This window comes from Acinetobacter sp., assembly GCF_036659555.1.
Taxonomy (GTDB): Bacteria; Pseudomonadota; Gammaproteobacteria; order Pseudomonadales; family Moraxellaceae; genus Acinetobacter.
Genome location: NZ_JAVXCI010000004.1, coordinates 1 through 57,671, shown reverse-complemented (window position 1 = coordinate 57,671; position 57,671 = coordinate 1). Strand labels below are relative to the sequence as shown.

Here is a 57,671-nt window from a genome sequence, read left to right as displayed (position 1 = left end):
TTGTTCAACCGGCATAACTCCAGCCGTTGGCGTTAAGTTGTACTTCTGCGGTGAAAACACCGTAGCCGATAAATAAGCCTTTGACTTACCGTCTTTTTCAGTACGGTATACAGATGACAAAATGGTGCGTGTATTAAATTGAACTTGCATGGTAAAAGCCTCCTCAGGCAACTAAATGTAAGCCCGGTTTCGGGCTGTATTGTGAAACTGGAATTTGGTAGTCAGCCGGCTGCTGATCGCACATCTTGAGTTCTAGCAAACGCACAAACGGAATGACTTTGCCATTTGGATTCTTATGCAGGTTTTGAAGATGTGATTTGCTGATATCGTAATCTAAAAGCGAATTTAGGCATTTATAAAATTAAGCTTCGCTGTAAAGTTTCAATGAGCTTATTTTTCTTCCGGTACCTGAGTTAAGAATTTCAATGCCTGCTATTCCAGTGTATCTATTTGTTTTATCTAAAAAATAATGATAGAACCCCACTCTATCAAAGCATTTTATTTCCGCTATGTAAAAAGCGAAATAATAATTGACAACTATTATTGTCAAAAATAAGCTAAGCTTTATCCAGCCGATAAGCCAGCCCTTCCCGTAATAGCCACACTTAAATAAAAATCCTTAAAAATCAAAGGAAATAATATGAATGAACATAAATTAAAGTGCATACATGCTTTTACAAATGATGCATTGGCAGATTATGATGCAGTCAAAATTGCGCAGCTCATTCAAAACAGAGAAGTTTCCGTCCAGGAAGTGACTCAGGCAGCCGTAGACCGCGCTAAAAGAATCAATCCGCATATTAATGCCATAGAAACCGACTATTTTGAGCAAGCGCTGAATTATCCTAAATTCAGCATCAACCGCCAGTTTTCAGGGGTTCCGTTTTTCTTTAAGGACAATACCGATTATGCCGGCCTGCCCTCACATCATGGCTCAAAAGCGGTCCGTCCCGGCAATGCGGCAAATAATCCAAAATTGAGCCGGCAGCTGCTGGATCAAGGTTTTGTGGTTCTAGGCAAAAGCACGCTGCCTGAATTCGGCTTAAACGCCAGCACAGAATTCAAAGACGGTACCGCCACACTGAATCCCTGGCATACAGAATATTCCTGCGGCGCGTCGTCCGGCGGTTCGGCGGCGCTGGTCGCTGCCGGCGTTATCCCGATTGCGCATGCAAATGACGGTGGCGGTTCAATACGGATACCCGCGGCCTGCTGCGGCTTGATTGGCCTTAAGCCGACACGCGGCCGCACATTCGGCAGCGATGCATCAAAATCCTTACCCATCAATATTATTTCTGAGGGCGTTGTTACACGCAGCGTCCGGGATACAGCGCATTTCTTTGCAGGCATGGAACGAAGCTTTCAAAATCCGAAATTGCCTGCTATCGGACTGATTGAACATGCGTCCGGGCGCAAGCTGCGCATCGGCTTAGTCCCGCAGTCCATTACCGGTCAGGTGGATCAAGAAACAACGGCAACGCTGTACCAGACAGCGCAGCTTTTAGAAAATCTAGGCCATCATGTCAGCGAGTTCAAGCTGCCGATTGCATCGAGTTTTGTGAATGATTTCAGCCAATACTGGGGCTTTCTGGCCTTTATGCTGCAGAATCTGGGCAAACAGGCCTTTGGGCCCAGCTTCAACGCGCAGGAACTGGACAATCTGACCTTAGGCTTAGCGGGACTTTATAAGAAAAATTTTTATAAAACCCCTGCTTTTCTATTCCGCCTGAAAAAAATTCAGCAGGACTATATGCGTATGTTCGATCATTTTGATGTTCTGCTTTCGCCGGTGCTTGCGCATACCACACCTAAAATCGGCTATTTATCACCGCAGCTGCCTTTTGATGAGCTTTTTGAGCGTATTCAAAACTATGTCACGTTTACACCGATTCAGAATGTCGCCGGCGCACCGGCGATGTCCATTCCAATGGGTGAAACAAAAGTGGATGGGCTGCCTATCAGTATGCAGATTTCTGCCAATCTCGGCGATGAAAAAACATTAATTGAATTGGCTTATGCGATTGAAGAAGCGCAGCCGTGGCGCAGGATACAAGATTTGGATCAACAGCCTTAACCGCCGTTTCATGGCGAATGCGCAATCTGAAGATTCCCTTATGCTGCAAAAGCAGGAGAAGCTGCCTGAAAAGCGGCTTCTCTGTTTTATGGACAAAGTAAACCCGCCTACAGCACCTCAAATTCTATGCGCCGGTTTTTCCTGCGCCCTTCAGCTGTTGCATTGTCTGCAACAGGCTGGCCTGAGCCAAAGCCTTCCGTACTCAGGTTCCCTGCTGGAATCGCTTTAGAAATTAAATAATTTTTAACAGCCGCCGCGCGTGCTTGGCTTAAGGCCAGATTTCTATCAGCATCACCGGAACTGTCGGTATGCCCGGAAATCTTCACTTTTTTTCCAGCCACTTTGTTGAGCGCTGCAGCCATCTCATCCAAAATTTGAATGCCCGAAGGCGCCAAAACCGCGCTGCCGGATTCAAATTCAATAATCCGGTTTTTTAATGCCGCATCAATAATCTGCTGCTCCGCCGCATTGACTGATAATTGCGCGCTGAAGCGGTATGGCGCCGGCAGCAGGCTTTGCATTCTTGCCGAAGTTGGCTGTATGTCCTGCTGCTGCGCTACTTTGCCTATTAAATCCACTTGCGCGCCCCGCACAGAAAGCCTGCCCTGCCTGACCTTCTTCAAGTCTTCAGTAATGAGATTACTGACCGCGCTGCTCCAGCCGTTCGGCGCTGTCACCGCACGCACCTGAATCTTATCGACGACATTCGCCTGTCCATAGGCGGCATACAGTTTGCCTAAAATTTCCTGCTTGGCGGCTTCATTCGGCACAGCGCCTTCAATAACTACCGGCTCTTGCGCCAGCAGCGCGCTGCTGAGGCAGAAGCTTAAAAGCGCTGCGAGGGCTTGCGGATAATGCTGCTTAATTCGCTTATTCATCGTTATTCTTCTATCGCTATTTTTCTATAAATGTTTGCCGGAACAGCTTCACAGCCTGCATCAGGCTGATCTGGCGTTCATTCAAGGACTGCTCCAAAGCGGCCAATCCGGCATTCTGTTCCAGGTATGCATCAATCCAGCTGGCGTCAATTAAGGACACCCAATGCCCGCTCTGCATATCTTGGGTAAATATACTGCTCAGCGCGGTAATGTCCGCGCCCTGAAAGCCAAACAGCAGCACAGGCGCATTGCTGTGCAGAATGCCGATCAGCAGTTCCGCATTTTGATGCTCAACGAAACGGCTGATTAAATTGACCCAAAATGCAGCAATTTCATAGCAGTAGCTAATATTATGGATAGGCAGTATCAGCACTTTATGCAGGCGTGATGTGCCCTGCTGAATGACCGGCTGCAGCAGCAGGCCCAGGCCAATCATGCTTTGCGCCAGCTGATATGGGCTAAAGTTCAGCAGCTTTGCAAAAGAATGCACCGTATGATGTTCATAAAATGAGGCTGTTTCTTCCGGGCCAAAAATCTGAATTTCATCGGACAGCTTGCTGAGCTTATCCAGCAGAATTTCCGGATCGCGGATTGAACGCAGAACCCGGTTGCGCTGATACAGGTCAATCAGGGTTTGCTTGTAGCGGTATGGCGCATGCAGGATATTGTCAAAAGGATCATCCAGCTCCAGCAAATGGCACAGCACCATGGGGAACTGCCGGCGCGAACTGTCTTCACTGCTGATTAAGTTCGCCGCCAGAAAGCGCTTATCCTGCGGGCTGGCAATAAAAAAGTCCAGCGAGGGCAACTGCGCATAAGCCTCTTGAAAATGGGTCGACTGCATCGCCAGCTCCAAAGCCTCTGTAACCCACTGATCAATCAGCTGAATTAATGCATACTGGCCGCTGGTTTTTAAAAAGTCCCCGCGCGCTGGACATTTGCCGTAATACAGCGGTGTCGTTTTTACTTCATACATGCAGGCTCCTCCTGTATGGCCCTGCAGCTGATCAGGCTCACTGTCATAGCGCGGCGCCCCCTGTACCTGCCGGCGCGGCCGCGGCTTGCACCCGCTGCTGGCTTTCAGTCATGGCCTGCGCAGCCACAATGCGCACCGCTTTATTCATTACTGCCTGCTCCGCTAAGGCCATGCCTTTATAGCCCGGATTTGCGCCAATGCTTCCGCTGGCATTTCCGCTGACTAAGCGGAAGTTTACTTTGACAAACACCTTGGCATCCTGCCGGCTGCGCCAGAGCATTTCAAAGGCATTGCCTTGCTGCGTGCGCTGCGCGCCTTCTATCAGCCGGTTGATGCCGTATTCGCCCGGCTCATCCAGCACCGTATGCGTTTTGCCTTCCAAATCAATGGCCGTAATGCGCGCGCCCGGAATTGCGCCTTTATTGGGCCAGACAAAATTAACCCACTGCTGCACGCCATTTTCAAAGACCATACGCTGGCCATCAATATCAATGGTATAGGACAGCAGCTGCGGATTTTCCAGAGGATAGAACTGGAAATTGGACTGATTAGCCGGCGCTGCTGCAGCCGGCTGGTTCAGCTCGCCTGTAGCCATGCCGTTGCTTGGCGCAACGTAGCTCTGGAAATTGGCGGCAAATTGCGGATTTATGCCGATGCCCAAGTCCTGCCAAGTTTTTGAAGTTAAGGTATAGCCGCGCCGGATGACCAGCGGATCTAAATACTCTTTCACAAAGCGCGCAATGCTACCGCTTTCGCCGAAGATCTGATTGATTTCATTGCTGGTCGCCTGCACCGCGGCGCTTGAATTGAACGGATACTTATTGGCTAAATTTACGGTAAATGGCTGATAGGCCTGCATTGTCCACAGCTTATTGATTTCATCCTGCGCCGGCGTCAGCACGGTTTCAAATGACTGCGTCAGCGGAGCAGTCAGCAGTTTCTGCAGCAGCTGCCGATCGGCCTCATTTAAGCCAACCGACATTTTTTCATCGACAAATTTCTGCGCAGCATTGAATACTGAGTTCTGATCATTAATGGTCTGCTTGGCTAATGCCATGCTGGCCGGGCCAATATCCCCTGCGCTGCGCAAGTCATTGAACTTGCTTCTGACTTGGCCTAAAGACAGCATATATTCATCCAGCAGGGACTTATTCTGCTGGTCATCGCGCTTGCGCACGATTTGATAAAATAGCTGGAACTCTTTGGAAATTACGCCCTGAGCTGCAGCAGGCATATTCTGCTGCGCAAGCTTGGCCTCACCGCTGTTTAAGAATTTGCGCTTAAACCATGCCACAAAGCCTTTTTCCGGCGCAGCCAGTTCTGCCTGAACGGCAGGATTATCCCAACTGGTTTCTTTGGCTGCGCGGCTGAATACGGCACGTATCGGCGAGTTTTCAGGCTCGCCTAAAATGTCCATATGCTTCACCTGCTGCTGGAAATCCGGGGCTTTTGCATAGTGCACGCCATTTAAGAATTTGCGCCATTCCGCAATATATTCCTGCTTATACAGCGCTGTCAGCTGCCTGCGGATTTGCTCCGGACTGCCGCTGAAAGTCAAATCATCTGACTGGGCCATATTCAGCACCCAATCCTTGCTGTCCGTTGGACTGGCAGCGGCCTGCTCAATGGCACCTTTGACATAGTCATTCCATGCCTGATAGGTGAAAATCCCCGGCAAGGCATAGCTGCCCAGCATGCTGTTCTGGCCGGATTCGCCTGCAATCTGCTTAATGGTGACCGCCGGAAAGCGCACCGATGCGCGCATTTTAATTTCATTGTAGACGCGGTCGCGCGCAGGAATTCCTGTGCTGACCGCCATCAGAATTTGACGGGTCTGATCGACCAGATTCGCGTCCGATTCCATGCGCGGAAATTTCGGATCATTGGCCAACATCATGGCATAGGATAAAACCTGCTCGGCCTTTTGAATCATTTCACTGCGCGGCATTTGCCCGCGGTTCAAGTCCAGCCATGAACGCCAGAAACGGGTGACCTGATCACTCAAATGACCGGCGTCCCGGTATTGCGGATTGCCCAGCATCAAATAGGCTTTTAAGGCATTGTAGGCATCCTGCGGATCAGTTTCCGCAGGCTCTGAATACGGCTGATTGGAACGCGCCGCCTGATTCAGCTTGATATTGCTGTGATTCGCTTTCAGCGCGGCTTCGCTGCTTTTTACCCGCTGCAGGAACTGCGCCATATTCTGCTGCGCCGGCTGCAGGACAATTTGCTGAATGCCCTTTAAGTACTCGGTTTTCAGCTTCTCACGGATTTCATTGCCGTGGTACAGGCCGAAACTGTATTTCAATGGGCGCTCCTGATCAAAATGATCCAGCTGCTGCAGATGCCCCTGCAGAATCAGCAAAGCATCCAGCTGCGTAGACAATTCATTGCCCGAACGGCTTTCCATTTGCACAACTTTATCTAAATCTGCCTGCACTTCGGCAATCAGCTGCTGATTATTGCGGTATGACCAAACCCAGAGGCTCAAAATAACCGCCACGGCAATTAATGCGCCAATAAACAGCAGGAAACGCTGGCGCTTGCGCGCAGGGTTAATATGCTGCTTCACCAGGTTTTTGTCTTTTAAAATCACGCTGGAAAATAAGCCTTTCAGGAAATAGCCGTGATCCTGTGAAATTGAATTGGCCGGAATGCCGAATCCGCTGTCAGCGCCCTTAATCAAATGAAAATCTTCGGCAATCTGCTCCGTCATTGGGCTTTCAATCAGGCCTTCCTGCAGCGCGCTGGTAAAGTAAAAGCCGCGGAACACCGGCTTGAATTGATAGGGATTGTCCTGAAAAAGCGTGCCGATGAAAGTTTTCAATACCGGCTTTAGGCTTTTAAATTCCAGCGGGAACGTCATTACGCTGGGAGATATATTCTGGGCATGGCGGCGGCTGAGATGCGCGGTGCTGACGCTTTTCAAGCCGTCATACAAAACGCCGTAATGTTTTTCAAACAGCTCTACTGAATTTTGCTGCAATTTGGGATCATACGGCAGGGTCGCGCCCCAAACCTGATCAAATTCATCACTGTCGTAGCATTCAAAAAATTCGGTAAATCCTGCGATCAAATCCATCTTAGAAAAAACCAGATAGACCGGCGCAAAAATTTCCAGGCGCTCGGTCAGGTCCTGAATGCGCGCCCGCAAATTTTTCGCTAACTTAATTGATTTTTCAGGGCTTTGGCTCACCAGCTCCGCTGCGCTGACAATCACAATCAGTCCGTTAATCGGCGCTTTAGAGCGGTTTTTCTTTAGAATATTCAGCAAGCCCAGCCATTCAGCGTGGTCTTCCGCATAGGCGGAATAGCGGCCCGCGGTATCCAGCAGCACGCCTTCCGTAGAAAAAAACCAGTCGCAGCTGCGTGTTCCGCTTAAGCCCGCCGACATCATTTTCTGATGGCTTTCTTCAAAGGGAAAGCGCAAGCCTGAGTTGTAAATGGCTGAACTTTTCCCGGCCGCAGGATTGCCGATCACCATGTACCACGGCAGTTCATATAAGGCTGCCGTGCCCTTTTTATCACCCAGTTTGGATTTGCGGATCAGCTGAATGGAGTCTTTCATTTGCTGATTGATCAGCTGCAGCTCTTCTTTATTTTTCTGCTTGCCGTATTCAGCTTCGGTGTCTTTGGAAATCGCCTCAGCCAAGGCTTCGCCCTGCTTGCCATGGCGGTAATGCTGAATAAGTTCATACACCCCCCAAATAATTAAGCAGAGAACATAAACTGCAGCCATCATCCAAAAAACTTTATTTGGCACAGCATTGCGCACCGCGGCCAGCGCGACAAAAAATGATAAGGCCATGATGGCTTTGGGATTGGTCACATACTGCCAGATATAGCCGAGCAGCGTATAAAATAATGCGTTCACTGTTTTCTCTTATCGTGTTTTATTGCGGTGAATTAATCAGTTTTTTATAAATATTCTTCATCCGGACAGGCTTCAAAATAAGCATAAGCCGAATCCATATCGGCGCTGTAAACCATGCCGGTCAGCTCTTCCGGAAAATGCATGCCGAGCATGAAGGCAAAAATCTTTGCAGCGCGCTGCGTATCTCCGAAAATTTGCCGGATATATAAAAAATGGTGCATTTCTACCGCCGTTCCGGCAAACTGCCGCTGCAGTTTTTTTGCGCTTCTCATATCGGCAGCATCATCCAGCATCAGGATAAAGGGCTGATCCTGCTCAAGCTGCGCCAATTCATTCAGCTGATTCTGCTGCAGGAATTGCGCTGCCTGCGGTTCATTCAGGGTGGTTTTCAGGGTTTTCCGCGGCGCTAAACCGCAAATTGAGGTTTTGCTGCTGGCCGCGCACCAGCTGGCGGCAAATTCAGACGCAATATACTGCTCAGTCTGCCAAAGCTGTTCATCAAGCCATTCCTGATCAATTTCAGAATCCGCATTGATGATCAGGCTGCATTCATGCTCCCGCTGCGCAATCTGCTCCAGCAGTTTCAGCCATGCTGAATAGGCTTCTTCCTGACGGATAAAGTGATGCTCAATCTTAATCTGCGCCGGCAGGATGGAATATTCATCAGCAAACATCCGCAGCATCTGTTCCTGCGACGCTTCAGTGCAGTGATGGACTAAGTTTTCAGGCAGCAGAATATGAATGCTCAGCCGGTTCAGCTTGGCGACCGGTTCCGGCGCGCTATTTAGGCGGTTTCCAGATTCATCTTCGGCATGATCCGGGTCAGTCCAGGCGGGATGCATGCGGTACTGCCGGGCCAGTTCACTGTCGTAATACAGTGCGGAGCGCTGCAAATGGCCGGAAACATGCCACAAAGTTTCTGCATGCTGTTCAATTTGATGCCGCAGCAGCTGCAGAATCCGTTTTTCGCGCATGGTGCTGCGGGCAGCCTCCGCATCATCGCCGTCCAGCTGCGCCAGTTCATCCAATGCCTGAATGCGGAAGGATAAAACCGGCAAGCCGTAGGCATTGCATAGGTCAGGGTCCAGCTCTGGGCTTTTAAACTGCCAGCTTTGCTCAAGAATCGCTTCATTTTCGCCGAAACTGTGCCACGCTGCTGCGGAATAGATATTCAATTCAAACTGCATGCTGTGCGCCGGCTTAGGCTTCAGGCTTTCCTGCGCTTCCTTCTGCTTTTTGTACTGCTGCATTCCTTTATGCATAAAATATGGTGACAGCAGAATGGCGGTGATGGCCAGCGGAAGCAGCAGCAAATAGCTTATTAAGTCCATGCCGCTTGGATCATAGGCGGTATCACGCCAGTACAGAATGACGCAGGCGCTGACCAGAACCGCCAGCGCCGTAAACAGTCCCGCTATTTTTTTAATCATTCCATCTTTTCCCCTATTAAGGCATAACAGGTTTCAGCATTATCGGCAGCTGACTTCGGCTGCAGAAATGCGCCCTGCGCTAAGCCAATCCCGGCATCTGCACTCAAGCGTATTGGCGCGATTTCTTGTTTTTTTAAAATTAGGCGGATATCGACCATTAAAGCGGGGCTGCACCACGTTCTGATCAGCTTCTTGAGCTTTTCGCTCTTCTCGCGCTTCGGCAAAAAGCTTAAATAGTCCTGACGGTTCAATGGGCCAATCACGATTTCAATTTTTTCATCAATCTGGCGGACAGTTTCACCGCAAAAAGCATTCAGGCCCAGACAGCCCGGCTGCGCGCCGCCTAATGAAGCCTGCTGCTCTTTTTCCAGGGTGAATTTTTCAGGGATAAACTCGCGAATTTCAAAGCCTGCTTTAAAAATGCAGTCCAGCATGGTTTTCAGCGCATAGGCAGTATTAGTCTGGCCCTGCATAAGGCCGGAAAATTCAGCAAAATAATCATCCAGCTCCGGCTGAGCATGCTGGCTTTGAATATAGCCGTTCAAGGCATGAATAATATTCAGATAGCTGTTTTCATTGTCTATCTCATAGCGCAAAGGCAAATGGTAGTTCATGCTGGCATCCACATACTGCGCCGTCAGCTTATGGTTGAACAAGTTCAGGAACTGCTGGGTTTCGGCGCGCAGCTGCCGGCCGCTCAGTTTAATTTTATTGGTATAGCTGTACGGCAATGCGCCCTGCATGCCCGTTAGGCCAACCACTAAATTGGTGCAGTGCGCTTGCCCATCTTCAATGCGCAGCGCTTCAATTTCACTCAGCGGAAAGTTCAGATTCAGCGAGCTGCTGAACTGAAAGTCTGCAGACCAGTGCCGCTGCTGTTCCTTGTTGAGATAAGGCATATGCCGCAGCAGCCGCGCCGCCTGAACAAACTCATACGATGACGGCTTTTCCAGCAGGCCGGCAATTACAGAAGTTTCTTGCCACCAACGTTCTGCACGCATTGGTATAGCTCCTGCTGAGTTTGAATATCGTATACATCCACATCCACATAACTGTTCATTTGAACTTTCAAATTGAAAATCCAGGTCAGCAGCTGGCAGAAAATATACAGGCTGTGGCCGCGGAAGACTTCCGCATTCATGCCGAGCCGGACTTTAAGGCCGCGGGCAAACAGCGGATAAGGCCTGCTGTCCACCAGCTTTTGCGTCAATGCAAACTCAATTGACTGAATTGAATTGATAATAATTTGATTTTCTTTAGATTTAGGCAAGTTATACAGTTCCAGCAGCTCCTTAATATGCGAAACAGCCTCGCCTTTCATTAAGGACATATTGTTCAATGACAAATGGGAAATAATGCGCCACTGTTCTTTTTTATTCTGTTCAAAATAATAGGGAATGCTGGGGCGCTTCAGCAGCAGCGCGCGCCGCGCAAGGCTGCTGTCATTTAAGCTCAGGGCATTTTGCTCTTTATTGTAGCTTTCATAAGGCAATTCGCGGTTTGAGCACAGCAGTTCAATGCTGATAAAATCGGACTGGGTGCTGTGCGGTTCCAAATGCCTGGAAATCACCGAATAGCTGAGCTCCTGCGCTTTATTTTTCAGCTGAGAAGGATTCAGGCAGTAAAAAAACTTAATCTGATCATCATGATAGTGGCTCATGGCGAAAAACGGCAAAACTGGATGCAGCGCCTGATCCCGGCTGCTTTTTTCCCGCACCATATTCATGCTTAAAATTGAATAGGCCTGATAATATTCAGGATGATGCGCGTCGGTCAGCAGCGGGTATTCAAGACGCTTATGGCTGATTTTCTGCGGTTCCGCCTGCTTCTTGAATAAATTGACAATTGGCGCAGCAAACAGCTTGAAGTTAGCCGCATTCAGCTCTGAATAATTGCGTACCGCAGCCGGATCATTCAAATTCAGCTTAAAATGCATTTGCAGTTCAAATTCGCTCTGCGCTGGGTTTAAATTATTGATAAAATTCAAATTCAGTTTTAAAAAGTTGAATTTCTCAGGAAAGCAGAAATATTCCATCAGCAGGCGGTAAGCCTGATGCGTATGCTGATCCACCGGCAGCAGGCTTTCCTGCTCATCAAAGCCTGCCAATTCAAAAGGATTGGCAATATCAAAACTCTGCTGGCCAGATTTTATGGAAAAGCGGGTTGAATCCCTGAAAATGCTGTCCAGCACCTGCAGCGGAAAATTCGAAATTGCATCCAGATAAATCGGCAGCTGTTCAGCAGCCAGCAGCCGGTGCTGCTGATTGAAAATCTCAAAGCCCAGGCTCAGGGTTGCATTTTGATTTAGATGCATATGCGCTGTCGGATGCGCCTTGAAATGCAGCTGCCTGACGGCAATCGGCAGCAGCTGCACCTCCTGCGCTGTAGAATATTCGCACTGCACGCCGCGGATGCTTTTGGCTTTTAGCGCCGTGCCGCGCGGAATGCGGTGAATATCCGTCAGCTGCTTGATTTTGTTGATATCGTCAAATGAAACTATCGAACAGGCAGGAAAAGGCTTCAGATACTGCGGAAACATGACCTCAAAAATGGAGCGGGTAAAAAGCTCATAGCTGTCATTCAGCTTTTTATCAATCCGCGCTGCGATTAGGGAAAACGCCTGAATCAGCCGCTCAATATGCGGATCATCAATCTGTTCCTGATTTAAGGATAAACGCTGGGCAATTTTGGGATATTTATGGGCAAACGCACGGGATTGCTGTCCAAATTCCTGCAGTTGCTTTTCATAATAAGGCAGCAGCTCTTCAATCACAGATAAACCCGCTTAAGCTCTAGTTGAAATAACATATTGTTGGGTTGCCGGCTTTAATAAGGCATCAAAAATGACCGGCTCATATAAAGGGTGAATATTCAAATAGGCCTGAATGCTTAAGCACAGCGCGCCCATATTGTGCCCCTCCATCAGCATTTCGACTTTAACCTGCTTGAGGCGCGGTTCATGCGCAGCGATAGACTGTTCAATTGACCGGCAGATTTTGTCGCGGTCGGCTGGGTTTGCTGTAGATAAGCCGACAAAATCAAGAATGCCGAACTGCAAAATTGACTGCTTGGCCAAAGGAAAGTCCTCAACCGCCTGGCCAATTTTTGCCATTCTGCTGTTCAGCATATCTTCCAGGTCTGCAGCGACGGATTCGCGCAATTCCTGCAAAGACAGGCCCTGCCGCGCATGAGGACTGTCCGGCAGCATGCGGTCAAATAGGGTTGCTCTGAAGCCATAGGGATAAAGCTGGTCTAAATTCATATTTTTATTTTTTATGGTTAAAGATGCTTAAATAGAGGCCGGCGCTTTCCGGCCTCTGCATGATTTTTTCTTAAATGTTTTTTCTTAATTTTCTGCTTAAGCTGCGTAAGACGCGGTGTTATTCGAAAGCGACCATTTCTTGGTGACTGCGCCTTTTTGCGTACCGTTGATATCCTGCTGATTATACGTCCATTCAACAGCAGCATATTTCAGGCCAAAGCTTTCGTGCGGCACGCCCTCTTCATTGACATTCGGCGTGACGGCTGAAACCAGCACATGCTTCAATTTAATTTGCAGGTATTTGATGCGCTTGTCGCCGTTGGCGCGGTAGAAGTCAATTTGAACTTCATCAAATGTGTAGCCAGCAGAACAGGCTTCCCAAAGTTTTGGACTGGTTGCATCCAGATCTTTGATGAAAATCATATCTGAATGCTCAACGCGTTCGGCTGTATGGCCGCCGACGCTTGAAGAAGTTGCCGACTTCGGCTGGCGGATGTTGTGCGACCATGAACTGACTTCCAGCCAATTCTTGTGCTCAGTATCGCGCGATTCGCCGTCTATTTTGTATTTTCCTCGAAACTGCACGTATATATCTTTCATTTTTATGATTTTCCTAATTTTAATTTAAAGTTATTATCTGCCGCCTCATTTAATTTGAGGACTGAGGAAGCTCAGCAACAAGTCTCAGGGAAACTGACAACTCATCCAGCTGGAAATGCGGCCTTAAAAAGACCACAGACTTGTAGCGGCCAGGCTGAGCCGGGTTCTCTACAACTTTTACCGACGCTTCACGCAGCGGATATTGAGCCTTGGCTTCCTGAGAAGCGCCGTCATCCAGCAGGACATACTGGGAAAGCCAGCCGTTCAGGAAAGCTTCAACATTGCCTGCAGAGGCAAAGCTTCCCACCTTGTCCCGCATCATGGCTTTTAAATAGTGCGCAATGCGTGAAACCGCCATGATGTATTGGATCTGGCTGGACAATGCCGAGTTGGCATTCGCCGTATCGCTGTCATATTTTTTAGGCTTTTGCGCAGACTGCGCGCCAAAGAAAGCGGCGTAATCGGTATTTTTGCAATGCACCAAAGGCACAAAGCCTAAGTCGCTGAGTTCCTTTTCACGACGGTCTGTAATGGCAATTTCTGTCGGGCACTTGAATACCACTTCGCCATCATTCGTTTTAAAGGTATGCACCGGCAGGCCTTCAACCAGGCCGCCACCTTCAGCGCCGCGGATTGCAGCGCACCAGCCATGCATGTCAAATGCATTGGTCAAGCGTGTTGCAAAAGCATAAGCAGCATTCATCCATAAATATTCATTGTGGTTTTCGCCCGAAACTTCCTCTGCATAGTTGAAACCTTCCGTTGCTGTTCCTTCTTTCGGATGATAAGGCAAGCGTCCCAGCACGCGCGGCATGGTCAATGCAACATAGCGCGCATCATCACTGTCACGGAATGAACGCCACTGCACATACTCAGCGGTTTCAAAGATTTTGGAAACATCGCGCGGGCGGTCAATATCGGTAAACGATTCCAATCCGAACATTTCAGGATTGGCTGCTGAAATAAATGGCGCATGCGCAGCGGCGGCCACATGGGAAATCTGCTCAAGCAGGTAGATGTCTGAAGGCGTCCGGTCAAATTCAAAATCGCCAATTAAAGCGGCGTAAGGCGCGCCGCCGAATGAGCCGTATTCCTCTTCATATATTTTCTTGAACAGCGCGCTTTGATCGAAATCCGCTGCGCCTTGGAAATCCTTAATCAGTTCCTTTTTAGTTGTATTCAGCATGCGGATTCTGATTAAGGAATTTGACGGAGTTTCCTGACAGAAATAGTACAAGCCGCGCCATGCTGATTCAACTTTCTGAAATTCAGCATGATGCATAATTTCGCTGAGCTGCTGTGAAATCAGCGCATCAATTTCAGCAATGCGCTTGTCAATCGACAAGGTCATATTTTCCGAGACCGTAATGGTGCCGGCCATCACCTCTTTCGCCAGTTCGCCGATCAGGCTTTTTGCGCGGCCACGTTCATCATCGGTGCGCGCAATCCGGCTTTGCTCCACAATAGCGTCCAGCAGTGAATATTCTTCTATGGCTGCATTGGAGGCAGCCGCAGTATTAAAATTATTCATGTTCCGCCTCCGCACTGAGCTTGCACACCTGATCAGTGTTCCGCAGCACATCATCCAGCAAGTCTTCCAGACGCTCATTATTGGAAATTTTATTGCGCAAGTCGGTCAGGCGTTCGCGCGCCGCAACCAGCTTTTTCAATGGATCAACCTGCTGCACCACATTTTCAGGGCGGAAATCATCCATTGCTTTAAAGGTCAGATCAATGGAGATTGTCCCGCCGGCATCCGTCAATGCATTGCCTACCTGAAAGCTTGCGCGCGGGGCTAAGGATTCAATGACTTCGTCTATATTATCCAAATCCACATTAATGAATTTTTTGTCTTTTAGCTTGGTTTTTTCCAGTTCAGAGGCTGCTGAAAAATCCCCCAGCACGCCGACCACAAATGGCAGCTCTTTGATTTCTTTCGCATCGCCTACTTCGACATCATAAGTCAGCTGCACACGCGGCGGCCGGATGCGCTGCAGTTTCTTTTGCACGCTTTCACGCTTTGCCATTTTCTGTTCCTTTTTTATTTTTTGTTTAAACTGTCAAACGGTGACGAGCTTGGCGCATTGAAGGTTTTCACAGCAGGCGGCGCTTTGCCGGCCGCAGGCTTGCTTGCTTTGGCTGCTTTAACGCTGCTAGTTTTTACAGCGGCAGCGCTTCTGATTTTTTGCGCCGCGCCGCTGTTTTTTGCATAGGCATAGGTTTTTGATGCTTTAAGCTTATTGGCTTTTTCCAAGGCTCTAAGCTCAGAACTGTCTGGCGCTGGCTGGGCAAAACGCACCGTTTCCGCCAACTTTTTGGCTGGCGCATACGCCGTGTCAGTCAAAGCGCGCAGTTCAACGGTGCGCATATAGTTCAGCGCATTCTGCGAAATTGCAATGCCGGCTAGAAATTCAACATCAGTTAATTCCTGCCTGCTGATATTCTGCTTACGGAGCTGATTCACCGCCTGAAGCGCTTTCAGACTATAGCCTAATGCCTGATATTTTTGCGCAGCCTGAATATATAAGTCAGTCATCAGCTCATTATTTTTCTTATTCTTTTTATCGCAAATTTGACTGTACAGGCCAATCAGCTCCGGATCTGAGTCGCCATCCGCCAGCGGATTGTCTTTAATGCATGATTTTTTCAACTCAAGCGGTTTTTCCATGGCAAAGTTTGCCTGCGCAATCAATGCAGCGGCAATTACCGGTATCAGAACAATACCTTTCTTCAAAATATGCATCCAGTTTTTCTCTGAAATCTAGTAATTATCATCAAGGTTCATCACTTATTAAATTTGTGATTCTTCTCATTTCTTATGTTTATAGCTTTTACGATGCAGATTTAACAAAAAATAATCACCATAAGTCAATAGATGAAATGCAAATAACCGGCAATAATTGTCACTATTTCAGTTTGTTTATCTGAAAATGACAAAAAATATCAATTTTATTGTTCTATTTATTAAAATAAATGTAGAATGCATCCAGCGCTTTGACACTAAAACAATACAAAGCATTGATTTAAAAATAATTAATTTAAAAACTAGAGCAAGAATAACGCGCGGAAAGCCAATTTCAATAAATTGCCTGCTCTAAAAAATTTGAGAAATCTATGAATAATTTAAAAATGTTAATTACAAAATTATCTGCGCATGCGCGGGTGTCTTTAGAGGAATCGGCCAATACCTGCATTTCTCAGCAGAATTATGAAATTGAAATTGAACATTTTTTATTGGAGTTATTGGCTCAGAACAGCAAAAATGACCTGCAGATTTTAGCTGAAAACTACAAGGTTCCTAAAGGCGGCTTAATTGACGATTTAAAAGAAAGCATTGCCCAGCTGCCGAAAGGCAATGCGAGAACGCCAATTTTCGCCAAATCAATCGTCCGCCTGCTGGAACAGTCATGGCTGCTGGCATCTGCGGAACAGAACCCCGTGATCCGCAGCGGGCATCTTTTGACGGCAATGCTCACCGCGCATGACCTAGGCCAAATCGCGGCGCGGGCTTCTGCCCTGTTTGAACTGTTTCCAATAGACAGCATGAAGCATCAATTTCTGGATGCCTGCAAAGACAGTATTGAAAATGAAGAACGGCAGGATCAACCGCAGATCAGCCCGGCGCCGGCAAGCGTTCAAGCGCAGCCCGCCAAAACGCCGGCGCTGGATCGATACACAGTCAACTTAACAGAAAAAGCCAAACAAGGCCGCATTGACCCGGTCATTGGCCGTGAATTTGAAATCCGCCTGATGCTCGATATTTTAATGCGGCGCCGGCAAAACAACCCGATTTTAACAGGTGAGCCAGGTGTTGGAAAAACCGCCGCGGTTGAAGGCTTAGCGCTTAAAATTGCGCAGAATCAAGTCCCGGATGAGCTTAAGCATGTGCAGCTTCATGCGCTGGACATGGGGCTGCTGCAGGCCGGAGCCAGCGTGAAAGGCGAATTTGAAAACCGCTTAAAACAGGTCATTCAGGAAGTTCAGGCTTCCAGCCAGCCGGTTATCCTGTTTATTGATGAGGCGCACACCTTAATTGGCGCTGGCGGTCAGGCAGGGCAAAATGATGCAGCTAACCTTTTAAAGCCCGCTTTAGCCCGCGGTGAGCTGCGCACCATTGCTGCCACCACATGGGCTGAATACAAGCAGTATTTTGAAAAGGATGCGGCCCTCAGCCGGCGCTTTCAGGTGGTTAAAGTTGAGGAACCCACTGAAGAAACTGCTATCGACATGCTCCGCGCCATGATCCCTGTCATGGCCAGCCATTTTAAGCTGCAGATTGATGATGAAGCGGCTGTAACCGCAGTTCACGCCTCCCACCGCTATATTGCTGGGCGTCAACTGCCGGATAAAGCCATCAGCGTGCTGGATACCGCAGCTGCCCGCGTCGCGCTGACGCAAAGCGCGAACCCGGTTAAGCTGGACCAGCTGATGGCGCAATTGCATAATCTGAAACTGGAATATGAAATTTTAGCCAATGAAAACAAAAATATCCCAATTCATCATGAGCGTTTGCAAAGTCTGCTGACCGCGATTGCTGACTTGGAAGGAAATATTGCGATTGTAGAAATACAGTGGCGGAGAGAACTGGAGCTGGTTCAGCGCATCCAGATGCTCCAGCAGGAAAACACCGAAGATCATCTTAAGCCTTCTACCCATACAGAAATTGCCGAGTTAAGGCGGCAGCTGTCAGATATGCAGGGACAATCCCCGCTGGTCTTTGAACGGGTCAATGCGCGGATGGTCAATGAAATTATTTCCGACTGGACAGGCATTCCGGTCGGAAAAATGCTCAAGGATGAAATACAGCAGATTCTGCAGCTGGAAGAAAAGCTCAGCCAGCGTGTTATGGGGCAAAACTATGCCATACGCCAGCTGGCGCAAGGCATAAAAACCGCTAAAGCCAAACTGGAAGATCCGAACAAGCCGCAAGGCGTTTTCCTGCTGGCTGGGCCAAGCGGCGTAGGCAAAACTGAAACTGCGCTGGCGCTTGCCCATGAGCTGCATGGCAGCGAAGCGCATTTAATCACCATCAATATGTCTGAATATCAGGAAGCGCATACCGTTTCCGCATTGAAGGGTGCGCCTCCAGGCTATGTCGGCTATGGCCAAGGCGGCGTGCTGACCGAAGCGGTGCGCCGCAATCCCTACAGTGTTGTGCTGCTGGATGAAATTGAAAAAGCCCACAGTGATGTTCAGGAACTGTTTTATCAGGTTTTTGATAAAGGCATGCTGGAGGATGGCGAAGGACGCCTGATTGATTTTAAAAACACCACTATTCTTTTGACATCGAATGCCGGCTCGAGCGCAATCATGCAGGCCTGCATCAACTGCCCTGTGCAAGACTGGCCAAGCTCAGAACAGCTGCTTGAACAGCTGAAGCCCAGCCTGTACAAGCAGTTCAAGCCGGCCTTTCTGGGCCGCATGCGCATCCTGCCTTATTTTCCGCTGCATGATGAACTGCTGGTTCAAATCATCCAGCATAAATTAGGCAAAATTGCCGCCAGAATGCAAAAACAGTACGGCACCAAAGTCCGCTGCAGCAATGATCTTATTGAACTGCTGCTGCACCGGTGCACTGAGGTTGACAGCGGCGCGCGCAATGTCGACAGCATTCTGAATGCAACGGTGCTGCCTGCGCTGGCGACAGAAATTCTTACAGCCATGAGTGAGCAGAGAATTCCACGCCTGATTCAGATTGATGTAAGGAATGATGAAATTCATTACGCTGTAGACCCTGAAGAAAATCCTGCTAAAAAGCGCAAAGCAAAAAAATTAAAACCAACAGAAGCATAAATTTATAAAGGCAGATTATGAGTTTAATACTCGATCATTTATTGCAGCCAATCGCTGCAGACAGCCCGTGCGGTGTGGACTGTTCATTTTCCAATGAGTTTCATGCGATTAAAAAAGCCAAGGCACAGGATGACCCTTTGCTGGATCAGGGCGACTGGGTCGCGGAGCCGAAGCAAGCTGACTGGCCTTTTGTACATGCCAAGTCGGTGGAGCTTTTAACCGAAAAAACCAAGGACATACGCCTGTATGCATGGCTGCTGGAAGCATGGACACATCTTTACGGCTTTGAAGGCATTGCCAGAGGCCTTGAATTAACCCAGCGCAGTTTAGGCGATTACTGGATTCAGCTGCATCCTGAAATTGAAGCGGATGATTTGGATCAGCGCATTGGGCTGATCCAAGGCTTAATCAGCTTAGTGCCTGCGCTGTTAAAAAGTGTACCGGTTGTCAGCAGCCAGCCGGCCTATACCCTTGCGGACTATGACCGCCTGCTGCATCAGCAAAACCAAAAACGCAAGCTGAATCAGGAGCAGGAGGATGAATCCGGTGAAGCTGCGCATTCTCATGAGCAATTCGAACAGGCGCTGTTCAATACATCCAAGCAGCTGCAGTATCAGAACTATCAGCAGTTTTTAGATATTTTAACCCAGTGGCAGCGGCTGAAGGATATTTTAGACTGCTTGATGGGGCTGGATGCGCCAAGCTTTGCTGCCATTGACTCGCAGATTGAAATGATCCAGTTGACCCTGAAAAAAATATATAAGGCGGATTCGTTCGCCAGTTCATCCGCAAGCGCTTCCTGCGCACTGGCCGAAAATGAAACTCCGGCTGAGGCTGCGCTAGATCATTCAACGGCAATGAGCGCACCGCATGCGCAGCAGCCGATCCCGATGCTTTTTCAGCCGCTGCAGCAAAGCCATTTAGCCAACCGCGAGCAGGCCATGCGTCTGCTGCAGGAAATCGCCGACTATTTTCAAGCCAATGAACCGCACAGCCCGGTGAGCTATCTGCTGCAAAAAACCATTAAATGGAGCCGGATGCCGCTGCATGAATGGCTGTCTCAAGTGATGAAAAATGAAAAGCCTCTGGAAGCCATGCAGGAATTGCTGGGCGTACAGGCACATACAAACGAAACAAACAGCGACTGGTAAAATACATGTTTAAAGCAGAAAAAATTCTATGGGGCGAAGGCTTATTTTTGCGCCCGCAGCATTTCCAGCTGCAGGATGCCTATCACGAACAGCGCCTGAACCATACGGTGCGCGCAACTATTCCTTTCGCTTACGGTTTTCAGGCCCTGCAGTTTGATGAGCCGCAGCTCAGCATCAATATGCTGGCATTAAGCAAAGTTGAAATGATTTGGCAGGACGGTGAAATCTATCAGGCGCCAGCGCAGGATCTGCTGCCTGAACCGGTGATGCTGGATGCGCTCAACTTAAAAGGCGAAATGCAGATTTATTTGGCTTTGCCGATTCTGCAGCCACATAAGAAAAATGTGAATTTTGAAGCAGATGCTCAATCCAGCCGCTATCATTCGCATCTGGCCGAAACGCATGATTTATTTACCGATGCCGGCCGTGCTGAAATTACCCTGCTGCGGCGCCGTGCCGAATTCAAGCTGTTTGAATTGAGCCATCAGCCGCAGCATCTGCTCGACGGCTATTTATACCTGCCGGCTGGCCGAATCAAGCGTCAAAGTTCAGGAAGCTTTGTTTTAGATGACAGGTTTATTCCGCCAATTTTGCATATCGGGGCCTGTGAATCCCTGGCCGCAGGTTTGAAGCGCACCTTAAATGTCATTAAGGCGAAAATTAAGGCCATTCAGGCTAATAACCGTGAAAATGAACAGAAGCTGATTGAATTCCGTTCCGGCGATATTGTTTCTTTCTGGCTGGTCAATGCGCTGAATACCGCGCACGCTGCCCTGAACCATTTGCTGCAGTATCCGCATATTCATCCTGAACGGCTATTTTTTGAATTGCTCCGATTAACCGGGTCTTTGCTGACATTTTCCACCGCCTATGAAGTGGATCAGCTGCCGCAGTATCAGCACGGCAATTTAGAACAAAGCTTCAGCCAGCTGGACTGTATTCTGCGCGGCCTGCTGGATACCATTATTTCAAACCGCTACATCAGCATTGCCTTAAAAGAAGCGCGCCCGTCGTATTGGACTGGCAGTCTGGAATCCGACAAGATTGGCCGAGATACACGGCTTTATTTGGCGGTGTCCAGCGGCGCTATGCCGGCGCACGACCTGATTTCCTATGTGCCGCTGCGCTTTAAAGCCGGCAGCACTGTCGATGTTGAACAGCGCGTCGTGGCGGCCTTACCCGCCGTGCCGCTGCAGCATTTAATTCAGGTTCCGACCGCTATTCCCGTCCGCTCAGGCGTAAGTTACTTTGAAATTGAGCCGAACAATGAACTGTATCAGCGCATGCTCAGCTCAGAAACCATTTGTGTCTATATACCCAGCGGCTTTCAGGACATATCGATTGAATTAATTGCGGTGATGAATGGATAAGCCCTTATGAACACAAATAATAATGCGCCCTCACTTTTTGATGACGGGCAAATCGGCTTCGGCGTCAGCCTTGCATCTGTGGAAACCAAGGCTGCCAGCACATCCAGCCTGGTTGATTTAATGCATGACGGCTTTTATATTGTTTTCCTGCTGAAAAATCAGTATGTGCCGTCAAATGCTGAAAACTTCCGGGAAAAAATCTTGAATTTGCTGAACCGCTTTGAAAATCAGGCCCGCAAGCTGCAGTTCAGCAATGATGATATTCAGGATGCAAAATACGCCTACTGCGCTCTGCTGGATGAAACCATTGTCACGCAGCAGGATGAGCGCTTTTTTGACCTGCAGAACAGCTGGATGATGTGCCCTTTGCAGCTGAGCCTGTTCGGTTCACAGCTGGCCGGCTACCGTTTTTTCGAGAAACTGGATGAATGCCGCAGCAAAGGCAAAGACCGCCTGGCTGCGCTTGAAGTTTACCATTACTGCATGCTGCTAGGCTTTCATGGCAAGTACCGTTTGGAATCAATTGAAAGCCTGAATGTACTCGCCTCCCGTGTCGGCGACGAAATTGATTACCTGAAAGGAAAGAAAGCCTCTTTTTCCCCGTTTTCTGCCTTGCCGGATCAAATCAGGCACACTATTCACCGTGAACTGCCTTTTTTCTGGATTTTAATTTTCTGGCTGCTTTTCACTTTTGCAGCATTCGCTGGATTGAAATATATGATTTCCAGTCAGAGCAATGCATCTTTGGCGCACTATCAGAATGTCATTGCTGCGCCTGCAGAGCAGGCTTATATCACAATTCATTTACCCTAAGATAAAAATAAAATGGCAAACGGAAAACAGAATACGGTACGCATACTGCAATCGACCAAAAAAAATAATTTACCTCCTGCTGCGCATGCTGCGGCGGGTTTTGTTGCCGGCAGCGTTTTTATCGGCATCGCGGGATGGATGTATTTAACCTTTCAAGCCCATGAAAATGAAGCTCTACAGCCAAAGCTGGAATCTGAATTTCAGGCATCCCATCTGAAACATGCAGCCGCAGTTAGTCAAGACGTTCATGCAGCGGCGGAAACATCTTTACCACCTGATGCTGCTGAAGAACCCGAAGCGGAAGATGGGCGGAGTTTTGATGCTGACCTCATCAACGCCTTTAAGCATCCGAAAGCTGATGCGCCAGCGCTTAAACAGCCTGAGCCAGCTGCAGGCGCCGTGCGGAAAATGCCTGTTCAGCCCATGAAGCGGCACATTCCGCCAGCAGCTTCTGAAGCAAAAACCGCTCCAGCTGCGGATGCAAAAGTGCTTCCTGCAGAAAAATTTGAGTCTGTAAAGCCAGATGCTGCGCCAGCGCCGAAACCAGAAATTGAAAGCCCTCGCGGTTCAGTCCAAATGACGGTGACCCAGACGCCAACGCCAGCAAAAGAAGCTGCTGCCGGTCCATGATCATTTTCCTGCTGTGCAACTTTATTACTTTGGCATCGGTGATGGCGCTTTTGCTGTCATATGAATGGAGGAACCGGCTGCTCAGCGCGGCCAAATGCATTATTCCGCGCAGCAAAAGCCAGCTGCTGACAGCCAGACAGTTTGTACAGCAGCTGAATGCGGCGGCATCGCCTGATCAGATTCAGTCGCATTGGCATCTGCAGCAATGGTGGATCTTAATTGCCGGCTGCTTTCTATTTTGCAGCATTTTGCTGTTTGCGTTTACCCGGCCAATCACGGCTTCAATGATGGAAGCGGATTATCTTAAAAAAGCCGATCCGCAGATTTACGCCATGCTGGACGGTCAAGTGCTGGATGCGCCGCCGGAGGTGGAAGAGTTTTTGGTTCAGGACGCGATTAATGAGGCCATGGCTTTAGAAAGCGCAGCACCCGTCATTGCAGCAGCAAGCTTCGGTTCCGCTTTTGATCCCCGCGTTCAGGATATTCATGTATTTTCCCATACGCAGGCGGAAGCAGCTTCTGCAGACCGCAAATGGTATAAAATGAATCCGCGCTACAAGCAGCGCCTGCTGATGGTATTCAAAATTATGCGTGAACAGCACGGCTATGACATGGTTCTTCTGGAAGGCTACCGCAGCCCCGGCCGGCAGAATGCTTTAGCACAGAATATTCAGACTACCCGCGCGCGCGGCTTTCAAAGCTATCATCAGTTTGGCTTGGCAGCCGATGCAGCTTTTAGGCTCAATGGAAAAGTAGTGATTTCTGAGCGTGACCCGTGGGCCATGCGCGGCTATCAGTTATATGGTCAAGCTGCTGAATCGGTTGGCCTGACATGGGGCGGACGCTGGAAATCCATTCAGGACTATGGCCATACCGAATACCGCATGCCCGGCTTGAAGAAAACTCCTGAAATGGCGGCGCAGCTCACCTCTGAAGGCCAGCTGCAGGCCGGCAATTTTTCCGTGGCGGAATAACCGGCTTTAATAAGGCGCAATCTGAAAAAACGCCGTGCTGGATGCAGCTCTGAGTCCTTCAGGTTTTTAAATAAAGCTGCAGCTGCTGCAGTACAGCCGCCGGCTGTTCCGCATGCAGCCAGTGCCCCGCGCCTTCAATCCCGCAAATTTCAGCCTGCGGAAACTGCTGCTGAATGGCTTCATAATGTTCAGGCTTGCTGACATAAGGCGACGCCGTGCCCCGCAGGAATAGAGTGGGCTTTTCCCACGCCGGCTGCGCAGTCCAGCCCAAAATTTCTGAATAATGCTCATAAAGCGCCGGAACATTGAACAGCCATTGCCCTTTGGCAAAAGACTTCAGCAGAAATTGAATCACCATTTCTTCAGACAAATACTGCTTCATGATATCAACCGCTTGCTGGCGTGACTGCACATTGGCCTTTGCTACAGCAAACAGCGCCTTAAAAATCTGATCATGATGGTTTTGCTGATAAGCATAAGGCGCAATATCCAGCACGGCTAAATGAGCGATGCGTTCAGGCACAAGGCTGGCTATACGCATGGCAATTTTTCCGCCCATAGAATGCCCGACTAGGCTGGCCCGCTGCAGTCCAAGATAATCCAGCGTTTCAATAACGTCCTGCGCCATCAGGTCATAATTCATTTCTGGCGCATGCGCTGATTTCCCGTGATTTCGCACATCCAGCTGCACGACTGTATGCGTGTCCATAAATGCGCGAGCCAGCATGCCCAAATTGCTTAAACTGCCAAACAAGCCGTGAATAAAAACAATGGGCGCTTGAACTGAATTTAAATTTTGCTGTATGTCATAGTTGAGGATCATGATTTTGCTAATTTTTGCTGGTTTCTTTTAGATAATGGAATGATGCGTTGATGAGGTTATTTAATCAATTGCCTTTTGATAAAAAATTATTTTTGCTTAGGCTATTTTGATGCCTGGAAAATCCGGAACAAGCAACATCTTCCGGATTTTGGGCTTTATTTGCGGAAATAATTCAGTGGCAGCTTTAAATAACGGATGCCGTTTTGTTCCGGTTCCGGCATCCGGCCGGCATCCATATTGATCTGAATGGCGGGCAGAATCAGTTTCGGCATGGCTAAAGATGCGTCACGGCGGCTGCGCATGGCGACAAATTCGCCTTTGTCCGCGCCTGCATGAATATGAATATTGCCCTGCTTCTGCGCCTGAATAGTGGTTTGGCACTGATACTGCTGCCGGCCTTCGGGCAAATAGTCATGGCATAAATACACCCGGGTTTGCTCCGGCAAGCGGTACAGCAGCTGTACAGAGTCAAATAAAGCCGCGGCGCTGCCCTTCGGGAAATCGCAGCGCGCCGTCCCGTAATCCGGCATAAACAGCGTATCTCCGACAAATACGGCGTCGCCAATCACATAGCTGAGGCATGCGGGAGTATGCCCTGGCGTAGGAATATTGTAAGCCGGCATCTCCCCTATTTGGAAAGCCTCATGATCCTCAAATAAATGATCAAAAATTTGCTGTGAACTGAAACGCTTTATATCCAAATTGTAAATTGCGCTGAAGGTTTCCTGCACAATTGCAATTTTGCTGCTGATTGCGGTTTTTCCGCCGGCCTGTTCTTTGATGTACTGGGAAGCGGTCAGGTGGTCTGCATGCACATGGGTTTCTAGAATCCATTCTATGCTTAGGCTATTTTGCTGAATGAAAGCTAAAATCTGGTCTGCATGCGCAGTTTGCGTTGTGGCGGCGGCCGCATCATAGTCCAGCACGCTGTCAATTACGGCGCATTTCCGGGTTTTCGGGTCAGTCACCACATAGCTGTAGGTATTGGTATTTTCATCAAAAAAATCCTGTACCCAAGGTTGGTTGCTCATGAATTCCCTCCTGCCCATAAGCGGTGCATCCATACGCCAGCGAACATTGCCGCCAGAAAATAAACTGCCTGATAATGGCCCAAACCAATTAAGGTAAAGCCCGGCGCCGGACAGATGCCTGCAATGCCCCAGCCTATGCCGAACAGGCAACTCCCTGCCGCCAGTTTAGCATCTAAACGGCTGTTTTTAGGCAATTCAATCAGCTCACCATACACGGTTTTAAGCGGGTGGCGCACGGCGCGCTGAAATGGAATAAAAGCCACGCAGATTGCGCCGGCCATGACAAAAGCCAGGCTTGGATCCCACTGCCCTGCAATATCCAAAAAATTCAGCACTTTTTCCGGGTTAGACATGCCGGAAAGCATGAGGCCTACAGAAAATAATCCGCCGAAGGCAAATGCGAGTAAATTTTTCATGCTGCTGCTCCCAGTAAATGGCGCATCACAAATACCGTGATCATCCCGGATGCCATAAACAGCGCCGTTGCGGCAATGGAACGCTTAGATAACCTGCTGATGCCGCAGATGCCATGCCCGCTGGTGCAGCCGGAACCTAGGCGTGTGCCAAACCCCACCAGCAGGCCGGCGATTATCATCATCCACGGGCTGGCCATCAGGGTAATTTCGGGCTGCACAAAAATGCCATAGATAAATGGCACAGTGAACAGTCCCAGCAGAAACCAAAAGGCTGGACGCTGCAGCAGCTGATTTTTGAAAAGCTGTCCGACTAAACCGCTGATGCCGGCAATTTTTCCGTGCACATATAAATAGCCCACGGCGGATAAGCCCAGCAATGCGCCTCCTAAAAAGGCCGAGATAAAATCATGCAATTTAGATCACCCACCAAACAATATATGTTTTTATAATATGTTATTCTGTCTATTATTCAAGTGCTATTTCTGCACTTCTGCATCCATCTTTTGTAAGCAGCAGATTCTGCACACGGCGTCATTGCTGTGATAGGCAGCATGTGGCATTCATGCCACACTCACATATCTGAAGTTTATTTTACTCGACTCTGGGGAAGCAATGGCATTCGCCCGGCATTTAACCGCCTTATTGTTTATTTAATTTAACTAATCTGAAAAATATGCGGAATATATCCCCGAGGATTTTTTAACTTCAGTCAATTTTACAAAGCTCAGCTTAAAAATCCAGATCAATATCAATATTGCTCAAAGCTTCTCCAATCCATTGCAGCGCATCAGCTCCTAACTCAAAAACATCAGCAGGATTTGCACCTGACAGCAGATCCGCCGCTGAGCTGGACTGCTGATCTTCCGCTTCTTCCTGCGCTCCGGCTTCAGCTGCGCCAGTTTCCAGCTCTTCGCTTTGCATAATAATCCCCCCTTTGCGTCATGATTGATATACGGCGATAACTGCATATTAATTATTCTAAGCTTCAAAATCTTTTAAGACTTTATCCGCAAACCATTTCGGCAGCGCTTTCAAGCTTTGGTTGATTTTCAGAATTTCGGCAGAGTCGATTTCCGCAATGAAAGACGCCCGCTGGCCATCTGCTGAATTATCAAAAATATAAGTGCGGTCAGCAGCTTCTACGGCCTGCATCAGCAGATCCATGCTTCTGTAATAGCGTTCTTTGATTTTCTGTTCCGGCACGCCATGCCCGCCCGACTGCACCCGGTACTGCACGCGGGCAACATTAATCATCGGGTCAACGGTAGAAACAAAATACAAATAGGTGCGGTAGCCTTTGCGCTGGGCTTCTTGCAAGAACTCAACTTTAGAGATGTGCGACATCACCGTTTCAAAAGTAAAGCTGACCTTTAAATCCAGAAATGTCAGGCGGATATAATCAATAATTCTGGCGCAAAGGTAAGAGTCGATTTCACTGGCATCAAACTGAATTTTCCATTCATCCAGCAAGGCTGGCGCTTTGGCAAGCAAAGGAACATAGCCGCCGGCTTTAGGGCGCTTTTTCTGCTGTAAAAACTCAGCTAAGTCTTGCGCTTTTAATGCAGGATGATAAGCCTGCAAATCAAGGCGCTGTGTTTGCTTCAGCTGCTGTTCCAGTTCGTCTGCATTTAAATATGCCCCAATATGATGGGGCAATAAATATTCCTTAACGGTGCTCTTTCCTGAACCATTCGGGCCTGCAAACATCCTGATGCGGGGCTGTCGAGGCATGCTTTATACAGTTTCCTCTAGCTTCTTTTTGCGCTTCAGCACTTTAGGCAAATGGCCCGCTGCTACATAGGCTTGCGACAAATCTTTTACTGCGGTTTCCTGACCGTTCTGCGTACGGCGCATGAGCTGCTGATTCTTCACATACAGCACTTCAGAAGATGCGCAAGCGCGCTCAAACGCATGCCGGAAGGCATGAATGGCAAGCTTAGGGATCATATCATCCTCATATTTGCCCGCTTTAATGACCGAAGTGTAAGCTGTCATTCAACAACTCCTGCAAGTGAACAGCATGTAATTCGCTTATCTTAGCATATTGGGCTAATTTGTCTATTTATCCATCAGCACATCTATTCAGACAGGTGCCGTAAAAAAGCCGCTGTGCAGCGGCTTATGGCTTGATTTTTCCTGCGCAAAAGACGCCGACTGTCATTCCTGAGCTGGTCAGGCTTTGCTGCTGCTTCTCCAAATACGCCTGAGAGACCTTCAGCATCATTGGCGCAAGGTCTAATTTCAGGTTTTCCTGAGAAAGCTTGGCAATCTGCTGATAGGCATTCAGCCTATCGCAAAAGGCCTGACTCTGCGTATTTGCATCCGCCGTCGAATCCGGCTCATCCAAAATGGCTTTGGTTTTCTGAATCAGCTGGGTGTAGTGCTGAATCTGCTGATCATAATCCTGCTGCGCCAGCGGTTCCGCATGCGCATGCAGGCTGACAGCGCAAAATGCCAGCGTACTGAGTATCCGCTTAAGCTTCATCACCTTCTTTCCAGACATCTTCATAATCATCTGAATCAATCATAAAGCGGTAGCCGGTATCTAAAGCCAAATACGGCAGCGCATCAGGAAATTCTTCTGCAAGTGCCTTCACCGTAATGATTTCAAAGAATTCTTCGCCATCGCCCAGCTCGCCGCCGTAGATAAACCAGGATACGCTGTTTTCATCCGGCAGCTTGCGTAAGCCGACGATCGGCTCTTTGTTCAGGGTATGCAGCGCAATCGCAACAACATCGGTTTCTTTTACAGGCCGGTATGCTGAACCGAATTCTTCACATACCAGTTTCTGTTCTTCAATCAGCTCTTGATCCATAGTTCCAGGGCATTCATCATCTATTCGTGAAGCCTATTGTAGCCGATCAATGCTGCATAAGGTGAGCCTCTGCGTAAAAACTGCCAGGCTATTTCTGCTCTATTTCCCTTAGAATGAATCAGTCATTGCAGGATGCTATTCTGACTATCCCGGGATACACTTGCACAGCAAAGAACGGCTGATTTAGGATGCAGCCTGTGTGCTCAAAAATTTGCGCTAATTACTGCAAACAGACAGTATTCATCCAGCATAAAAAAAGCGCTGAACTCAACTGAACAGCGCTTTGGGAAACATTGAAATCATTACGGATTATAAACTGCCTTGAACTGCTGGTAGAGCAAGGATTCTTTGCCGTCATTCAGCACATAGCGGGTAATCGTGCCTTTATCTGTTTCAAGGCTCATAGTGATTTTCTGCCCCGGCTTTTTGCCGTCAAGGTCAGCCATCAGCCTTGCCGGAACAGCAACCGAATTTCTGGAACGGTTCATGCCGAACAGCACTTCATGCTCCGTTTTACCTTCTGGAGTAAAGCCGAATGACTTCTGGCCATTGCTGAAGCTGACATGCTTAATTTCAAAATTATTGCTGACGCTGTTTAAGTTGATCTGAATGTCCAGCAGGTCTTTTTTCTGTTCATTCCAGCTGACAGTCACAGCAGGACATAGTTCATTGGCTTCACACAGCAGCAAACCGCGGGTGCCGATGTTTTCACTTTCCGGCACCGCTGCGCAACCGGAAATCAGCACGGCGCCAAGCATCAGACTGGTTAATTTTTTCATTCTTCCCCTCTATTGTGAATGCCGAATATGGCCTGAATCTGCCTTCATTCTAGCGGACTTTCGCCAAAAAGATAATCGCCCGGCCCGGCTAAAAGGCTATTTCAGACGCGCCGCACAATTGGCTAGCTGATCTGCGGCGCCGCGGCCTCAGTGCAACGCTCCATCAATCCGCCTTCAGCCCCGATGATCTGGCGCCGTATTCAATTGAATGAAGCTTTATCCGCTTAAGCAGCCACAGCACCTTATTGGACTTTAAGCATTACCGCAGCAAGGCCTAAGCCAAACCTGCAAACTATTTTGCCAAGAAGCGCCACGGCTTTCAGTCCATCTGCAATCTGCTGAAACTGGACTTATACACTCTTGAACAGCTGCTGATAGAAACGCCAGCCGCTGAAATTTGGGTGATTGGGCGGAAAACCGGCAAAAAACTTGCCGGCTATCACATTCAAAACACCTATAATTTAACTTTTGCCAATGCACACCACCTCGCAAGGTGATTTTCGGTGCTGACCGCCCGCACCCTCCGTGAGCTAAACGGTCAGTCCTGCATTGTTCTGGATGACCTAGAGCTTCCGTCACTGCAGATCCTTTCTTCCCGCAGCTTTTTCACAGTATCAAGCGATAAAATCATCATTAAACAGGCGGTTATTTTTCATACAAACCGGGCACATCAGCGCTTAACTGGGCAGCGCCTGCTGTGCGCCGCCGGGCATGTGCCACTGTATGAAAAAATCCATAATCCGCCTTATAAAAAATGTTTTCCATGTGGCCCGGTGGAATACACTGCAGATGAGCTGCTGGCATTGATCCCTGCTGCCTGCGTCAAATTCATGTTTTATTTAAAGAAAATATCAAAGTTTAAAAGTTTCAGCCATATTCAGCGCGCTGCATGCCAAAGCGTGGCGAAGCGATGAGCTGCGGCAGCCACTTGATAAAATCCAGCAGCGCGATCAGCTGATGAATGCCCTTCTGCAAATGAAAGGCAAATATGGCGCTGACTGCATTCAGGCGGGATATTCCTCTGCACAGCAGGCATGAAAAATAAGGCAGGACGCTGCCCGCCGCGCTATGCAGCCTGCTGGAATGAACTGCTGCAAGTGAACTGAATGCGCCCCGTTACATAAATAATATGAACAGTTTTCGCCAATTCAGTTTAAAATTAAAAAGACCGGATAATTATAAAATTTGTAATCTTTTAACATTGCCAATTCTCTGCAAAATTCACATTATATAGCTCAATTCTGGCACATGCTTTCTACGTCAATTCAATGAATTTATAAAAAAAATGTGGAATATTATGCCATAATAAGCAAACTTTGCAGGCATCTTGCAAAGTACTTTTGCAACTTATAATTGGAGCAAGCTGAATGAGTTCGACCATTTTGGTCATTCATGGACCGAATCTGAATTTGCTGGGAAAGCGTGAACCGGAAGTTTATGGATACCTCACCCTTGAGGATATAAATCAGCAGCTCATTTCACAAGCGCAAAATGCATCAATTTCACTCAATACTTTCCAAAGCAATTGGGAAGGCGCAATTGTTGACCGTATTCATCAGGCACAGCAAGAAGGCGTGCAATTCATCATTATTAATCCTGCAGCATTGACGCATACCTCTGTTGCAGTGCGGGATGCGCTGCTTGGCGTAGCCATCCCGTTTATTGAAGTTCACTTATCCAATGTGCATGCGCGCGAAGCATTCCGCCATCACTCTTATTTATCGGATAAAGCCGTTGGCGTAATTTGCGGTTTAGGCGCGAAAGGCTATGCCGCCGCGCTTGACTTCGCCATCGCTAAAATCCAGCCCACTTTGCAATCTTAAAACTAGGAATACTGTCTCATGGATATTCGTAAAATCAAGAAACTCATCGACTTGATGATTGAATCTGACTTACAGGCGATTGAAGTTAAGGAAGGCGACCAATCGATTGCTTTAACTCGACGCAGTCCAGTCGTGGCGGCAGCGGTTCCTGCAATGCCAGCGCCATCAGCTGCAGCTCCGGCGGCTAAATCACCGCGCGGCGCTGTTGAAACTTCGCCAATGGTTGGCGTGTTCTATTCAGCCCCAAGCCCAGGCGAGCCGACATTTGTTAAAGTAGGCCAGACCATTTCTGCCGGCGAAACGCTGGGCATTATTGAAGCAATGAAAATCATGAACCCGATTGAAGCGACGCAAAGCGGTGTGATTGAAGAGATTCTTGTGAAAAACGGTGAAGTTATTCAATTTGGCCAGCCATTGTTCCGCTACCGCGCCTAAGACCTCGGGGAAAAATAATGTTGCAAAAAGTTTTAATTGCAAACCGTGGTGAAATCGCGCTGCGGATCACACGGGCGTGCAAAACTTTAGGAATTAAGACCGTTGGTATTTATTCCGATGCAGATAAAGACTTGATGCATTTGCGCTTCTGCGATGAAGCGGTATGCATTGGCCCGGGCGCAAGCAGCGAAAGCTATCTGAATATCCCTGCGATTATTACCGCAGCGGAAATTACGGGTGCAGACGCGATTCACCCCGGCTACGGTTTTTTATCTGAAAATGCAGAATTTGCTGAAATTGTAGAAAGCTCAGGCTTTATCTTTATTGGCCCGCGTCCGGAACATATCCGCCTCATGGGCAACAAAGTTTCTGCAATTATCGCCATGAAAAAAGCCGGCGTACCGACTGTGCCGGGCTGCGACCATGCTGTAACAATTCACAATGCTCTTGCAGAAGCCAAAGAAATCGGTTTTCCGCTGATTGTCAAAGCGGCTTCCGGCGGCGGTGGCCGCGGCATGCGCATTGTGGAAAATGTTGACAGCCTGCTTGAATCAGTTCAGGCAGCGCAGCGTGATGCGGAAATGTGGTTTGGCGATGATACCGTCTACATGGAGCGTTTCCTGCAAAAGCCGCGCCATGTTGAAGTTCAGATCCTCGGCGACGGCAATGGCCATGCAATCCATCTTTATGACCGCGACTGCTCTTTGCAGCGCCGCCATCAGAAAGTTTTGGAAGAAGCGCCAGCGCCGGGCTTGCCGGAACAGGCGCGCGCAGACATTCTGGAAGCGTGCGTGCATGCGTGCAAGCTCATGCAGTATCGCGGTGCAGGCACATTCGAATTCCTGTTTGAAGATGGCGAGTTCTTCTTTATTGAGATGAACACCCGTGTTCAGGTTGAGCACCCTGTGACGGAAATGGTTACTGGCGTTGACATCATTGAACAGCAGCTCCTGATTGCTGCCGGCTTAGGCTTAGAGCTTCAGCAGGAAGATATTGAAGTGCAAGGCCACGCCATTGAATGCCGCATCAACGCTGAAGATCCGACAACATTCATGCCGTCTCCAGGCAAGATCGAGCATTTCTATGCGCCAGGCGGCGCCGGCATCCGCTTAGACTCTCATATTTATCAAGGCTACAGCATTCCGCCGTACTACGATTCAATGATTGCCAAGCTGATTTCGCACGGTAAAAACCGCGAGACTTGTATTGCGCGCATGAAGCAGGCGCTGGAAGAAATGATCCTGACCGGGATCAAAACCAACATCCCGCTTCATAAAGATCTGATTTTGGAAGATAAAAACTTCACTAAGCAGGCAATGGATATCCACTATCTGGAAAAGCATTTGCTGAAGCAGCTTGAAGTCAATCAAAACAAAGAATAAGTTTTAATGGCGGAAATATTTCCGCCATTAAGCATTAAAAAACCGCTCAGTTCAAACTGAGCGGTTTTTTATTTTTCTGCATTTTATTAAGGAAGAACACGGCGCAAGGTGGCAAAACACTGCTCAGCTTTTGCATTGCTGCAGAAATCAATGGTGTACGGATTTTTCCATTTCACAAAATACTGTGAAATTTCACCCGTCTGATCTTCCTGATTTCCAGAGCAGTCAGGCTCGTTGTTATCATATTTAACTTGCAGAATCAGCGCTGGAATTTGCTCATCCAAGTCCCGCGCCGGCTGATAATCATAAATGCCGGATGACCATTCTGAACCGCTTTTAATCACAACATCATTATTGTTCTTAAAATTATAGTATTCGATGCATTTCCGGTTATTCGGGATTTCCATGCCCCACAGGCCGGCAATTTCAGGCCGCGTGGTGATCCTGAAGCTGTTTGCGCTGCTGGACTGATCCTGATCATCTGATGCCTGATTTTGCGTAGAATTGTTATTGTCTGACGACGCCATTGCGCCCGATGCGCACAGCATCAGCAAAACTGTTAAATATTTTTTTTTCATACGTTTATTCAGTCATATAACCCTGTGCTATAAATTAACACATTTTTTGATAAAACCTTAATTTCTCAACATTTTATAACAATCATTCTGCCTCGTGCGCACCGCTCAGCCGCGCATGCGCCTGGACGAGCCGGCCACGGTTTTTACACGGAATATTTTTTGATGATTTCTTCAGATCCGTCAGGAACTTATCTTTTAAGAGCAGAAAAAGGATTTATCGGATGAAATATATTCGGCAAATACAGCTTAGGCTATTTCAAGCAATATTCATCGCCAAGCTGCTTTTAAATGCAGCTTCAGCCTTCCCAGCCTAATACCGGCTTCTGGTTTAAGCGGATTTCCCTGCAGGACTTCCTTCCGCCCTGCTCTAGCTAAAAATAGCTGCGCAGGCATTAAGCGCCAGCGCCGTGCTGCGCCTGCACTTTTTTTGGCAAGCCAGCAATAAAAAACAGTCCAGCCAGAGTTGAAATGCCGGCCAAAATAAAAATGCTGCCACCGGAGAGCTGGTCCCAATAGTGCCCAGCAAGCATGCTGCCGCTGGCAACGCCCAGCCCCCACATAGTGCTATAAAGCGCCTGACCGCGGCCCTGCTGTCCCGCAGAAAAATTCTGAAAAATAATGCGCATTGCAATCATATGGAAAAGCCCAAAACTGAATGCATGAATGGTCTGCGCTGCAAACTGCAGGGCAAATACATTAGGATATGCCCCTGCGATGACCCAGCGCAGCCCGGTCAGCAGCAGGCAGGCGCAGACTAAAATGCGCCAAGAAAACATTTTCAGGAACAGATTTGCATAAGCAAACATAATGATTTCCGCAATTACCCCAACCGACCACAGCAAGCCAATCTGGCTGGTTGAATAGCCCGCCTGATACAGATAATTGCTGTAGAAGCTGTAAAACGGCGCATGTGAAAATAGCAGGATAAATTCAATGCTGAAAAAGCATGCAACCACGGGGCGCTTTAAAATAGGCAGCAGCGGTTCGAGCTGCTTCTGTGAAAGCGGCGCGCTGCTGGGTTCTTTAATGCTGAACGACCAAATAAACGCTAAGAATGCAATGCACAGCAGCAGCATGGGCAGCATGGATATGGGGATGATCTCCAGTAATGCGCCGATACAGAAAACCCCTGCAATAAAGCCGATAGAACCCCATTTCCGCACTTTGCCATACAGTTCTGCGCGCTGCTCTCCCAGCCAGAATAGCGTAACGCCTTCAAATTGCGCCAAAATTGCGTTTTGAAAGAAGCTGAAAATCAGCATCAGCAAGGCAATGGACTGGAAGTCATTGGGAATAATGAAAATCAGCAGCCAAATGCAGGATTCCATCCATGTCGCAATGCGCACCAGCAGCATGCGCTTGCCGGATTTATCTGCAATCCAGCCCCAAATAAAAGGCGCAAAAAAGCGGGTAATAATTGCAATGGATGCAAGAATGCCGATTTCCTGATAATTAAAGCCTTGATCTTCTAAATACAGGTTCCAGAACGGCATGAAAGTGCCGACAATAGCATAGTAGAAAAAGTAAAAACCGCCTAGTTTATGCTGGATTGGAAGGTTGAGCATTAAGCAGTATTCCCTTGTATTTACAATGAGTTATTTATTTTTAGAGTTGTATCACATTGTACCTGAAACGCCTAACGAGTAAACCAGCAGTATACAAAATAGTATACAAATCTTTTTTAAGTAAATTATTTCAAAATTTGTATACTTTGCTAATTATTTTAATAATATTAAAATTTTATAATATTTTACAAATACTTATTTATACCCAAATTTAGAAAGTATTTTTCGGATTAATTCAGAATTCAACCCTATGCTGAAGTGGTTTTATTAATCAATAAATATTATTATAAAACAATATCTTATAAGAATCGCACTTCATCTAAGGTGTAAAAAAGGCGCAATTTTTTGAATCAATCAATGAATTTCAAAATTTATACTTCTTTGCTGTAAAAAAACCGTCCTTTCGGACAGTCTATTTTGTTATTTCAGTAATGCATATCTTTGATGTGGCAAGGTCCTCAACTCAAACATATGCTCATAGTCATAAGCTGGCAGCTGTTTAAGCTCAAATCCATCATGTCTCATTGCAGGATTTTGCATAATGCTGGATTGTGGATATATTTTTCTCAATAGAGCCTGAGACTACATGGGGTAAAAGCTGATTCACTTTTACAAATATCTTTTCTGGATAACCAACCTGATAAGATTGCTGATCACGCTGAAGAAAATTATACAATTCTTCTGCAACCAGCTCGGGGCTGTCCATTTGTACTCCCAATTTCTGATTCATCTGAATCACCGCCAGGCTATTCATTGCCGTGCTGGTAGCGCGGGGAGAGAAATATCTGAACTTAATCACCGTTGTGCAGTATTCCCGCGCAAGCGCTTCTGTTGCCCCCCTTAGTGCAAATTTACTCGCGCAGTAGCTGACATAGCCAGGATAGCCAATGCTTCCGAAAGTGGAGCCAATATTGATAATTTGACTGGGGTTCACTGCCGACATCAGCGGGATAACTTGCTGAATCAGTTCCAGCGGATACACTACGTTTACCATCATCATTCTTTCAATCATTGCATCCTGCTGATCTGAGAATAAAGCAAAATCATTTATTCCGGCATTATTAATATAATAGTTGATCGGCGTATTCAGTACGGAAAGCGCCTGTATGAAATGCTGACGGCTTTCCGGTTTGGATATGTCACAGCATAAGCAGTTTAACTTGATGTCTGGATAGCTCTTCGCAAGTTTAGCCTGCATCTCTTTAAGCATGCTTTCATTCCTGCCTGCTAAAACAAGGTTAATGCCTTTTTTTCCTAAAGTATTTGCAATGGCTTGGCCAATGCCTCCTGTTGCCCCAACAATAACAGCTGTTAAATTAGACATAGTTTTTCTCACTGAATATAAAAATAGTTATGCAATATGCGCACGCCAAATTAAAAGTTATGATTCATTCCTAGGCCCATGCTGATGTACAGCTTCCGGTTTTCCAGCGGGACAAGAATTTCACGCCTGCCGTGCATAAAGCGCTTATTGTCAATAATGGCCAGATCACCGTCCTGCCAATTAATTTCAGCAGTAAATTTTTCACAGAGGCCTGCCAGTTCTGAAATTAAATCCGGGCTGATTTCCGAGCCATCGGCAAAATGGTAGCGCGGTTTTTGATAATTATAGGACGGCCCTAATAATGTATTTGCAAATGCAGGAATGCCCTTTAAATTATCATGCCGGATCATATTCACCTGTAAGCCATATTCAATTCCGCCATTCTCTGCAGGGCTGATGCTTTGGCCAGGAATCATGCCTGCAAAACGCTGCAAATCATTCCAGGTCGTCTCTTCAGGCATCTTGATATTCAAAGCAGCTGCAACATATTTTTGCCAAATATTTTTGGGCAGATACCGGCTGATCGTCATCGGCGCTGAAAATTTTTCCTTTAAGCTATCCGGCAAATTCAGCCAAACCAAATGGCCATCGCATACTGTAGTTTGAGAACCCTGCGAAGCGCTTAATGCACTGAAAAAGGCAATAATATCCGGCGGCAATGGCGTAGTTCCATTTTCAATATGCAGCCCTACAGCATGAGTGCCTGCATCCACTTTTTGCGATTGCTGCGTGATATTTTCACGCGCCGGGTCGTAAGTCAGCTTTTGGCATAATGATGCCATCAGCTGGCTGAAACTGGCCACGTCATAGTTTTCATTTCTCAGCAGAACCCAGCCGTTTTCGGTTAAAGCGGCTTTGATTTCTTTTCTTGCAGACTTTGGGAGAAGTTCTTTCTCATCCGCATTCATCACAGCTTGTTTCATCTTTCTATCTCACTGTTGCCGCTTATCGCCCAGCTTTCGCTTGAAGCAGAAATAGTTTTAATTTTCCGGAAAATTTATCAGTACGCTAATTCAGCAACAAATCTGCCTTAAAACGCTGCTGAATAGCATTTCTGCGCAATTTTCCATTATCTGTCAGCATTTCATTTGCTAAAGAAAACGGTTCTTCAGCGCGGCACCAATGCTGAATGCGGGCATAATCCGGCATGCGGGCATTGGCTTTTTGTATTGCCTGATCAACCATACTGTTTGACACTGAGTCTTTGGCATAAATCACTGCGGATAAATGCGGCTGCGCTTCACCAAAAACAGCAATCTGATTAATTTCAGGCTCACTTGCGCTATTGGATTCCACCCATTCCGGAGAGACATTCCGGCCAAAACTGCTGACAATAATCTGCTTAATGCGTCCGGTGATAAATAAGTAGCCGTCTTCATCAAAAAAACCCGCATCACCGGTATGGATATACTGGCTTGCAGGGAGTTCATTCAAATAGCCCTGCATGGCATTACCCTTTACCAGCACCTCGCCACTTGGAGTTATTTTGACTTCCACATGCGGCAATGGCCGGCCTACACTTCCTATTTTAATTGCATTGGGTAAATTCAGACTCACCACAGAAGCGCATTCAGATAAGCCATAGCCCTCATATACTGGAAGCCCGAGCTTTTCACACTGCATCAGCAAATCTGGAGCAACTTTTCCGCCGCCGACGGCGATGAATTTCAAGCTGCTGAAATCCTCAGGACTGTGCACTGAAATGTATTCCACAATGGCTTTAAGCATTTGCGGCAGCAGAATGACGCTTTCAATTTGATATTCATTTACGGCATCAGCGAAATTCTGGACTTTAAATTCATGATTTGAGATTAATCCGAATTGACTTACCTCTCCTACGGCCAATGATCTGCCCATGCTCAGTGCCACATATATTCCCGCTATATTTTCCAGCAGCGTGGTAAAAGGAATAAGGCATAAATGGCGCCCCAGCTGGCGTGAGGCCAGCGCATTGCTCAGCGATTGTGTAATTGAATCAATGGTATCCTCTCCCAGACAGACGCCTTTAGGCGTTCCAGTACTGCCGGAGGTATAGGTTATTTTCGACGGCTTTACAAAATCTGAACTTGCTTGGCTATGTGCGCTCAGACCTTTTTTATCAGCCAAATGGATAAATTGACCCTTTACAGTATTTGCAGCTGAAATATGCTTTATGGTCTTGCTGGCTTTCAGCTCTTCCAGCCATTCAATCCCCTCATTAGCATTACCGAATGCAGCAGGCATGAAAATTGTATCTGCGCGGCTATCATTGAGCAGATGCTGGATCTGATTTTTGCTGAAAAACAGCGGAATCGGAACAACCGTTATATTGGCTTTTTTTGCAGCCAGATCCATCACAATCCATTCGATGCTGTTGCTCCCGCAAATCGCAAGATTCCCGCTTTTCATCTGCATCAGTTCAGCAGCCAGATGGTCAACTTGCATTTGCAAATCAGCATAGCTAACTGTTTGATCCGCAGTCACCAGCGCCTCGCTTTCCGGGCTATATCTTGCATGATAGGCAATTGAATCAAATAATTTTTTTATCATCTTCAGAAATCCAAGTTTGAAGCTGGATATCCACCCAGTTTCATGAATATTTAGAAATTGGAGTCGTATATTTCCTGAGTTACGGCCAATGCTTCGGCCACATTTATCGCCAGCACGAGCGGCTTTTGCTGATAGTAGTTTCCCCATTGCTTCTGGGCTGCGCCTAGCGCGTTTGGATCCGCTTTATCCATGACATGAAATGCAGCCTCATCTGCTGCAAAACATAGCGGACAGCAACTGTGCCTGTACATACAGCCCATTCAACTTTTTGCCGGCTTAAATGGAATACCAGAAAAGCAACCATCAGTTTTGCATTTTCCATATTGAGAGAAGCCAAATTTCCGATTTCAACCAGCTTGTCCCTTGAAACCTTACTTTGGGTAAATTTTTCCAGGCTCACCTGCACCGGCGTTTCCAGATATTGTTCAAGAAAAGCATCTTTCCCGCTTAAATTTTCCATCCCAATTGCCACTTGCATCCTATTTTCGGTATAGCCGGCAAACAGTGTTGAAAAAAACTCAGAAAGTGATGCATTATGGATTTCTTTATATTTGTCACTGATAAAACTTTCAACGCGCACCCGCTCTAATGTACGGCGGCGGTCTAAAGTTTTAACGTCCAAACTGATGAGTGCATTTTTGAACGATACCTTAGGCAATGCTTCCACACAGTTTTTATCTGAATCAGTTTTAATAAATCGTTCTTTTTTATATTTTGAGTTATATAAATCTGAGTCTAAATAGTTAATCTTATTAGATGAGGAATTTTTAAATATGAATGTAGTCATTATCATCTCTCATAAAAACATAATAAGAAAAAAATAAAACTGTAAGCTTAAAATTCCCTTAAGAATAAAAATACATCACAAAACAAAAGCAAATTAAAGTAAATAAAATTAATAATTTATAAAAAAATAAAAAACATAAGTAATAAAAAATATTTTTAATATACCCACTTAAAATAAAAATCAATGATAATCAATATCACCAATAAAATTATAATCACCTATGCTTATATATAGTTTAATAATCTCGCTGACAGCAGGCTTTCTATTATAAATAAAGCTGCAGTCAGCGCTATGCTCGTATCATCATCTTATGCGTAAAAGAAATCCGTATTAATCACTTGAGGGCTTCTCCAATTTCAATCCAGGCATTCACTTTGCTGGCGCATTCTGCATGAATCTCAAGATTCTCAATGTAGCGGGTGTAAAGCTCTCCCATTCCACCTGTTTTCAATGCAGCAGTTTTATCGCACGGCACCAGCATTGCTGCTGGAATTTGCAATTTCGTTGGCGCGCTGGGCGAGCTGCAGGCTGTCAGGAGTAAGCCTGCAGTCACGGAACACATCGCGTTCAATAATTTTCTGCGTTTCATGTTTGATATCCCGGAATTCAATTTTTATTCTCTGCTGTTCTTCAATCAGCGCTTCATCCGCCCTTTTCACTTCCTCCTGCAAGGCATCTTGCGCAGCAATATACGGCGCAACGGCAGCGCTAATCCTGCCGCTGCAGATCTGTTCTGCTTTACGCAGATCACCGGCCAAGCTGTTGCAGTAAAGAACATACCCGGCAATAAATATCAGCAGTGCCAGAATGATCCATTTGTAAAGTGGCGCCAGCATTGCATCAATCATGAAGCGCTCCACTTTTTATAAGCATTGGCCAGCTTTACGTCATAACTGTTTTTGGCATAAGCAGCACCGTTATACCCACGCGCAAATGCTTTCCAGTCCTTATTTTTCAGGGCACTGATCAGGCCATTCACTTTAATGTAGCGGCACATTGCATCCAGCTGTGAAGCTTCGTCTTTATACATCGCATTGACGAAAGCCTGCAGCGACTTATAGCCCAGAGATTTCCAGTGATAGCCCATCACCTGCCCAAGACCCCAGCTTGCAGACTCCAGCGCCGATTCGCGGTGATATTCGGCTGCCGCAGCCAAACGGACATGCTGCGCAGAATATAGGCCATAGCCGCCTGCGGATGTGTTGCATAGATCCGGGCATTTGGCCATCATCACATCAACTGTTTTTGCTTGGCCATTCGCAATCAGGCGCTGGCGCATCACATGACGCTCAAACAGAATCACCGGAGTATTGTCAGCATTGAACCCTGATCCCCGGCACTCTACTTCATGAACCGCCTTTAAAGCCGCTGCTTCTACACCCAGCGCTTTCGCCTGAGCGCCTATCTGCGCATCGGTCAGTTTCTTGCTCATGAATCATTCCCGCCCTTGCCATTTCCCCAAATTGCGAGGAATGCTGCTTTAATTTCAGAAATCACCTCAGGCAGCGGCTTGCCTTTCAGCAGCGCAATCGACTGGTACAGAATGCCGATGGCTAAAAGGCCGAACACCGCGAACATGAGCATGATAAAGCCCTGATACATCGTGGACGTTTTGAGCATTTCAAAGTGCTCAATAAATGCCGAACCGCCATACAGGCTGACCGTTACGCTCGCCAGAAACTTGCCGATGACGCTCATGGAAACCTGAATTTTCCCCGTTTTATCAATGTCCCCGCTCAGCACCAAAGCCAGAATCGCGCCGACGACTGCCGGAATCACTTTGATTACCCACGGAATTGTACTTTCCTGCATCCCCAATACACCTATATTTTTGATATGGCTATTGTGTCGCCGAAGCAATCAGGCAAATAAAGCTTGTTCCAATAAAAAACCCGCCGAAGCGGGCTTAAAAGCGCAGTGGTTAATCCAAGCAAAAAACTGCTTTTTTGGAAGGCGGATCAAGAACCACGGTTTTATTTTCACCATATACAGGATCTACAATATATTGATCTATTGGACTGGCATCTGTAATGATGATCTCAATATCTGCATGGCTGCCCGCAGGGTTATAGAATGAGGCATACCCAACCCCATTATAAATCCCGTTAACAGGCGCAATTTCCTCAAAACCTGAACTAAGCGGCTTTACCTGAAGCCAACAACACCTTCATATAAAACATTGTTGATCTTGACGTCATAATATCCTTCACCTGTAATCATGCCCAATGTCACTTTCTGGGTAGCTCCTGCACAAACAGCATCCCCCATGCCTGCTTTAATGCGCAGCACCTGCACGCTGGGTACACCGGCATCCAAACAGTCCTGTACGGCGATGTAGTCCGGGTTCTTGGGATCATGGCCCAGCTGCCCGCGGATATTGCCCTGATGAATGGCCATCGGCGCATCCACCCGGCCGCGCTTGAAGCGGCCCAGGATCACGGCGCCTGTCAGGCCCTCTGCAGTTTGCTCTTCGGTGCGGTCAATAATGTCCTGACGCTGAATGCCGGCCGCTTCGCCTAAAATTTTTGTGGTGTTCATAAATTTGCCAGCCTTAGTTTTACCGTTATTCTGGCCCCAGCTGGAAAGAGTAAAAAATGCCTGTTCCAATTAGGCTTGTGCGCTACCCACGATGACCTGCGACTCGTCAAATTCTCCGTCAGAGAACGGACTTTCAATGTGGATCACGGCCAAGGTAATTTTGTTTAACGCTTAATCAGGATTTTGAGATTCATAAGTGCTTAACGGCAGAAATGTGGTTATCCGCGCAAGATGCCAGATTGCATTTTCATATTCAGCAAACAGATCATCAGGAACATAGACAGCAGTAGGTTCAGGACCGCTGCCAGTACCGCCGTTCCCGAATGCATAATTCCCTATTGTAGGCATGACTCTAGCTCTAAATACTGCTGTTTCTACTGAAGTACATTTTACAAGAGCTGAACTTCCTATCGAAATGAAGCTAGTCCCGAACTCGATTAATTTAATTTTATTACAATTGCTTAGAGCTGAGTATCCTAATGATTCTAAGCTATTAGGGCATATGAATTCAGTCAAATTCGAGCAATTTACAAATACTGAATTAGCAATTGATTTAAGAGATTGACCTAATTCTACAGATGTAAGATTAGACCAATTTCCAAATGCACCCGCACCAAGCTCTGTAACAGTATCGGCTATGACCAGTGCAGTAGCTGTATTTCTATACAATGTATTTCGATTGGCATCTTGCTCAACGATCGGGCCAGTTGATTCATAAATCCAAGATCCATTGACCAGATATTTAATATCCCAGTTTTCGGCTGGCGATGGCTTGGAAGCTAAGCAAAAGTGGAAGCTGCTGTTCTCGACTACTGCATGACCCTCTTCTATATCCGTGTCATCCGTAAATGAAGGCATAAATGTTGGCCTCAGCTCAAATGCTCTATGTCTGTCTGATTTTGGCGTGATTGAGATTTTCCGGCCGTTCCCGGCCAAGTCTTCAACTTTTAAACCGACTAGATCCATCGCTGCAGCATCCAGCAGTACAGCGCTAGACGCTGCAGGCAGGCCATTAATATAGATGTCGAATACAACATTATTGAATGTCAGGAACGGCAGCGTATCGCGTACTTTATTTAGGACAATCCTCTGCTGCACCTCAGGAGGCGTACAGCTGATGACAAAGCGGTCTTTGCCGTCAGGAGGATCAGTCTCACTGCCGTCATCCTCTTCATTCTGACCTAAACGCAGCACCTGCACGCTCGGCACACCAGCATCCAGACAGTCCTGCACGGCGATGTAGTCCGGGTTTTTGGGGTCATGGCCCAGCTGCCCGCGGATATTGCCCTGATGAATGGCCATCGGCGCATCCACCCGGCCGCGCTTGAACCGGCCTAAGATCACGGCGCCCGTCAGGCCCTCTGCAGTTTGCTCTTCGGTGCGGTCAATAATGTCCTGACGCTGGATACTGACCGCTTCGCCTAAAATTTTTGTGGTATTCATCTTTTCTTTCTTCCTGATCCCGAATTGCTTATGGCCTTAATAATTTCATTGCCCATTTTTATGAATGCATTGTGCTTTTGAGCTTCCGCTTCAATTTCAGCCTTCTTCTTTTCCCAGGCATCGGATGCATAAAAGTAAGCCTCAAAACTCACCGGCAGCTGCAGCGCCTCATGCATTGACATCCCGCAGCGGCTGGCTAGATCCTGCACGGCGCTAAGCAAATGACTGATCCAGTTCTTTGATGATTCCGAAAAAGGCGGCAGCGGGGCGAAATCGAAGCGGCGCGTCATCTGCACCTCTTGAAATGACCAAGCCCTGATTGCTGACATTCAGATGAAGCATGGTGAATAACTGATTGTTGATCGTAATGAAATCCTGATAGATCAAATCAAAATCGCTCTGGGTCTGCTGCTTTAAAAATGCCAACCGCCCAGAGAACTGCCTGATAAATTCACTGTCATTGGCGCTGCGGTCCGGGAGTTCCGACAGCTTTTCATGCCCGTCATAGCTGATTTGAAAGGCCAGCATGCATGCAATCCATTCCGCGGCATTCGCGCAGTGCTCTTCCAGATATTCTGCCTCCCTGCCGGTCAGCTGGCGCACAGTAATGCCATTGATTGTGCGTTCAGGCAGCCAATCGCTGTCCGTATTCAAAAAACAGGCTGAAAAGTCCGTATCGCTGGAAAAAAGTGTATTTGACTGCTTTTCCACATACTTCAGCATTAAAAAGTAGCGCTCCTGCACCGTCATTTTCAGGGGCAATTCTGCATTGGCCAGAACATGCGACAGAAAGGCGCTGATCCGCTTTTCATTCAGGCTTTTATCGATTACCGCAACTTTCAGAGAATCATTGAAGATGATTTCCTGCATTTGGTACGTGTTATTGCCGACCGGCACTGGATCAAAGGTAAGCATTGTTCAGTTTTTCTCCATAAAGATTGCGGACATCTTGAGCATCCCACGCCGCCCGGCTCATCATGCTGATATTCACCGCAAGGCTCAGACGGTTCCCGTGTTCATCAATCGGCGTGACAATCGGTGCAGAGACACTCTCGATAATAAAAGGCCAATATGTTTTGCCGTGTGTCGTCAGTGAGACATACGGCGGAATAATCCCGGAAAACAGCCCTTCAGCGCCTTCAGACAAAACGTCTGTCAGCAGCGTGCCTTGAGACAGCTGCGCCGGTACAGCCCAGGACTCCAGCCGCATGATTTTGTTTTCAACTTCTAATTTGGCATCCCAGAGTGCGATGAAAAACAGACTGAGGTTCAGGCGTACGGAAGCCGTGGACAGGAATACCTGCGTTGTATTCACTTTGTTTAAGTTGGTTTTTCCCTCAACAGATTTGGCCCATTCCGCAATAGGCTGCGCTGCCGATACTAATCCGTTAACCATCTCATCGGGAAGCCCGCCCATTGCTGCTCCGGCAACCGATCCCAATGAAGCAATCGTCTGGCCATTCTGCAGGCCGGCCATCAGCATCGGCATTTTCAGTTCAGGATTGGAGTTTTCAAAGGGCGTCTGCCACTGGCTTTCCATGGTCTTGTCGCCATCGGTCAGGAAAGCGCGGATCGTCGGCTGGCTTGAATCCACTTCAACCCTTTGATTGCCGTTTTCGTCGCGGGAAACCGTGCAGATATTGAATTCCGCAAATTTATGCTTTGAAACGCTCCCCCAAAAAGGGTCCGCGTTCATGCGCTCAGGCTGCGATGCTGCTGGAGCATTGGCTGCCGGCACTTGCGCAAGAGAATTTCCCATAAAAATAGCCCTGGTTTAAACAGGGCTATTTTCTCAAGGCCGGGCTGAAGCTGGCCTCTGCAGTTCCAATCTTAAGATGCCAGCTTCAGGCCTTCATTCTCATGCTGCTTAATTTTTTTGATAATTTCAGCAGCTTTGTTATAGGGCATCACAATTTCACCGTATTGATTTTCTTCAGCGCCCCAGAAGCTCAATACAGCCTGCTTGATAGCCGGACTGCTCAGGCCATCGCCGTTGAAAACATAGCTGCTGCGCTCAGGGCGGACATAAAGCTGATAGCCGGCAAGCTGCTCATCAATCCGCAGTTTGCGCGGATGCATGCCTTTATCGCGCACCATATCAAACAGTTCCTCTGGACTTGCAGCATGGGTAAAGTTGTAATTCTTCTCCCTTGGCACATCCTGAGGATCACTGTGCTTTTCGATTAAAACGATTCTGGTCATTACGCCAGTGCCGGCATTCTTGAACGTGCTTTGCGGCAACTCAATGGTTCCCGTCACATATGCATCCTTTTTGGCGCCAAGCCAGTCCGAAAGCTTTTGATCCATCGCGCCGCGCGGAATAAGCGCGACAATGCGGCCGCCATCATATAAGTGCTCAAATGCCTTCATCACATGCTTAATGGCGATAGATCCTGCATTGCCATACGGCGGATTCATCACAATTGCATGATATTTATTGTTTGTGCCAAGGCTTTCAAAAGCGTCAACAATCACATTGGCGCCGGTATTCGCCATTTTCGCACGGCTTGCCAAGGATTCTGTCGGCTCAACCATCGTCAAGTTCGCATCAGAAGGGACAAATCTGCCTATCGCGCCATCGCCGGCGCTTGGCTCAAGAACTTCATCCCCGGCATGCACTCCCGCCCACTCAATCATCTTATAGCCCAGAGGCTCAGGCGTGGCGTACCACTCCTTGCCTTCCCGGTTCCGGCGGCTTTCAGTGCGCTTGCCCTTGGCATAATAGTAAGTCAAGGCCTGATCAAACGGCGTCAGCTTAGCGATGCGCGCATTTTCCTCGTCATAAGCCTTGCCGCCGACACCATCCAGCGCGCTGGGTTCATAGTAGTCCGCTTCCTCATAGGCGCGGATCAGAGCCTCTTTAATGCTGACCAGAGCATCACTGCCTTTTGCAAGGTTATCTACTGTTTCAGCGCGCCCTGCAATCGTATCCGCGAATGCAGCCCGCTCCCAGCCGGTTCCGGTCGTCATGTAGCGCTGAATCGCATTGGATGACTGGCCGACCCGGTAAATGCGCCCTTCCGTTTGGCGCAGCTTTGCCGGCTTGACCGGCTGCCCGATATTCACGATAACGCGCGGATATTTCCCCGTTGTGTCATGCAGGCTGATACCGGTTGAACCGGCATCTGACTGGACAATCAGGACGTCAAAACCCGCACTGTCATCATTGAACAGGTCTACATTCTTTTGGCGGTCCTGCTTTGAAACGCGGCCGTTAAATAGCAGCGCTTTCGGGAATGCAGCTTTCAATGACTGAATAGGTGAAGGGTAGTCAAACGACAGGGCGACCAGATCCGGCCGCTCTTTCACAAATTGCTCATACTCACGCTCTGCTGCATGGGAATTATCAGCCTGATTGAATCCGCCCTGATTCACCGCAAACGGCTTGAATCCGCCGCCGTCATTGTAGTCGTGAAAAATAACCGCTTTGCGGCCTAAGGCCAGATTCTTTTTGATGAAGCCTAAGCCTTCATTTGCCTTAATCGCCTCAAGCAGCCTGCGGCGGGACAGATAATCAAAGCGTTTCTGAATCAGTGCGCTTAAATTCTGAAAACGGCGATTTCCAGCATCATCTTTTGCATCACTTAGGAAATTCAGCCCTTCATCAATTGCTTGGCCCGCTTTTGAGCGGATCAGGACGAACTTGCGGTCATAGTCATAGTTGAGCACCAGATCGCGGCCGGAAAGCGCGCCTGAGCTTTTCAGGCTTTCCGCGAACTGGCGCTCCATGACCCCGCTGTCAACTTTGCCGTCCGGGCGCGTCAGCTTGTTGTAGCGCATGCGGAAGCCGAACTTTTCCATATAAAATTTATCGCGCGCGCTGCCGGCATTGTACCGGGATGAATCATTTTCAAATGCCGCGGACGGATCGCTGTAATGAAATAAATAGCCCTCCGCCCAATCAACACTTTTCAGGTAGCTGAAAGGCGTAGCGGATAAAAAGATCACTTTTGCGCGTTTTCCCGTTTGATTTTTCCAGCTGTTTCTCCAGGCTTCCCGGTGATCCTTGATCAAATTTTCCCAGTCAGACCATGCTTCTGCTGGAATGTCCTGATCATTGATTTTTTTCGGGTACTGGTCAGCAAACTTAGTGCTGGCCCATTCATCAAAGCCTGCATGGTGTCCCGACAGCGCGCGAAGCTTTCTTAAGGCATTCGTCGCTTCGCCGTCCGCGCTCTGCGAAAGCGTATGCGATTCATCAACAACAATTAAATCCCACTGCTTATGAACCAATGATCCGTTGGACCCGAAGTTCGCAAAAGTGGTGACAACGATATTGCTGATTTGCCCGCCATTATCCTGAGAATTTTTAAGCTGATAAATGTTCAGGCCCAGAGGCTTGCCGCTTTTCACAAAATCACGCGCAATTTTATCGCTTAAAGTCACAATCAATACATTCTTTAAGCCCGCATTGACTGCGCGCTTGACCGCGCCCAGCCCAGTGAAGGTTTTCCCCGTCCCCGTACCGTTCGTGAATAAAATGCCATTCTGGTTATCAACCATTAAGCGCTGTTCAGCCTTAACGACATCCCCCTGCTGCTCAGGCAGCAGATAAGGCAATGCCTCCTGGATATTCTCAAGGCTTCCCCATTCAGTCGCTACATTTTCGGCCTGCTTCTGCAGGATCTCTTTTGCATCTAAGGCAGCTCTAGCTGAATGAGCAGCCCGTATAACTGATCGATCTCTTGACTGCTTAACAGGTGATCGCTGGCGCTTGCCGCCGCCGCTTCGGCTGCTGTCATGCCCTGTATCAGCGGCTGGACTTCCCCCGCCTGCAGGTTCATCTCGATGATTTCCTCCATCAAGTAAACCTGCATCATGTGATGCTGGTAAGCCAGTATCACTGTTTCCGAGTATCCCTTGCTCAGCATTTGCTGCTCCTGCTGGTGAAGGCGCCGCTGCAGCTCCTCCTGGCTCAGCATCAAGAGCTGCTGATCCTCCTGATCCGCGGCGAAGTCCGCCAAGCTGTGCCAAACCTGCATCGGTATCTGTAGCATTAGATAAAACCCCTTTTACTAATTTCTGATCATCAGTGAGTAAATTTTCATTTATTTCAGGCAAGTGTTTTGCGCGGACTACGGTATGACCGTTATAGATAAAGGCATACGGGTCATATTCTTTGGCGGTTTTCAGCGAAATGCCGTGCAAAGAAATGACAAGCAGCGGCTTGCCTTTCTTCGTGACATATTCGCTTAATTCATTCTCGCAGGCATAAAATGCAGCAGCCTGTTCCAAAGATTCAACTGAGCTGCCCGGCGCGCTTTGAATTAAGAATGAGCGCAGGCCTTCATCCAAATTGCTGACCGCATGCGCATGCACAAATTTGGCAAGGCTTTCCAGCAGCTCATTATCTTCATCCTGCCGGGCATAAATCAGCGCCTGTTTCGCAGCGCTTAAATCCAGAGCGATTTCACCGGATAACAGCTTTCTGTAGTATTCAGTGATCTGATTGCTATTTTTCAAGGCAGCAATCAGTTTGTCTAGAGAACTTAAGACGTTCTCTGATTTTAAAATGAAATTTTTTTCAAAAAAGAACATACAACCCTCAACACAGGCTTTCAATTTGACCATGTTAAGGGTGTAAGGATGCCTGTTTTTTGACTGTTCCAATCAGCTGGGCTGGTAAAGGATCTCAAACAATGGATTGGATGCTGAATCAAAACTGGAAATTAAGCTTTTTTCCATCTCATCCACAATCAAGGCAGCAAGGGCAACCGTATCAACGGTACTGCCGGCCTTTTTCAGGGCATTCTGAATGATTTTGCTCTTCACATTCCTGTCATCAAAAATGATCGCCGGCACCAGGTTTTCATGCCGCTGGGCGGCCAGCTTCAGCCGCTCCAGCCCGACAACAAGATAATACTTATGCCCTTTTTCAATCACCAACACCGGATCTTCTTTGTTGATTTTGCTCTCGTCCACCTTAAGCGCCTTGTCTGTGACAATTTGCTTTAACGGAATATGCTCATAGCTGCCGTCTGCTGCCCATGAATCAAACTCAGACCAGGTGTGCTGAAGCTTCTGCGGCAGATCCGCCATGGCAATCCGCTGAATGCTCCCGAAGCCTTGCCAGCCCGCTTCAAAATTTGAATGATAGATCTGTTTAGCCTCATCCTCAGATTCAGCGCCGATAATGATTTTATGCTCATCAAAGGCGCCAGCGGCATTCAGCTGCCGAATGATATAGGCCTGTTCCGGTACTGAATCCAAGTGGTTTTTAACAAACACATCGATTTCATCGCCATCCGCGCCCATTGTATTTTCAATGTAGCCATAGTGATGCTGCATTTTGACTTCCCACTTTTTGCCGCCGGGATCTGTGCCGGCGCGGACGGAGTCTGCAGGATTTTCAATTGCAATATTCAGTCCGCCAATCTGCACGGCGCCTTTGCGGTATTTGCCGGCAATCAAGCTCGCCTGATCCGGCAGCTTGGCGCGGCTGTAGGGAGAAGTTGCTGCCTGATGGGCATGCTGATCAAACAGCGTGAATGGCTCATTCGCCGAGTCAAACATGCTGATCGTGGCATTGTCCCCGTAATTGTCATTGATCACTGATACGGCGTAGCTGATCGCATCTTTAATGCTGACTGGCTCTGGCTCTCCAAACAGCCCCATATTCAGCTGATCAATCGCCTGCTTTTCGGCAAACGCAGCCATTGCCTTAAACAGCATGCTCATTTTTTTGGCGCTGCGGCTGTTCTTTGAAAGGAACACGGCCAGCTCCGGCACACCCTCTGCCAAGCCGCCGAATAATCCCTGTTGCTGAACAAACTCTGCAATGTCCTGATCATTGTGCTTGGCTGCAAGGATTGTATTGGCGGCATCAATAATCGCATTGGTGACGCGCTTGTCCAGCGCCTGCTCGATCCCGTCTACAATTGAGCTGGATACATCCTGAATATCACCACGGCTAACCGCTTGAGCTTCAATAAACTTGGGCGCTGCGGCGCCTAAGGCATTCAGCATGTTCTGCAGATCCGGTTTTGTTTGATCCGCCATCATTTCCAGCAGCCGGTCATCGTTATAGGCTTTGCTGAAAATGGCCGCCTTAATCCGGGCAACCAGCGCCTGAGTCGGCTTGCCTTCGGTAGTGATGTACTGGGCCGCTTCCGTATCGCCTATGGATTTCAGGAAGCCATGAATGAACTTCTGATTGCCGGCCGTCAGCAGGTCGCCGTCATCGCCTGGAGTAAATAAGGCCAGCAGGTTTTCGTCCAGCCGCTTGGCGTCTGATTTCGCGCGCTCAGTGGCGCTGAATGACAGCTTATCGTCCTGATTGGCCTCTACCGTGAACTGAACCCGGTCCACTTCTGAAGTGCGGATGCGGACAAGTATGGGCTGCTTGAAGCTTTCTGCCTGCGCAGCGGAAAAGCCGAAATATTCCGCTTCTTCAATCAGCCATTGCCGGTATTCTTCAGCCTGCCCGCGCGCATACGCCAGCTGAATGGCCATAGTGCGGCCATTGCCCGATTCAACGGCCAAGTCATCCCCGACAATCGGGGCGCCGGTATCGGCCCGGCCGGAACGCCCAAGGCTTTCAGGATCTAATCCGTTTGACGTTTTTTGAACCCAGGCCTGTGAGGATTCACGGCTGCGGTCGCGCGGCTGCAGTTCCTGAGGGTATTCTGGATTTTCAGCGCCGGCGGCTGTATGCGAAGCGGTGACTTCATCAGACTCAAGCAAGGCAAAAACAGTGGAAACCTTGGTTCCTTTGGCTGTTTTAACATTATTGCTACGGCCTTTAATTACACCAGGGCTAAAAGTCTTAAATAGTGTCTTGAAAACTTCTTCTTCAGATAATTCATGACCTTCCTTATCTGTAATACTGAGAATTTCAATGTTGATTTCTTGATCGGCTTGTGCTTCAATTGAATTGAAAGCAAGCTCCTGTTCGAAACCTCTCGTCTTTGATTCTTTATCATCGACCCACGAGGAATCGAAACCGGGAGCTTCTTTTTTTGCCGCAAGATAATATGCCAGCAAGCCGTTTGGCAGTTCACCGACTTTAATGCGTGCCGTAATACTCAGCTCATTAATCTGTACTGTTTTCTCAAAAGTATAGAATGCGGCAAAATCATCAGACCGCTCTTTATTCAATTCTTCCCGTTCACCAATTTTACCGTGCATTAGGATTTCTGGAATGCGGGGAATGATTAAAGCTGAATTTGGCCGCATCCGGTGAAGCATCTTTCCTTTTGATTTTGAATTAATTGCTACCAAGCCAATCTGTGTTCTAACTTGTTTTGACTGGAGTTTTTCAGAAAAATAAGATTTTGCAGATTTAATGAAATCTCCCTGATTTTCTTCAAGGATCTTAAGAAAATCTTGATCAGCCTGCTGGCTGTCCCATTCAGCAATCTCATTATTCTCAACTTTTGAGATTAATTTATCGATTGTTTTTAAAACTTCAGATTCATCCTGAATGTTGTCAATTTTTGCAAAATCACTCATCACATACTCAAAAAAAATAGCCCAGTGAAGGGCTATTCTGAAAGATGCTGCAGGCCGGATTATTCCGCTGTTCCAACCATTTCATTGACTTGGGCAATCAATACATTGACTGCCTCAATCAGCAGCGGATCATGCAGGTTTTTTTCAGCCTCAGCCCGCACTTGCTGCAGCAGCTCAATAGAAACGGCAGCCTTGCCGTCAATAATGGATTGATACAGCGCGCTGGCGGCTTCAGCAGCCGGTCCGCCTAAAAGCTCAATCAGTTCACGCAGGCGCTTGGCGCTGCTGAGCTTTTCCATTCCTTTCTGGTCTGGAATAGCTTCAATCAAAGCGCGCAGCTCTTTGGTCAGCTTCAGTTTTTCCATTGCATTCATAATCTGCAGATCCTATCAGTGAATTTTTGACGCTTGGCCGACTTGGTAAACGGAATACGACGATACAGCCTGCTCAAACAGATCACTCAAATCAGCCGGCAGGCGGTTCCCGATTTCTTCCAGCTGCGCTTCAATGGCATTGGCCTGAGTGAAGTCCACCTCGCCCTTAATCACCTTATTCAAGTAATCGGCATCATCCGAATTTCCTGTACCGCCTTCACCGGCGCCCGATGCCTCCAGCATTTCAGCAAGCCCTCCAAAGGCAGGATATTGGACAATCATTGCCTCAACTGTTTTAAAAAACCGCGGCGCGCCATGTCCACGGTTCCATGCGCGGGTTTGGGCATTATTGGCCGAAACTGCCCACTCACCGCCGGTATGCAGATACGCAGTCCAGGAATCAATCTTCTTGTCATTCTTGAACGCCTGATAGTATCCATCGCCCAAATCTTCAATAGGCGGGAATGACTTGTCTTTTGGCACCTTAGGCGCCGCTGCCGGCTGACCGCCTGTGCCGCCGCTGGCCGGTTCCGCCGGCGGTGCTGCCTTATTTTTCTGAACCTCATCCAGCTGATTCAGCAGCCCCTGAATTTCAGCATCAAGCGCCGCCTTCCGGTCCTGCTTTTCCGCAATGCGCTGCAAGGCATCGGCCAGCGCTTTTGCATTTTCCGCTTTTTTAGCCTGAGTGCGCTTAAAGCGGGCGCTGTTCTGATTCACCAGCTTCATGATCCGGCCGGCCAGCACCGGCATTGCAATGCCTTCACCCTGGTTCGGCTGAATTGCCCCGGTCACATCGCGGTTATTCATCAGGATCTTCCAGGATAAGAGCGTGTCCTGCGGCGTAATTTTCTTGGCTTCGCGGTCAGGATGGTGAAACAGGATTGTGATGCTTTGGCCGTCTTCAAAACTGTAGGTCACTGCAACATTCAGCACTTTTTTATGCTTGAACGGCTTTTCGCTCTGCTCAACATTCAGGACCTTCACGCCGCCTTTGGATGTGCTCTGCATGGTCTTGTGCAGCATGCCCATTAATTTGTCCAAATACTGATATTCCACAATAATGGAGTCAAAATCCGCATACACTGCGCCAATCGATTCCAGCAGCGGCGCCAGTCCGTCAAATTCCTGCAGCAGGCCGCCATGGTCATCATGGCGCTGCAGATCCAGCATTAAATTGGCGGTCTGGCCGTCATGGGACGTCAGGTTGATTCCGTCCCAGCCGGGCACGGTGGCGCATGTGACATCCTGAAGCTGGGCCAGCTGCCATTCCGGGATGATATTCGGGGTTTTATGGTAATACGGCGCCGCCAAATGGCGCATCAGCCCCTGCGGATTGGTTTCAATCACACTGTCTACCGCTGAATCAAACATGCGGCCGAACTGCAGAACCGCCAGCGATGAAGCCTGCGCATCATCCACGGCGCCCAGTACCGCAACTGAATCAAATGCCGCAATATTCCCTGTCCGGCCCTTCAGGTTGACGATGCGCCACTGATCATCATCTGTGGCAGCCTCAGTGACAATCGCATTCAGCGTCCGGCATCCGCCCTGAATGACGCCGATGGCGCATGAACCGCTGTTTACGGCTGAGTCAAAGCCGGCAACGGTGCGCGACTGATGCGGCGCCCAGCGCTTTTTGAAAATATCCTGATTACGCATAAAAAATGCCTCAATTTTTTGTACTTGAGGCAATTTTGTCATTTTAAATTTCGCGCCGGCCTAAACTGTTCCAATCACTTCAGCATGGGGAACATTTTTATAAAATTAAGGGTTACGATCCCAACGCCGCCGCGGTTCGTCACATCAAGCGGGATGCCGGCTGTCTGCAGGGCGACCAGATGCTGAACCTCAAACACTCTTGTTGAATAGCTGTGCCTGTCATAAATATAAATGGTCATCCGCATCAGGTAATCTTTCGGCAGGGCCTGCGTTCCGCCATTTTCACCCTTTGGAAACATAATTTTTTTGACCGCATTTGCACTGTGCAGTATTGCCCCGTCCCGGGTTTCGATGAATGGGATTGAGATTTCACCGGAGCTGTTTCCGGTCAGGAAGTTGAGCTGAAAGCTGCCGACATTGGCGCTGTCGGACTGGGCATCCAGCACCGAAAGATCAATACTCTGGCATAGCCAAGGCAGCTTGTAGTTTTCATCAAAGAACGGGATCAGTGAGTCAAAAACCTTCTTTTTTAAAAGTGCTCCATTGGGATCAAAAGGCTGCAGCTCTACGCCAAAATGAATGTTTGAAAGCGTACCCAAAGCATATAAAGCCTCATATTCAACCTTCGCCTCACTAATCGGCATGCCGGACCACATGCCCCCGGCCGCTTGCGATTCCACTTCCATGCTGATGGCCGGCAATGTGCCGCCGTTAAAAGTGCCCATGACTTACTCCGCCCCGCCCCGCTGTCTGGAAGATGCTATATCCGCTGCCACGCGCTTGGCATCGTCATAGTTGAAGCCGGCATCTTTCTCTAAAATATACTGCATGGTTTCTTCCGCAAGATCTGACTCTTTCAGCGAGTTGATCACCTGAATTTTCAGCAGTGAAGTGTTCATTTGCGTCTGCTTATTGGTGTTTTCTTCGGTGACGGCTGCCGATTGGCTGCTTGAGAATTCAACCTGCCAAGGATAGTCCCGCGGATCAAACTGCTCGTTATAGGCATAGCCCCAGTCCAGATGCATCACGTCATTTACAAATTGCGCTGCTGACTGCCTGATCCACATTGAACGGCGCATCACTTGGCTGGAATAAGTCAGCGTGGCAGCGCCATCGCCCAGCCCGCCGGCCAGCATGTCCGCCCAGCCGACCATGGACGGGTCAAGGCCAAAGCCGCCCATCAGCAGGCGCACATTGATCATGAATGTTTCAATATTGATCGGCGAGTTGCGCTGGCCCTTAATATCGCCCACCGGATTCAGGATCTGCTTTTCATCCCAGGTCGGCAGCACATGGTATTTGGTGTTCCATACGCCTTCACCGCCCTGCAGGGCATTCCTCACAAACTTTTCATGCTCCTGAATCATGCCTTCCAGCCCGCGGACATACGCTGTGCGCTGCGCTTCAGGCATGCCGGCCATGTTGAGCGTCAGGAACATTTGATTCACGGCATCCGCGACCTGCTGGCTGTTCATGGTAGTTAAAGCCAGCAGCACATCATCATAGGCGCTTTCAATGGCGAACAGGAATGAGCCTCCGATCATCGCCGGCAGGATCGGCAGCTCTTCCGGGTCATCTCCCTCCAGCATCTGGGTAATCAGCCCTGTTTCCACTAAATCAAATTGCGGCACGTTCACGATGCGGGGCATCTTCAGCCGAACCATTTGGGTTGAGCTCAGTTTGGTGAGGGTCTTCATCCAGTTCTTGGGATTCAGGGCAAAGAACGCCACGGTTTTGCTGCCCTGCTCGAATGCCTGAATCAAGGGCGGATGGGTATACTCATTGCAAAGCATATCCGTTACGCCTTTTCCCTTTTTGCCGTATATGCGCGCATAGGCATCACCGAATGAAATGCCGTCAGAACAGATCTTGGTGATGTATCTGTTCAGCAGCGTTTCCATGGGCTTGATGCGCTTCTGCAGCTTCTCAAGCTGGGCATCTGCGGCTTGGCCCTTTTCTCCGCGCAGGCGTTCTGCCGGCGTAATGAAGATCTGCTGGCCGTTGTGGGTATCGCCGCCTAAAGCTGCCGTGACATGGATGCCGATGCCTTCGGCAACGGGCGCAAAACGGAGCATCTGCTCCCATTTGGTGAGGATTTCCTTGCGGGTTCTTTTGCGGTTTTGCGGCGTCGAGTTCGTGCCGAGGGAAAACGGCGCAAAGGCATCGTACATCTGCGCCATGGTTTCCTGATTGTCATTTGCCAGCTGTTGAGGAATGCTGCCGGCGCTTGGCCCAAGCAGTAATGAAAGGATGTCTGAAGCAGCCATACCGAAGCCATAATTCTAAAATTAGGGTCAATTCTGGCTGAACCGGGCAGACCGGAAAGTATTAAGTTCCATTCGGGTTATCTGGAATGTCCTCTTTGTCCGGTATATCAATGCAGACGCTGGGAAACTGGATATTTAAAATGCTGAGGACCGCTTTCACGAAATTCACAATCTGCTCCGTCACCGCCATCATCATGGCCTGCAGATACATTTGCATCGCTTCGCGCAGCTCCAGCGCCAGACAGCTGAAATCGGGGTAAAACGGGGACGGAAACTTGACTGCCGGCAGCGGCGGAAACCGGATCATTTCAAAGACGGCATTTATGTCCATTTTCAGGGCCTGTATGGCCTGTTTCACCGCCTCAAACTCATTTGCAAAGGCTTCGGCCACGGCGCCGGTAACGGCTTCAATTTTTGCCTTGACCGTCTGCATAATCATGGCCTGCAGTTCTTTTAAAGACGGCAGCTTGGGCAAAGTTAAAACGGCATTGATCTTAAGCTTGCTCAGCACCTGGTCAATCAGGCCTTTCACCAGTTCAATCAAGCCGGCGCCGCTGAAATTATAAACCGCTTTGATGATTGCATTGATTTCAAATGACGGGATGCTCAAGCCAAAATAGATCGGCAGCGGCAGAAAGGCGGACAATGCATCTAAAAATGCCTGCCCATGCTGCTTCAAGGTATCTTTAACCCGCTGCCTGAGGACATTTGCATCCATTTCCATCAATTCAAGAATACTGATATTCAGTAAAGGAATTTTAGGCAGCAGATCCGCCAAGCTTTGCCCCAGCAGGCTGGCCATTGGCCGAATCATCGCCATCAGCGT

54 protein-coding genes and 2 pseudogenes (1 of these 56 running past the window's edge) are annotated in these 57,671 nt (G+C 48.2%); 9 read left to right on the top strand and 47 right to left on the bottom strand.

Going from position 1 to position 57,671, the window contains the following annotated elements:
• Window positions 1-150 carry part of the coding region annotated (locus RSA72_RS01290; protein WP_443098323.1) for a hypothetical protein on the bottom strand (this coding region is incomplete at its 3' end). 218 nt of the annotated region lie to the left of the window's left edge, so 150 of the 368 annotated nt are shown.
• Between the two features lie 13 nt (window positions 151-163).
• A pseudogene (locus RSA72_RS01285) lies at window positions 164-325 on the bottom strand (phage/plasmid replication protein, II/X family); the annotation flags it as partial.
• Window positions 326-640: 315 nt separating this feature from the next.
• Here RSA72_RS01285 and RSA72_RS01280 point away from each other — a divergent pair.
• Window positions 641-2,074 carry an amidase gene (locus RSA72_RS01280; RefSeq protein WP_332621346.1) on the top strand — a complete coding sequence of 478 codons (1,434 nt, stop codon included), beginning with the start codon at window positions 641-643 and terminating at the stop codon, window positions 2,072-2,074.
• Window positions 2,075-2,181: 107 nt separating this feature from the next.
• On the opposite strand, the gene RSA72_RS01275 is transcribed toward RSA72_RS01280, so the two are convergent.
• The 11 genes from RSA72_RS01275 to RSA72_RS01225 form a co-directional block, all read right to left on the bottom strand.
• Window positions 2,182-2,952: an OmpA family protein gene (locus RSA72_RS01275; RefSeq protein ID WP_332621348.1), complete on the bottom strand. Its 771-nt coding sequence runs from the start codon at window positions 2,950-2,952 to the stop codon at window positions 2,182-2,184.
• A gap of 16 nt (window positions 2,953-2,968) precedes the next feature.
• Window positions 2,969-3,928: a type VI secretion system-associated protein TagF gene (tagF, locus tag RSA72_RS01270; protein ID WP_332621350.1), complete on the bottom strand. Its 960-nt coding sequence runs from the start codon at window positions 3,926-3,928 to the stop codon at window positions 2,969-2,971.
• Window positions 3,929-3,971: 43 nt separating this feature from the next.
• Window positions 3,972-7,802 carry a type VI secretion system membrane subunit TssM gene (gene tssM / locus RSA72_RS01265; RefSeq protein WP_332632652.1) on the bottom strand — a complete coding sequence of 1,277 codons (3,831 nt, stop codon included), beginning with the start codon at window positions 7,800-7,802 and terminating at the stop codon, window positions 3,972-3,974.
• Between the two features lie 44 nt (window positions 7,803-7,846).
• Complete coding sequence (locus tag RSA72_RS01260; RefSeq protein WP_332621354.1) at window positions 7,847-9,232, bottom strand: hypothetical protein; 1,386 nt, start codon at window positions 9,230-9,232, stop codon at window positions 7,847-7,849.
• Window positions 9,229-10,233 carry a type VI secretion system baseplate subunit TssG gene (gene tssG, locus RSA72_RS01255; RefSeq protein WP_332621355.1) on the bottom strand — a complete coding sequence of 335 codons (1,005 nt, stop codon included), beginning with the start codon at window positions 10,231-10,233 and terminating at the stop codon, window positions 9,229-9,231. The genes RSA72_RS01260 and tssG overlap by 4 nt, the downstream gene beginning before the upstream one ends.
• Window positions 10,197-12,005: a type VI secretion system baseplate subunit TssF gene (tssF, locus tag RSA72_RS01250; protein WP_332621357.1), complete on the bottom strand. Its 1,809-nt coding sequence runs from the start codon at window positions 12,003-12,005 to the stop codon at window positions 10,197-10,199. Before tssF ends, tssG begins: the two co-directional genes overlap by 37 nt.
• Before the next feature lie 12 nt (window positions 12,006-12,017).
• Complete coding sequence (tssE, locus tag RSA72_RS01245) at window positions 12,018-12,494, bottom strand: type VI secretion system baseplate subunit TssE (RefSeq protein WP_332621359.1); 477 nt, start codon at window positions 12,492-12,494, stop codon at window positions 12,018-12,020.
• Window positions 12,495-12,590: 96 nt separating this feature from the next.
• The gene (locus RSA72_RS01240) at window positions 12,591-13,094 is read right to left on the bottom strand and encodes an Hcp family type VI secretion system effector (RefSeq protein ID WP_332621361.1); all 504 of its coding nucleotides are present in this window, start codon (window positions 13,092-13,094) and stop codon (window positions 12,591-12,593) included.
• 49 nt (window positions 13,095-13,143) lie between these two features.
• Complete coding sequence (tssC, locus tag RSA72_RS01235; protein ID WP_332621362.1) at window positions 13,144-14,625, bottom strand: type VI secretion system contractile sheath large subunit; 1,482 nt, start codon at window positions 14,623-14,625, stop codon at window positions 13,144-13,146.
• Window positions 14,618-15,121, bottom strand: a complete 504-nt coding sequence (gene tssB / locus RSA72_RS01230; RefSeq protein ID WP_332621363.1) for a type VI secretion system contractile sheath small subunit — start codon at window positions 15,119-15,121, stop codon at window positions 14,618-14,620. The genes tssC and tssB overlap by 8 nt, the downstream gene beginning before the upstream one ends.
• A 14-nt stretch (window positions 15,122-15,135) precedes the next feature.
• Entirely contained in the window at window positions 15,136-15,837 is a 702-nt protein-coding gene (locus RSA72_RS01225) for a hypothetical protein (protein ID WP_332621364.1), read from the bottom strand.
• Between the two features lie 371 nt (window positions 15,838-16,208).
• Here RSA72_RS01225 and tssH point away from each other — a divergent pair, with 371 nt between their 5' ends.
• The 4 genes from tssH to icmH are packed head-to-tail and all read left to right on the top strand — an operon-like array spanning window position 16,209 to window position 22,221.
• Entirely contained in the window at window positions 16,209-18,887 is a 2,679-nt protein-coding gene (tssH, locus tag RSA72_RS01220; RefSeq protein ID WP_332621365.1) for a type VI secretion system ATPase TssH, read from the top strand.
• Window positions 18,888-18,904: 17 nt separating this feature from the next.
• Window positions 18,905-20,038, top strand: a complete 1,134-nt coding sequence (gene tssA / locus RSA72_RS01215) for a type VI secretion system protein TssA (protein ID WP_332621366.1) — start codon at window positions 18,905-18,907, stop codon at window positions 20,036-20,038.
• A gap of 5 nt (window positions 20,039-20,043) precedes the next feature.
• A complete protein-coding gene (gene tssK / locus RSA72_RS01210; RefSeq protein ID WP_332621367.1) occupies window positions 20,044-21,408 on the top strand; it encodes a type VI secretion system baseplate subunit TssK in 1,365 nt (454 codons plus the stop codon).
• Between the two features lie 6 nt (window positions 21,409-21,414).
• Complete coding sequence (gene icmH / locus RSA72_RS01205) at window positions 21,415-22,221, top strand: type IVB secretion system protein IcmH/DotU (protein ID WP_332621368.1); 807 nt, start codon at window positions 21,415-21,417, stop codon at window positions 22,219-22,221.
• A 370-nt stretch (window positions 22,222-22,591) separates the two neighbouring features.
• Here the strand turns inward: icmH and RSA72_RS01200 are convergent, their stop codons facing one another.
• Entirely contained in the window at window positions 22,592-22,849 is a 258-nt protein-coding gene (locus RSA72_RS01200; protein WP_332621369.1) for a hypothetical protein, read from the bottom strand.
• On the opposite strand from RSA72_RS01200, the gene RSA72_RS01195 reads away from it, so the two are divergent.
• Window positions 22,848-23,825, top strand: coding sequence for a M15 family metallopeptidase (locus RSA72_RS01195; RefSeq protein ID WP_332621370.1), 978 nt, complete (start codon window positions 22,848-22,850; stop codon window positions 23,823-23,825). The genes RSA72_RS01200 and RSA72_RS01195 overlap by 2 nt on opposite strands.
• 58 nt (window positions 23,826-23,883) lie before the next feature.
• Here the strand turns inward: RSA72_RS01195 and RSA72_RS01190 are convergent, their stop codons facing one another.
• From RSA72_RS01190 to RSA72_RS01145, 10 genes are all read right to left on the bottom strand, one after another.
• Complete coding sequence (locus tag RSA72_RS01190; RefSeq protein ID WP_332621371.1) at window positions 23,884-24,648, bottom strand: alpha/beta fold hydrolase; 765 nt, start codon at window positions 24,646-24,648, stop codon at window positions 23,884-23,886.
• 155 nt (window positions 24,649-24,803) lie between these two features.
• Window positions 24,804-25,679, bottom strand: coding sequence for an MBL fold metallo-hydrolase (locus tag RSA72_RS01185; RefSeq protein WP_332621372.1), 876 nt, complete (start codon window positions 25,677-25,679; stop codon window positions 24,804-24,806).
• Window positions 25,676-26,095 carry a DUF6691 family protein gene (locus RSA72_RS01180; protein WP_332621373.1) on the bottom strand — a complete coding sequence of 140 codons (420 nt, stop codon included), beginning with the start codon at window positions 26,093-26,095 and terminating at the stop codon, window positions 25,676-25,678. Before RSA72_RS01180 ends, RSA72_RS01185 begins: the two co-directional genes overlap by 4 nt.
• On the bottom strand, window positions 26,092-26,508 hold the full coding sequence (locus RSA72_RS01175) for a YeeE/YedE family protein (protein ID WP_332621374.1): 417 nt from the start codon (window positions 26,506-26,508) through the stop codon (window positions 26,092-26,094). Before RSA72_RS01175 ends, RSA72_RS01180 begins: the two co-directional genes overlap by 4 nt.
• 316 nt (window positions 26,509-26,824) lie before the next feature.
• Window positions 26,825-27,016, bottom strand: coding sequence for a hypothetical protein (locus RSA72_RS01170; protein WP_332621375.1), 192 nt, complete (start codon window positions 27,014-27,016; stop codon window positions 26,825-26,827).
• Window positions 27,017-27,073: 57 nt separating this feature from the next.
• A complete protein-coding gene (locus RSA72_RS01165) occupies window positions 27,074-27,802 on the bottom strand; it encodes a zeta toxin family protein (protein ID WP_443098276.1) in 729 nt (242 codons plus the stop codon).
• 27 nt (window positions 27,803-27,829) lie between these two features.
• The gene (locus RSA72_RS01160; RefSeq protein ID WP_332621378.1) at window positions 27,830-28,090 is read right to left on the bottom strand and encodes a hypothetical protein; all 261 of its coding nucleotides are present in this window, start codon (window positions 28,088-28,090) and stop codon (window positions 27,830-27,832) included.
• A gap of 124 nt (window positions 28,091-28,214) precedes the next feature.
• On the bottom strand, window positions 28,215-28,598 hold the full coding sequence (locus tag RSA72_RS01155; RefSeq protein WP_332621379.1) for a hypothetical protein: 384 nt from the start codon (window positions 28,596-28,598) through the stop codon (window positions 28,215-28,217).
• The gene (locus tag RSA72_RS01150; RefSeq protein WP_332621380.1) at window positions 28,570-28,911 is read right to left on the bottom strand and encodes an immunity protein Imm33 domain-containing protein; all 342 of its coding nucleotides are present in this window, start codon (window positions 28,909-28,911) and stop codon (window positions 28,570-28,572) included. Before RSA72_RS01150 ends, RSA72_RS01155 begins: the two co-directional genes overlap by 29 nt.
• Window positions 28,912-29,213: 302 nt before the next feature.
• Window positions 29,214-29,690, bottom strand: a complete 477-nt coding sequence (locus tag RSA72_RS01145; RefSeq protein WP_332621381.1) for a hypothetical protein — start codon at window positions 29,688-29,690, stop codon at window positions 29,214-29,216.
• 1,367 nt (window positions 29,691-31,057) lie between these two features.
• Here RSA72_RS01145 and aroQ point away from each other — a divergent pair.
• From aroQ to accC, 3 genes are read left to right on the top strand one after another with little or no spacing between them, the layout of a single operon-like run.
• The gene (aroQ, locus tag RSA72_RS01140) at window positions 31,058-31,513 is read left to right on the top strand and encodes a type II 3-dehydroquinate dehydratase (protein WP_332632650.1); all 456 of its coding nucleotides are present in this window, start codon (window positions 31,058-31,060) and stop codon (window positions 31,511-31,513) included.
• An 18-nt stretch (window positions 31,514-31,531) separates the two neighbouring features.
• Window positions 31,532-31,948, top strand: coding sequence for an acetyl-CoA carboxylase biotin carboxyl carrier protein (accB, locus tag RSA72_RS01135; protein ID WP_332624055.1), 417 nt, complete (start codon window positions 31,532-31,534; stop codon window positions 31,946-31,948).
• A gap of 17 nt (window positions 31,949-31,965) precedes the next feature.
• The gene (gene accC, locus RSA72_RS01130; protein ID WP_332624056.1) at window positions 31,966-33,330 is read left to right on the top strand and encodes an acetyl-CoA carboxylase biotin carboxylase subunit; all 1,365 of its coding nucleotides are present in this window, start codon (window positions 31,966-31,968) and stop codon (window positions 33,328-33,330) included.
• A gap of 86 nt (window positions 33,331-33,416) precedes the next feature.
• On the opposite strand, the gene RSA72_RS01125 is transcribed toward accC, so the two are convergent.
• From RSA72_RS01125 to RSA72_RS01020, 23 genes and pseudogenes are all read right to left on the bottom strand, one after another.
• Window positions 33,417-33,908, bottom strand: coding sequence for a hypothetical protein (locus RSA72_RS01125; RefSeq protein WP_332624057.1), 492 nt, complete (start codon window positions 33,906-33,908; stop codon window positions 33,417-33,419).
• Window positions 33,909-34,300: 392 nt separating this feature from the next.
• Entirely contained in the window at window positions 34,301-35,473 is a 1,173-nt protein-coding gene (locus RSA72_RS01120; RefSeq protein WP_332624058.1) for an MFS transporter, read from the bottom strand.
• 514 nt (window positions 35,474-35,987) lie between these two features.
• Window positions 35,988-36,797: an SDR family oxidoreductase gene (locus RSA72_RS01115; protein ID WP_332624059.1), complete on the bottom strand. Its 810-nt coding sequence runs from the start codon at window positions 36,795-36,797 to the stop codon at window positions 35,988-35,990.
• Between the two features lie 50 nt (window positions 36,798-36,847).
• Entirely contained in the window at window positions 36,848-37,720 is an 873-nt protein-coding gene (locus RSA72_RS01110; RefSeq protein ID WP_332632648.1) for a TauD/TfdA family dioxygenase, read from the bottom strand.
• Window positions 37,721-37,805: 85 nt separating this feature from the next.
• Window positions 37,806-39,473: an AMP-binding protein gene (locus tag RSA72_RS01105; protein WP_332624639.1), complete on the bottom strand. Its 1,668-nt coding sequence runs from the start codon at window positions 39,471-39,473 to the stop codon at window positions 37,806-37,808.
• Window positions 39,377-40,113: pseudogene (locus RSA72_RS01100) on the bottom strand (thermostable hemolysin). The gene RSA72_RS01105 and the pseudogene RSA72_RS01100 overlap by 97 nt, the downstream one beginning before the upstream one ends.
• Before the next feature lie 334 nt (window positions 40,114-40,447).
• On the bottom strand, window positions 40,448-40,594 hold the full coding sequence (locus RSA72_RS14570; RefSeq protein ID WP_443098275.1) for a hypothetical protein: 147 nt from the start codon (window positions 40,592-40,594) through the stop codon (window positions 40,448-40,450).
• Entirely contained in the window at window positions 40,575-40,961 is a 387-nt protein-coding gene (locus RSA72_RS01095; protein ID WP_332624125.1) for a hypothetical protein, read from the bottom strand. The genes RSA72_RS14570 and RSA72_RS01095 overlap by 20 nt, the downstream gene beginning before the upstream one ends.
• On the bottom strand, window positions 40,958-41,545 hold the full coding sequence (locus RSA72_RS01090; protein WP_332624126.1) for an N-acetylmuramidase family protein: 588 nt from the start codon (window positions 41,543-41,545) through the stop codon (window positions 40,958-40,960). The genes RSA72_RS01095 and RSA72_RS01090 overlap by 4 nt, the downstream gene beginning before the upstream one ends.
• Window positions 41,542-41,925 carry a hypothetical protein gene (locus RSA72_RS01085; protein ID WP_332624127.1) on the bottom strand — a complete coding sequence of 128 codons (384 nt, stop codon included), beginning with the start codon at window positions 41,923-41,925 and terminating at the stop codon, window positions 41,542-41,544. Before RSA72_RS01085 ends, RSA72_RS01090 begins: the two co-directional genes overlap by 4 nt.
• Before the next feature lie 333 nt (window positions 41,926-42,258).
• The gene (locus tag RSA72_RS01080; protein ID WP_332624128.1) at window positions 42,259-42,651 is read right to left on the bottom strand and encodes a hypothetical protein; all 393 of its coding nucleotides are present in this window, start codon (window positions 42,649-42,651) and stop codon (window positions 42,259-42,261) included.
• A gap of 171 nt (window positions 42,652-42,822) precedes the next feature.
• Complete coding sequence (locus RSA72_RS01075) at window positions 42,823-44,094, bottom strand: leucine-rich repeat domain-containing protein (protein WP_332624129.1); 1,272 nt, start codon at window positions 44,092-44,094, stop codon at window positions 42,823-42,825.
• Window positions 44,091-44,270 carry a hypothetical protein gene (locus tag RSA72_RS01070; protein ID WP_332624130.1) on the bottom strand — a complete coding sequence of 60 codons (180 nt, stop codon included), beginning with the start codon at window positions 44,268-44,270 and terminating at the stop codon, window positions 44,091-44,093. Before RSA72_RS01070 ends, RSA72_RS01075 begins: the two co-directional genes overlap by 4 nt.
• A gap of 37 nt (window positions 44,271-44,307) precedes the next feature.
• Window positions 44,308-45,009 (bottom strand): hypothetical protein, encoded by a 702-nt coding sequence (locus RSA72_RS01065; RefSeq protein ID WP_332624131.1) that lies wholly within the window; start codon window positions 45,007-45,009, stop codon window positions 44,308-44,310.
• Entirely contained in the window at window positions 44,996-45,853 is an 858-nt protein-coding gene (locus RSA72_RS01060) for a hypothetical protein (protein ID WP_332632646.1), read from the bottom strand. Before RSA72_RS01060 ends, RSA72_RS01065 begins: the two co-directional genes overlap by 14 nt.
• A gap of 71 nt (window positions 45,854-45,924) precedes the next feature.
• Complete coding sequence (locus RSA72_RS01055) at window positions 45,925-48,654, bottom strand: DEAD/DEAH box helicase family protein (RefSeq protein WP_332622551.1); 2,730 nt, start codon at window positions 48,652-48,654, stop codon at window positions 45,925-45,927.
• A gap of 77 nt (window positions 48,655-48,731) precedes the next feature.
• On the bottom strand, window positions 48,732-49,091 hold the full coding sequence (locus RSA72_RS01050) for a hypothetical protein (RefSeq protein WP_332622550.1): 360 nt from the start codon (window positions 49,089-49,091) through the stop codon (window positions 48,732-48,734).
• A 613-nt stretch (window positions 49,092-49,704) separates the two neighbouring features.
• Entirely contained in the window at window positions 49,705-52,545 is a 2,841-nt protein-coding gene (locus RSA72_RS01045) for a hypothetical protein (protein WP_332622548.1), read from the bottom strand.
• Window positions 52,546-52,604: 59 nt separating this feature from the next.
• Entirely contained in the window at window positions 52,605-52,919 is a 315-nt protein-coding gene (locus RSA72_RS01040; RefSeq protein ID WP_332622547.1) for a hypothetical protein, read from the bottom strand.
• Window positions 52,920-52,934: 15 nt separating this feature from the next.
• The gene (locus RSA72_RS01035) at window positions 52,935-54,578 is read right to left on the bottom strand and encodes a hypothetical protein (protein ID WP_332622546.1); all 1,644 of its coding nucleotides are present in this window, start codon (window positions 54,576-54,578) and stop codon (window positions 52,935-52,937) included.
• 74 nt (window positions 54,579-54,652) lie between these two features.
• Complete coding sequence (locus RSA72_RS01030; protein WP_332622544.1) at window positions 54,653-55,303, bottom strand: hypothetical protein; 651 nt, start codon at window positions 55,301-55,303, stop codon at window positions 54,653-54,655.
• A 3-nt stretch (window positions 55,304-55,306) separates the two neighbouring features.
• Window positions 55,307-56,845, bottom strand: coding sequence for a hypothetical protein (locus tag RSA72_RS01025; RefSeq protein ID WP_332622543.1), 1,539 nt, complete (start codon window positions 56,843-56,845; stop codon window positions 55,307-55,309).
• A 61-nt stretch (window positions 56,846-56,906) separates the two neighbouring features.
• A partial coding sequence (locus RSA72_RS01020) for a hypothetical protein (protein ID WP_332632644.1) occupies window positions 56,907-57,671 on the bottom strand: 765 nt, incomplete at its 5' end.

Coding starts and splice junctions, on each gene's coding strand:
- RSA72_RS01280 (WP_332621346.1), top strand. CDS start 641: ATGAATGAACATAAATTAAAGTGCATACATGCTTTTACAAATGATGCA.
- RSA72_RS01275 (WP_332621348.1), bottom strand. CDS start 2,952: ATGAATAAGCGAATTAAGCAGCATTATCCGCAAGCCCTCGCAGCGCTT.
- tagF (WP_332621350.1), bottom strand. CDS start 3,928: ATGTATGAAGTAAAAACGACACCGCTGTATTACGGCAAATGTCCAGCG.
- RSA72_RS01260 (WP_332621354.1), bottom strand. CDS start 9,232: ATGATTAAAAAAATAGCGGGACTGTTTACGGCGCTGGCGGTTCTGGTC.
- tssG (WP_332621355.1), bottom strand. CDS start 10,233: ATGCGTGCAGAACGTTGGTGGCAAGAAACTTCTGTAATTGCCGGCCTG.
- tssE (WP_332621359.1), bottom strand. CDS start 12,494: ATGAATTTAGACCAGCTTTATCCCTATGGCTTCAGAGCAACCCTATTT.
- RSA72_RS01240 (WP_332621361.1), bottom strand. CDS start 13,094: ATGAAAGATATATACGTGCAGTTTCGAGGAAAATACAAAATAGACGGC.
- tssC (WP_332621362.1), bottom strand. CDS start 14,625: ATGAATAATTTTAATACTGCGGCTGCCTCCAATGCAGCCATAGAAGAA.
- tssB (WP_332621363.1), bottom strand. CDS start 15,121: ATGGCAAAGCGTGAAAGCGTGCAAAAGAAACTGCAGCGCATCCGGCCG.
- RSA72_RS01225 (WP_332621364.1), bottom strand. CDS start 15,837: ATGCATATTTTGAAGAAAGGTATTGTTCTGATACCGGTAATTGCCGCT.
- tssH (WP_332621365.1), top strand. CDS start 16,209: ATGAATAATTTAAAAATGTTAATTACAAAATTATCTGCGCATGCGCGG.
- tssA (WP_332621366.1), top strand. CDS start 18,905: ATGAGTTTAATACTCGATCATTTATTGCAGCCAATCGCTGCAGACAGC.
- tssK (WP_332621367.1), top strand. CDS start 20,044: ATGTTTAAAGCAGAAAAAATTCTATGGGGCGAAGGCTTATTTTTGCGC.
- icmH (WP_332621368.1), top strand. CDS start 21,415: ATGAACACAAATAATAATGCGCCCTCACTTTTTGATGACGGGCAAATC.
- RSA72_RS01195 (WP_332621370.1), top strand. CDS start 22,848: ATGATCATTTTCCTGCTGTGCAACTTTATTACTTTGGCATCGGTGATG.
- RSA72_RS01200 (WP_332621369.1), bottom strand. CDS start 22,849: ATGGACCGGCAGCAGCTTCTTTTGCTGGCGTTGGCGTCTGGGTCACCG.
- RSA72_RS01190 (WP_332621371.1), bottom strand. CDS start 24,648: ATGATCCTCAACTATGACATACAGCAAAATTTAAATTCAGTTCAAGCG.
- RSA72_RS01185 (WP_332621372.1), bottom strand. CDS start 25,679: ATGAGCAACCAACCTTGGGTACAGGATTTTTTTGATGAAAATACCAAT.
- RSA72_RS01180 (WP_332621373.1), bottom strand. CDS start 26,095: ATGAAAAATTTACTCGCATTTGCCTTCGGCGGATTATTTTCTGTAGGC.
- RSA72_RS01170 (WP_332621375.1), bottom strand. CDS start 27,016: ATGCAAAGCGAAGAGCTGGAAACTGGCGCAGCTGAAGCCGGAGCGCAG.
- RSA72_RS01165 (WP_443098276.1), bottom strand. CDS start 27,802: ATGTTTGCAGGCCCGAATGGTTCAGGAAAGAGCACCGTTAAGGAATAT.
- RSA72_RS01160 (WP_332621378.1), bottom strand. CDS start 28,090: ATGACAGCTTACACTTCGGTCATTAAAGCGGGCAAATATGAGGATGAT.
- RSA72_RS01155 (WP_332621379.1), bottom strand. CDS start 28,598: ATGTCTGGAAAGAAGGTGATGAAGCTTAAGCGGATACTCAGTACGCTG.
- RSA72_RS01150 (WP_332621380.1), bottom strand. CDS start 28,911: ATGGATCAAGAGCTGATTGAAGAACAGAAACTGGTATGTGAAGAATTC.
- RSA72_RS01145 (WP_332621381.1), bottom strand. CDS start 29,690: ATGAAAAAATTAACCAGTCTGATGCTTGGCGCCGTGCTGATTTCCGGT.
- aroQ (WP_332632650.1), top strand. CDS start 31,058: ATGAGTTCGACCATTTTGGTCATTCATGGACCGAATCTGAATTTGCTG.
- accB (WP_332624055.1), top strand. CDS start 31,532: ATGGATATTCGTAAAATCAAGAAACTCATCGACTTGATGATTGAATCT.
- accC (WP_332624056.1), top strand. CDS start 31,966: ATGTTGCAAAAAGTTTTAATTGCAAACCGTGGTGAAATCGCGCTGCGG.
- RSA72_RS01125 (WP_332624057.1), bottom strand. CDS start 33,908: ATGAAAAAAAAATATTTAACAGTTTTGCTGATGCTGTGCGCATCGGGC.
- RSA72_RS01120 (WP_332624058.1), bottom strand. CDS start 35,473: ATGCTCAACCTTCCAATCCAGCATAAACTAGGCGGTTTTTACTTTTTC.
- RSA72_RS01115 (WP_332624059.1), bottom strand. CDS start 36,797: ATGTCTAATTTAACAGCTGTTATTGTTGGGGCAACAGGAGGCATTGGC.
- RSA72_RS01110 (WP_332632648.1), bottom strand. CDS start 37,720: ATGAAACAAGCTGTGATGAATGCGGATGAGAAAGAACTTCTCCCAAAG.
- RSA72_RS01105 (WP_332624639.1), bottom strand. CDS start 39,473: ATGGGGAAACTACTATCAGCAAAAGCCGCTCGTGCTGGCGATAAATGT.
- RSA72_RS14570 (WP_443098275.1), bottom strand. CDS start 40,594: ATGCTGGTGCCGTGCGATAAAACTGCTGCATTGAAAACAGGTGGAATG.
- RSA72_RS01095 (WP_332624125.1), bottom strand. CDS start 40,961: ATGATTGATGCAATGCTGGCGCCACTTTACAAATGGATCATTCTGGCA.
- RSA72_RS01090 (WP_332624126.1), bottom strand. CDS start 41,545: ATGAGCAAGAAACTGACCGATGCGCAGATAGGCGCTCAGGCGAAAGCG.
- RSA72_RS01085 (WP_332624127.1), bottom strand. CDS start 41,925: ATGCAGGAAAGTACAATTCCGTGGGTAATCAAAGTGATTCCGGCAGTC.
- RSA72_RS01080 (WP_332624128.1), bottom strand. CDS start 42,651: ATGAACACCACAAAAATTTTAGGCGAAGCGGCCGGCATTCAGCGTCAG.
- RSA72_RS01075 (WP_332624129.1), bottom strand. CDS start 44,094: ATGAATACCACAAAAATTTTAGGCGAAGCGGTCAGTATCCAGCGTCAG.
- RSA72_RS01070 (WP_332624130.1), bottom strand. CDS start 44,270: ATGCATGAGGCGCTGCAGCTGCCGGTGAGTTTTGAGGCTTACTTTTAT.
- RSA72_RS01065 (WP_332624131.1), bottom strand. CDS start 45,009: ATGCTTACCTTTGATCCAGTGCCGGTCGGCAATAACACGTACCAAATG.
- RSA72_RS01060 (WP_332632646.1), bottom strand. CDS start 45,853: ATGGGAAATTCTCTTGCGCAAGTGCCGGCAGCCAATGCTCCAGCAGCA.
- RSA72_RS01050 (WP_332622550.1), bottom strand. CDS start 49,091: ATGCTACAGATACCGATGCAGGTTTGGCACAGCTTGGCGGACTTCGCC.
- RSA72_RS01045 (WP_332622548.1), bottom strand. CDS start 52,545: ATGAGTGATTTTGCAAAAATTGACAACATTCAGGATGAATCTGAAGTT.
- RSA72_RS01040 (WP_332622547.1), bottom strand. CDS start 52,919: ATGAATGCAATGGAAAAACTGAAGCTGACCAAAGAGCTGCGCGCTTTG.
- RSA72_RS01035 (WP_332622546.1), bottom strand. CDS start 54,578: ATGCGTAATCAGGATATTTTCAAAAAGCGCTGGGCGCCGCATCAGTCG.
- RSA72_RS01030 (WP_332622544.1), bottom strand. CDS start 55,303: ATGGGCACTTTTAACGGCGGCACATTGCCGGCCATCAGCATGGAAGTG.
- RSA72_RS01025 (WP_332622543.1), bottom strand. CDS start 56,845: ATGGCTGCTTCAGACATCCTTTCATTACTGCTTGGGCCAAGCGCCGGC.